The organism is Neolewinella agarilytica (assembly GCF_900110645.1).
Classification (GTDB): domain Bacteria; phylum Bacteroidota; class Bacteroidia; order Chitinophagales; family Saprospiraceae; genus Neolewinella; species Neolewinella agarilytica.
The window spans coordinates 171723-229393 of the sequence record NZ_FOFB01000006.1 but is presented as its reverse complement, the minus strand read 5'-3'; the positions used below and the strand labels follow the sequence as shown (position 1 = coordinate 229393).

The window sequence follows — 57671 nt, the reverse complement described above, 5'->3', positions numbered from 1 at the left end:
CACCCGCTCCGTGGGCAACTCATCGTAGGCAATTTCCAGCAAGCGGCTTTCGGCCGCTTTAGGGATCACCACCAGGCTACCGGTAAGGATGCACAAATCCCCTTCGTAGAGTGTACCAGTCTGACGGCGGAGGGTTTCGAATACCGGGACGGTACCCACCAGGTTGAGGGGTGTCCGGTCGTGCTCCGTAGTCGGGAGTAGCTCATGGTGGATGTGATCCGTCAGCATTACCATCCGGAGCTTACCGCCCAGATCTTCGCTTTCAAACTTAGCAATTTCGACCAGTGCATCGAGCTTAGCCCGTGGGCTTTCCAACTCCGCATCGGTCTTCTTGCTGCCAGGGGGCAAGTCATGGTCGAGGTAGAGTTTGCCCTGGCTCCAGGCCCCCATCGTGGTAATGATGCGGCGGTAGGGGCGCAGCAGTGCTTTTCCGTCTTCGGTAGCGAAGTAAGGGTCTTCCCGCAGCGCCCGCTGCAGAAAAATGGTGGCCCAGTTATCATCCAGTTCGGGGGCGAGGGTCACCTCGCCGTGGAGCACTCCGAGCGCGGCAGCGGGAGGCTCACTACCCTGAGCGCGCAGGACGCTCAGTAAAGAAGTGAAGTATTCCGGCCGCTCAAAAATTTCGGTATAGTGGCTTTCGGGGTCGGCCAGCCAGGGGTGATCCTGCAGGTAAAGGGCGAGGCCCGAGCGTACGTGCATTTCTTCCAGCAGCCTGTCTTTTTTGCTCTGCCATTCCGTAATCACCTTCGACTCGCCCGGGGGAGGAAGTACCGGATAGAGGTAATCCTGGTGCGGGCAGAGGTCGCCGGAGGCGACCAGCTCGGGGATGCTGATTTCCTCGTCGATCTCTCCACAAAACTCGTGATAGCGACGCCACTCGATGCCGCTTACGTCGTAAGGCGGTGTGGCGGTCAGAGCGACCAATTCGGGTTTGAAATCATTTCTGAGGGCATCGAGCACTTTCCACCACTCGTTGCGCAGGTGGTGGCACTCATCCACGACGAGTAGTTCCACCCAGTCGAGGCCCGCCGTACCGTTTCGCTTGAAATATTCAAAGACGGCCTGATAGGTAACAATGGTTAGCTCCGCCGGCTCCTCCAGTTTATGGGAGATGAGCGACTGGTCGGCGCAGAAATCATCACGAAAGCGCTGCCCCCACTGCGCGCGGATGGTGAGGCTGGGCGCAAGGATGAGCGACTTTTTACCGAGTTGGCGTACAATCTCGAGGCCAAGGACCGTCTTACCGGCACCGGGCGGAGCGACAATGTGAATCCGCTGATCCTCCCGGTAAAGCGGCAGGTTTTCCAGTACGCGGGCCTGGTAGGCACGCCAGGGATATTGAAATTTCAGGGTGTTAAGGTTCATGGTGGTAAGATAAGCAAGCAGGCTAAAATTTACGTTTCCCGTCGACAAACCAAGGCGAAAAGACGATGAAGGAAATGGGCGCGGACGCAGGATGCAGGGAGAAGGCTTGGGAGCAATGTTCTGGTCACCACGCGCTCGGTGAGGGCAGCAGGTGTTAAAATTCAAAAAGCCGGAAATACCAAAAGTTAAAGCCTGGTTCCCTCTCTAAAACCGATCCTTTGATGAGAGTAATCCTCCCCCTGCTGTTCAGCCTGCTTTGCACCTGCGTCAGCGCCCAAAAAACCTTCCCGACACCCGTCAACGACATTGTTACTGACCGGGCTTCCGTACAATCTTCGGCTCTGCCTCAGCCGCCCCTCCGGGCGGCCGACGTCATGTGGCAAAAACGCGTTTGGCGGGTCATTGACACCCGGGAGAAGATCAACCTCACCTTTGCCTATCCGGAACGCCCGCTGATTACGATTCTGATGGAAGCTGCCCAGGACGAAAAGATTCAGCTCTACGGTACGCTGGACGATAAGTTCACAACCCCGCTCTCGCCGGAAGGACTCGCCGCCATCGCCGGTGGGGCAGACACCGTTGCGGTCGTCGACCCCGTCACCCAGGCCGTCAGCTACGAAATCGTTCCCCGGGAACTGAACCCAGCGGAGTTCACCCGCTACCGCCTTCAGGAAATCTGGTATTTCGACAAAGCCACCAGCACAACCAAAGTCCGTATTCTCGGCATCGCCCCCATTCGGGATGTCTTCGACGAGAATGGAAACCTGGTGTACGAACAGCCCGCGTTCTGGGTCTACTACCCCGCCGCCCGGGAAATGTTAGCTACAGAAATGACCTTCGCCGTTGGCAATGACGCAGCCAACCAGAGTTGGGAAGATATTTTTGAGATGCGCTACTTCAATAGCGCCATCGTTAAAGAGTCCAATATTCATGACCGCCGCATCGGCGATTATTTGCCTAACGGCCGGGACCGGCTACTGGAAAGTGAGCGGGTGAAAGCCGATATTCTGGCGCGGGAGTCGGATAGTTGGAGTCATTAGGCAGGTTGTCCCGCAGTACTGCGGGACAGGTTGCAGGTTAAGAAAATCGATCTCCATGGCTAATTCAAGTTCTGGCTATGATTTTTTCAGCTGTTTTGCCACTGCTGTACAAATTGAGTTCTGCGAATAAAAAAGCCCCGACATCTTAGTTGACGTCGGGGCTTTTCATTTGTAATGAGCCTTAGAGCTTCACTACTTCTGCCTGAATAGGGTAATCGTTCAGGATACGGTTAGTGAAGGCCATGTGCCCGCGGGGGACCGCCAGGTAAAGCTTACCGTGCTTGTAGTTAGCGAGGCTGGAGAGCAGGCGCCATTTGGTAACGAGCTGACGCTCGTCGTCCGTTTTCATGCCTAATTCGAAGTAAGACTTACGTCCGTTTACTTCTCCCGTACAATCAGGGATGAAGTACTCTTCACTGTCTTTTCCACGGCGAATTTTGGCGGGCGTTTCGTAACCTTCAGCGTTAGCGCAGATGTTTTCGAAGCCTTTTTTCTTTACGATTTTGTCGAGCAGCAACTGAATAAGCTCTGCATCTTTCTGTTGGGCTTCGGTGAGGATACCATTTTCCATCTGGTGCTTGTGGTTTTGAGTCGAATGATATGGGCGCAACCATAGTGGCTGAATCCAAATTGAAAGTGTAATAGTAAAGGCGACAAGGTACGACCGGGCGTACGTTATGCCAAAAAACTAGCTCTACTAAAACGCTTCGAGGCTTGTTATAGTTGACTTTCGTCCGAGAAGAGGGTCTTGAAAGACAAATTAGGGGCAAACTATTTGACTGCCGTACTATTTACCTATTTTACGCCTCCAAATAAAGCTTAAAAACGATCATAATATGTCAGACCAGCGCCCATGGCTCGCACAATATCCTGCCGGCATCCCCGCTAATATCGACACTTCCGCGTACCCTACTTTGAAAGCATTACTGGCAGATGCCATGCAAAAGCATGCTAAGAAACCAGCCTTCATGTGTATGGGAGCTTCGCTTTCCTACTCAGAACTAGACGCTAAATCCACTGCTTTCGGAGCATATCTTCATTACCGCGGCTTACAGCCAGGCGAGGCAGTGGCGCTCATGATGCCCAACCTCCTGCAGTATCCTATTGCCTTACACGGTGTCTTGAAGGCCGGTCTGGTAATCGTCAATACCAACCCTCTCTACACTCCAAGGGAGATGAAGCATCAGTTTACGGATGCCAACTGCAAAGCGGTCATCATTGCCGAAAACTTTGCCAGCAACCTGGAACAGATTATCGGAGAGACGGACATCAAGACCGTGATCACCACCAGCATCGGTGAGCTACTGGGCTTTGTTAAGGGCGGTATCACCAACTTCGTAGTCCGGAAGGTAAAGAAGATGGTTCCTGCTTATAACCTGCCCGGAGCCGTAAACTTCAAAAAAGCGCTCTCCGAAGGTGCGAAGTACAAGTTGCCGGAGTTCGAGGGAAAGCCGGAAGACACGATCGCCCTGCAGTACACTGGTGGAACAACCGGTGTCTCCAAAGGGGCCATGCTCACTAACTCCAACCTGGTGGCTAATGCACTTCAATCCAAAGCCTGGATGACCCAAAAGCTGCAGGAAGGTGGTGATGAATGCATGCTGTGCCCGCTTCCGCTCTATCACATTTTCGCCTTTACGGTAAACTCCGTTGCCATCTTCGCTCACGGTATTTGTAATGTGCTGATCACTAACCCGCGGGATCTCAGCACGATCAATGATGCTTTTAAAGACAACAAGATCGCTGGCATGACCGGCGTAAATACGCTCTTCAACGGCCTGGTCAATAATGCTGGCTTCAAAAAACTTGACTTCCGTCATCTGAAGATCACCGTCGGCGGAGGTATGGCCGTTCAGCGCCCCGTAGCCGAAGCCTGGCAAAAACTGACCGGCGTTCCGCTGAGCGAAGGGTACGGTCTGACGGAGACCAGCCCCTCCGCCTGCATGAATCCACTGAACGAAAACATGCGCATCGGCTACATCGGTATTCCACTGCCCAACACCGATATGCGCTGCTGGAATGAGGAAGAAGACCGTATCGCTACCACTGAAGAACGCGGTGAAATTCACATCAAAGGTCCGCAGGTAATGAAAGGCTACCTCAACCGGCCAGAGGCTACCGCCGAAGTGATGACTGCTGACGGCTGGCTCAAAACCGGAGACATCGGCATGATGACCGCCGACGGTTTCTTCAAGATCGTAGACCGGAAGAAAGACATGATCCTCGTCTCCGGCTTCAACGTTTTCCCCAACGAAGTGGAAGATGTAATGGCCGCTCATCCCAAAATTCTGGAATGCGCTGCCGTCGGAATCCCGAGTGATAAGTCGGGCGAAGTCGTCAAGCTTTTCGTTGTCAAAAAGGATAAATCCCTGAAGGAAGACGAAGTCATCGCCTACGCCCGGGAAAACCTGACCGGCTACAAAGTACCCAAGGCCGTGGAGTTCCGCGAAGACCTGCCGAAGAGTAACGTCGGTAAGATTTTACGGCGGCACTTGCGGGAGAAGGTGAATTAGTCTTTTGGTTCTTTGGTCTTTTGGGCTACCGCACGTTGGAGGCGGGGTTGGTATTTTGGTCCGTTGGTCCGTTGGTCCGTTGGTTCTTTGGTTCTTTGGTTCTTTGGTCTTTTGGGCTGCCGCACGTTGGAGGCGGGGTTGGTATTTTGGTCCGTTGGTATTTTGGTGCTTTGGGCTACCGCATGTCGGAGGTGTTGGAAGTACACATGAGCTAGCTCGGAGAGCTTTGTGCCGCAGGTCCGGGCTATGGATGAGAAGCGAAGATGACTAGTTAGTACTGGACACTATTCTCACATTCTAGCATTCCCTCCTCCAACATCTCCAAAGTGTGGCAGCCCAAAAGACCAACGAACCAACAGCCTATTCCTCCGGCCACGGGTAATTAATCTCCTCCGTCTGCAGTAAATCCCCCGCTCGCGGGCTCACCTCCACGCCCGCCCAGGTGGCTTTGCCAGCGTAAAGCTTTTGTCCTTCGCGGTAAAAAACAACGTCCAGCTCCCCGCGGAGGCTTTCGTTGATCTTACCGGTCATTGCCTGCCCGGTAACGGGGCTGAGGAGTTCGCCTCCGGGAGCGGGCCGGCCGCTGATTCGAAGGTGCTTACCCTCCTGATAAAAGCTGATGGTAAACGCATTGCTTTCATCCACCTTTGCCTGCACCTGCGACCGCGCCCAGGTCGTAAAGTAGTGTAACTCCCCTTCAAAAAGGAAGGTTGCTAAAAAGCCCGTAAAGGAGCTTCCCATCCAGGGAATACTAGCCACGCTGGCCATCAGGCTTACGGCCTGGCTCGTCCCCGTCAGGTGGTTACTCTGGCACCAGATCCAGGCGTCCGGGAAGCCGCTCCCCCAGTCTTTTTCAATGTAGCCTACCCCGCCAGCTGCTTCCTGTTTTCCGTTATTGACGCTGATGTAGCCTTCCAACTCATGGTGCAGACTCACCAGACCGTGGTAACATTGCATGCGGGGAACGAAGCCATACCACCCCATCACCCCCGGAGCCAATGCTTTCTTTTGCCAGACCTGTACCCGCTTAAATGTCAAATCGACTTCCAGCCCTTCCAGTTGAACGAGCAGCCCCTTATCGGAGAAACGATGTGGCCCCAGTGCTATTGAAAAGCTCGTTGTGGAAGCGGTGAAATCCTCAATGGGATAACGGTGGTAAGCGGAGGTAGCGGCTACACCGTCCAACACCTGTAAAAAGGCGTGGCCCGCCCCGTCCGCCCCGTAGCTGATACCGGGGATGAAGGCGTAGGCCAGGTTTTTCTCCGGAATCACCACCTTGACGTACCATCCTTCAAAATAGTTGGACGACCGGCCCCAGCCCTGAAACCGGGGTGGATCGAAAGTAGCGCGGCGGCGAAGCAGGAAGTTTTTCATTACAACAGGATTATACCTGAATCAAAGTGGTTTGGGTATAGGAGAAAAAGCAACAGCCGGGATGCAGTGTTGCAACCCGGCTGTTTTAGTCTGGTAGTCTAGTGGTCTTGTAGGCTCCGCATGTTGGAGGCGTTGGAGGCGTTGGAGGCAATATCAAATTATCGCACATTGCCGCCTACAAAATGCGGCAGCCTACCAGACTATCGAACTACCAGACTACTTCGCGTCTTCGTACCGCTTACTTACCGCATCCCAGTCAACGACAGAGAAGAAAGCCTGGATGTAGTCCGGGCGGCGGTTCTGGTAATTGAGGTAGTAGGCGTGCTCCCAGACGTCGAGGCCGAGGATCGGGGTTCCCTGGGTGTCGGCAACATCCATCAGCGGGTTGTCCTGGTTAGGCGTAGAGGTAACCGCCAGGTGACCATTTTCACCTACAACGAGCCAGGCCCAGCCGGAGCCGAAACGGCTACCTGCGGCAGCGGCGAATTGATCCTTAAAGGCATCAAATCCACCAAGATCCTCAACGATGGCGTTAGCCAGATCGCCAGAAGGCTTGCCGCCACCGTTGGGGCTCATCACCGTCCAGAAAAGGCTGTGGTTATAGAATCCACCACCGTTATTACGCACGGCAGTGCTGTGCTTGGAAACGTCTTTCAGAATGTCTTCAATGGATTTCCCGGCCAGATCAGTGCCATCAATGGCATTGTTCAGCTTGGTGGTATATCCGTTGTGGTGCTTCGTGTGGTGAATCTCCATCGTACGCGCATCGATGTGGGGTTCCAGGGCATCGTAGTCGTAGGGGAGTTTGGGTAATTCGAACATGAATTAGCGTTGTTTTGGTGATGTGTATTAGTTGTATAACAGAAATTCCGGGTGAGGGTTGGCGCGGACGCAGGTGCAAGAGAAAGTTTTTGCAGCATTGGCCTGCAGGCTACTATGATTACCCTGCCCCTCAGAGGTAGTTGCCTCCTTTCCGGATTTGCGTTCAGTCATCAAGAATCTGGTTATTAAAGGGTAATTTTCACTAACGGGCAGTTCCCTGCATAAGCTATCTTCGCGCCCTATGGCAGACCTACCGAAAAAGTATATCTGTATCCACGGTCATTTTTACCAGCCCCCACGCGAGAACGCCTGGCTGGAGACCATCGAGATTCAGGACAGTGCCGCGCCCTACCACGATTGGAACGAGCGGATCAACGATGAATGCTACGCTCCTAACGCTACGGCCCGGGTATTGAACGCGGATCATCACATCAGCGCCATCAGTAACAATTACGCCCGGATCAGCTGGAACATGGGCCCTACCCTGCTCTCCTGGCTGGAGGAACACGACCCGTCGACCTACGCCCGCCTGCAACAGGCGGACCAGGACAGCGCCGCCCGTTTCGGCGGCCACGGCAACGCCCTGGCCCAGTCCTACAATCACATCATCATGCCACTGGCTAATGACCGGGACCGTGTAACTCAAATTCGTTGGGGCATCGCTGACTTCGAGGCCCGCTTCAACCGGAAGCCGGAAGGAATGTGGCTGGCCGAAACCGCCGTTGACACCGCCACGCTCGTTGACCTGGTAGACAACGGCATCACCTTTACCGTACTTGCCCCAAGGCAGTGCAAGGCCGTCCGGCATGGCTCCGAAGGCGAATGGCATGAGGTTCACGGCGGGGTAGACCCCCGCCGCGCTTACCGCTGCCCGTTACCCGGAGGCAAATCCATTAACCTGTTTTTCTACGACGGCGAGGTCTCCAAAGCCGTCGCTTTCGAGGGCTTGCTCAATGACGGAGACCTACTCGCCAGCCGGCTGATGAACACCCTGAGCGACAACGACGACGTACAAATAGCCCAGATCGCTACCGACGGGGAAAGCTACGGCCACCATCACCGGAAAGGAGAAATGGCCATGGCCTCCTGCCTGAACAAGGTCGAAGACAACCCTTACTTCGAGCTGATTAATTACGGCCAGTTTCTGGAGCTTTTCCCACCCAGCTGGGAAGCAGAAATCCATGACAACAGCTCCTGGTCATGCGTACACGGCGTTGAGCGTTGGCGGAGTGACTGTGGTTGCAAAACCGGCGGCGAAGCCCACTGGAACCAGGCCTGGCGGGCGCCGCTCCGCGCGGCCCTCGATCAGGTTCGCGAGCAGCTCATTCCCGTTTTTGAAAACGAAGGAAGACACTATTTCCGTGATCCCTGGGCCGCCAGAGATGCTTACATTGAACTTATCTTAGACCGGGCACCTGGCAAAACAGAAGACTTCGTTGCCCGTCACGCTAAAAAAGAGTTCATTACCCCCGACGAAAAGGTACGGATGCTCAGGCTCCTCGAAATGCAGCGCCACGCCATGCTGATGTATACCAGCTGTGCCTGGTTCTTCAACGAAGTTACGGGTATCGAGACCCTGCAGGTGCTGCAATATGCTAACCGGGCATTGCACCTTTGTGAGGTAATTACCGGAGACGACTACCACCCCGCCTTTCTGGAAGCCCTGGAAAACGTCCCCAGCAACGTGGCCCAAAATGCTGCGGTCGCCTATCGGGAGCACGTAATGCCCGCCCGGGTAGGCCTGCGCCGGGTAGGGATGCACTTTGCTGCTTCCAGCCTTTTTGAGGCCGACATGCACAATCTGGAACTGTTTAATTACCGCGCAGAAATCCACGCTCTCCGGCAGCTCCGCGCCGGGAGCTATCGCCTGGCGATGGGCCGGATGACCATTCTTTCCAACCTGACCCACAGTCGCTCTACTTTCAGCTTTGCGGTCCTTTATTTGGGTCAGCAGACGATGATCGGCAGTATCCGGGACGACATGTCTCTGGAAGACTTTGAATCTTTCGCCCCCGACCTGGAACAGGAATTCAGAGGAGGGCACGTTGGCGACGTCATCTCCCTGATTCACACTAATTTCGGGATGGACACCTTCTCCATCTGGTCCTTATTCCGCGACGAAAAACGCCGTATCCTCTTATTCATGATGGACCGGACGCTGGACATCGCCTCCAAGAGTTTCAAAGATTTCTACTACGACAACTATCAACTGATGAGTACGATGCGGACTAACGGATTACCGTTGCCCGATGCTTATCAGTCAGCCATCAGCTTTACGCTACACCGGAGGCTGTTCGATGCTCTGTCAATCCGGGAAGCGCTCGATCAGGCTCGTTTTGAACGCATCGTTGCGGACTTTTCCCATTGGGATCATCACTGGGACGGAGCCGACGACCTGGAGAAAGCGGCGGCCCAACGGCTACAGCATTTGGTCCAAAATGCTTTTACCGGAGACACCAGCTGGTCAGACGTACACTACCTGCTAAACGCCATCAGGAAGCTCGACCTTAAGCCCAATTACTACCGAACGCAGAATGCCTTTCTGGAAAACTGGACGGAAGCTTACGCCAGCCAACTTTCTACCTCCTCGCTGGCGGCAGGACTGGCTGTTGCCCGAGATCTCGAACTCGCCCTTGGCTTCGTAGAGCAGGAAAATCCGGAAAGTGTAGCCAGCTAATGAAGATAGCCCTTCTTGCCCCCCTACGCTTCCCCGTCAGCCAACCTTATGCGGGTGGCGTGGAAATGCACTCCCACTTGTTGGCCAAAGAATTACAGGCCAGAGGCCATGAGGTTACTCTGTTTGCTCACCCGGAATCCGACAAAAATTTCGGGCTGGTGCCCTGTTCGCTGGCCGAAGGTGCTGGCTTCGGGGCCACAACTTTCGCCTACCGCAAGGTGATGAAAGAGCTCGCCAAGGGAGATTTCGACCTGGTGCATAACAATAGTCTGCACTTTTTACCGCCGTTGTTGGCGGGCTCGCTTCCCTTTCCGATGGTCACTACACTCCACACGCCTCCCTACCGGTCTTTTCGGCTGACGGCAGCGTTGACGCGCAGGATCGCTTCCCACCAATACGTGAGTATCAGCCATTTTATCCAGGCGAAGTGGTCAGGCCTGATCGGGAAGTCCACTGTCGTCCACAACGGCATTCAGCTCTCGGAGTGGCCCTACAGCCCGGTGGCCGTGCCCAGAACGGCGGTTTGGTTTGGTCGCTTCACCCCGGAGAAAGGCGCGGAATATGCCATGGAGGCCGCCCGGCGGGCGGGTTGCCGGCTCACGCTGGCGGGGCCGATTTACGACCAGCACTACTTCGACAAAAAAGTAGCCCCTCTTCTAAACGAGCAGATCACCTACGCCGGCCACCTGAACCAGCCGGAACTGGCCTCTCTGATCGGTCGGTCTTCGGTGGGGCTGGTGACTTCCGTTTGGGATGAGCCATTCGGGCTCGCTTATGTGGAAATGGCGGCCTGTGGGACGCCGGTGGCGGCTTTTGACAGTGGGGCGGCCCGGGAAATCATCCATGAGCAATGTGGCGCATTGGTGGCTAAGCGAGACGTAGCGGCGCTGGCGCGGGTGCTGGGAGAGTTAAAAAGCAGGGAACGCTCAGGCTGCCGGCAATACATCGAGACCCACTTCCCGGTTAGCCGGATGGTGGAGGGGTATCTGAAGGTTTATGAGGGGGCCGTAACGGGTGTATAGGAAGCTAAAAAATCCATCTTTACCAGAATTAAACCTACATCCAGGGCCATGAAACGCTGCTCTTAAAAACTCCCTTTGCACCTGTCCCGCAATACTGCGGGACGCCCAAAAGCACTTTTGCTCCAAAACCTTATTATATAGTAGCGATTACCCGAAATCGACTAAAAACAAAACAAACTTTAACATAAATCCGTAATACTAATCCAGATTGGGGCGTTTATACCCCCGTCTGAACAACTTGCACACTTTTTACTTCAGATACTTTTTTCGGTAAACCGCCGGTTGTTGCACCAACCGTAGTTCGGGGAGCCATCACAAAACCAACGCCATATGGCAACGATTCAGAATAATCCATCCAATACTCCTAAGTTCACGCCAGCTCCTAAGCCGGCTCCTAACCGCACGCCTTTGCTGGCGGGCATCATTGCCGTTCTGCTGCTGGCCCTCGCCGGTCTGGGCATCGGCTATGCCAACCGCGGAACGGAAAATGCAGAAATCTCCTCCGACCTCGTCGAAATGGAGCAGTTCAAAGCTACTGCGGAGAAGCAGTACTACGAGTCTCTGGCCGAACTGGAAGAGATGCGCGGCAGCAACGAAGAGCTCAACGCAATGATCGACCAGCAGAAGGAAGAGCTCCGGACGCAGAAAGACAAGATTACCTCACTGACCCGCGACAGCCGTAACCTCGTAGCTGCCCGCCGGGAGCTCGCCGAGCTGAAGGCCCAGACTGACGGCTACCTGGTGCAGCTCGAAGAGCAGCGCCTGGCCATTGCTGAGTTGGAAGAAAACAACCAGCGCCTGACCAGTGAGCGCGACCTGCTCACGACGGACCTTCAGTCCAGCCGCCAGCAAAACGAAAGCCTGAACAGCGAACGCGCCGTTCTCGTTAGCGAGCGCGAGCAACTCACCAGCACCAATCAGGAGCTGAGCCGTAAAGTCGGTATCGCCAGCGTCATCAAAGCCAACAACGTAACCGTTCTCGGCCAGAAGCAACGCAACAGCGGTAAGTGGGTAGATCGCCGGACGGCAAAGAACGTAGACCGGCTCTACATCTGCTTCAACAGCCTGGACAACAGTGTTGCCGAAGCTGGTGAAGAAAGCTTCCAGCTACGCATCGTTAACCCAAGTGGTGAAACGATCCAGATTGACGCTGAAGGCAGTGGTATTCTCGTCGACGCCCAGAGCGGAGAACAAATTCCTTACACCAAGTCCGTGAATTTCGCCTTTGACGGTTCTGCTTCCAGCCACTGTGCGGAATGGAACGTTGCTAACCAGCAGTACGTAGAAGGTACTTACCGCGCAGAACTCTACAACAAGGGCTTCTTCGTCGGTGAAGGAGAAGTAATCCTCAAGTAAGCAGAAGAGTAACCTCTCGCTGACCAAATAAAACCATTACGAGGCTCCGGACGCAAGTTCGGGGCCTCGTTTTTTTTCAGGTTGCAGGTTGCAGGTTGCGGGTTGCGGGTTGCCGCTCACAACATGCAACTTGAAACCTGCAACTTGAAACTTGAAACCTGCAACCTGAAACCTGCAACTTGAAACCACCGCCCTCTCCCGCGGGTTTACCCTCCAGAACCAACCACCAAGCGCTATCACCGCACAAGAATTATTGAGTGCCTCCCTTGGATTACCGGAACCAGCGGAGGGGCCAGGTATTACGGAGGAGCAATTTATTCAGCAGTTAGCTGATGCAGTAGACTACTGGATGCAACACCGAATGGAACAGCTGATGAGCCTATGCTACACCCTGGACGTTAGCGAGGCAGCTGTTGCGGAGGCCTTCCATCCTTCCGCACCGGAGGCGGCTAACATAGGCCTGGCCCGTTTGCTGTATCAGCGGCAATGCCGCCGGCTCGAAACCAAACAACAGTTTAAACCCGAAACCCTGGACGATGAGGATGCCTGGTAGAAAATTCTGGATCCCTTTATTTTTGCTCGCTGCCTGGTTTGGTGGCCGGGCTTGGTATTTCTCGCCCGCCTTCGGGGAGGAGGATCTGGCGGCGAACTTTACGGCCATTCGGGCTGATGGGGAATCATTTCAACTTTCCGACCTTAAAGGACAGCACGTCCTGCTGGACTTCTGGGGAAGCTGGTGTGGCCCCTGCCGGCGTGAAAGCCCGGAGCTGGTGGCCCTGAATAAAACGACCCAGAACCAACTAACCATCGTCAGTATTGCCATTGAGCGGGACAGTAGTGCCTGGCTCCGGGCCATTACTCAGGACGCCAGAGACTGGCCCCATCAGGTAATGGACCAAACGGGTAGTCTGAAGTTTCTCGGTGGAGAAATAGCCTCCCTCTACGGCGTCAATCAGGTACCCACGAATTTCTTAATTGACCCCGACGGAAAAGTCATCGGTGTGGATATTCCGCCTTCAGAGGTAGAACGAATGCTTACTCAATGATTTTACCAGGAACCCCATCTCACAGCCTTCACTGTATCACCAATCGGGAACGGTACACATGGTACGGTGCGCGAGGCACTACATTACGGCTTCGCTGCGATTCCGCGCCGCTGCTAAGAAGTTAGCCCCAACCTCATCAGGGCCAGAACTCTTTCTTACTGCACAGCAAACTTCCCCTTTGATGGATGTTTACCTCAGCAATGCTATACTTCCTACCATCCGAGAGTAAGTACTGTTTGACTCACTGATTATTTGACCATTACTCCCATGCGCGACAATATCAATCACGAATACGACTACGCCGAATCCGTTTCCGGGCCAATTCCTGACTATTTACTGGAAGTTGAAAGACAAACTTACCTCCGAACGATGGCCCCACAGATGTTGAGCGGTCGCCTGCAGGGCCGTCTGCTGGCCATGTTCTCTCAGCTTTTGCGCCCGCACCAGATTCTTGAGATTGGTACTTTTACCGGTTACTCCGCTCTTTGCTTAGCGGAAGGCCTCGCCCAGGACGGCGAGCTCCACACCATTGAAGGAAACCCGGAAACAGCGCTGCTGGCCGCTCAGCACTTTGCGGCGTCCCCCTTTAACCGGCAATTGCACCTGCACCAGGGGCAGGCAGCTGACCTGCTTCCTACCCTGACACAAAGCTGGGACCTGGTTTTTTTAGATGGAGATAAACAAGCTTACCCCGATTATCTTCCGGTTATCGCAGACCAGATGGCTCCCGGTGGGCTCTTGCTGGCGGACAATGTTCTCTGGGATGGGAAGGTCGGAACCGGGAAGAAAGATAAAGACGTAAATGCCCTGCATCAATACAATACCTTGCTTGCAGGAAGGAAAGATTTCGAAGTTGTGCTACTGCCATTGAGAGATGGACTTTCGGTGGCCAGAAAAGTCCTATTCTAGTCAGTTATCAGGGTTTCTTTGTTGTCTTTTACGATTTACGTACATTTACATCTAATATTTTCTGAGGCACTTAACTAACACTAAGTATTTACACAAATAAAAGGCAGCTCCCGCTATGGTGAGAGCTGCCTTGCTTTATAAGTAGATAGTCGGTTAGTCGGTAATCAACTACTAAGCAGTAGCCTCTTCCTCCTTAGGAAGTCCCTGCACACCATTTACGGTGGTGTACTTGAAGCTCAGTTTCTTATCCGGGTAGATATAGCTGAAGGCGGACTGAACGGCCATAGTACCCTCATGGAAACCACAGAGAATCAGTTTTAGCTTCCCGGCGTAGGTATTGATGTCTCCGATGGCATATATACCGTCAACGCCAGTACTATAATCCCGGGTGTCGACCACGATGGCATTCTTATCAATTTGCAAGCCCCAGTCGGCGATGGGTCCGAGTTTAGGCGCCAGACCAAAGAGAGGAATAAAGTCATCAACACTTACCAGTTGTTCTTCGCCGGTTTTGTGCTTGACGGTGATCCCTTCTACCTTGCCTTCGCCAGAGATACCTACCGCCTGCGCATTAGTGATCAGGTTGATGCGGCCGGACTCTGCGAGTTCCATCACTTTTTCGACACTGTCCAGAGCTCCCCGGAAAGAATCCCGACGGTGCACAAGCGTCACCTCGCTGGCGACGTCAGCCAGGAATATCGTCCAGTCCAGAGCGGAGTCTCCGCCACCAGCCAGAAGTACCCGTTTGTTGCGGTATACTTCCGGGTCACGGATCACGTAGGCGACGCCCTTATCCTCATAGTCGTTAATACCAGGGATAGGTGGCTTACGGGGTTCAAAACATCCTAAACCACCGGCAATCATAATCACCGGAGCCTGGTGAACGGTACCCTTAGAAGTAGTTACCTGATACATCTTTTCGCCTACCTTTTCCACGTATTCGGCACGTTCCCCCAAGGTAAAACCGGGGTTAAAGGGCTTGATTTGTTCCATCAGGTTATCTACCAGGTCACCAGCCAAAACGGTTGGGTAACCCGGGATATCGTAGATAGGCTTCTTGGGGTAAATCTCCGTTAGCTGACCGCCAGGTTGCCCGAGGCTGTCGATCAGGTGGCAACGGAGTTTTAGCAATCCTGCTTCAAATACCGTAAAGAGACCGACCGGGCCGGCGCCAATTATGAGGATGTCAGTTTGGATCATTGTATATTTTTCTTTGGGGTTTTAACAAATTGAGAGCGTATTGGTTACGCTGATTTATATCATTAAATGAAGCGAGCTTGCCGTTTGTAGACTGGTGTCCGTGCAACTGAATCAGGATACGTGCAAGCCACACTCATCCTTATCCTTTCCTGCCCACCTGCCGGCCCTGCCTTGCCCGGGTCGTGTGCAATGATGGCAGCCAATGGAGCCGTAGCCCAGGGCTTCCAGCGGATGGCGCGGAAGTTTGTCTTTTTCGAGGAGGTACAGGAACTCGCCTTCTGTAATATCGATCAGTGGGTGAAAGTGAATTAGCCCGTCAACTTCTTCAAAGATCTCCATCGCAGCCCGGTTCATTGTCTGGTAACTGTGCACGCCAGACATCCAGACGGTATGCTCCTCCTTCACGGCCTTGAGTGGCATTACTTTATTGTAGTGACAACAGCGGCTGGGTTGATTCTCCCACATTTCTGACTCAAGCGTCTGCTGATGGCGAGCAGGATCAGGGAGAATCTCGACGATCTCCAGCCCCGTGATCTCCGCCAGGGTATCCTTGTACGCCAGGGTTTCAGGAAAGTGATAACCCGTATTCAGGATATGGACTTTCTGAGCCGCATTAGCCCGGCTCACCAGGGTGAGCATCACGACGGACTTGGTACCGAAGCTGCTGGTAAACAGAACCTCATTTACCGGAAAGTAGTCATAGAGCCGTTTAATCCGGTCCTGGAAATCCAGTTCTGCAAATTCGGCGTTCAGGGCCTTAACGTCAATTTTAAGTACGGTCTTACTCATGCTTTGTTTTCGTTTGAGTCGGGGGTTTCTGGTACTTCAGCAGGCTCAGCAGGTGCCGCGGCCGCAGGTGCAGTGTTGGCGGCCGCTTCCACGAGGCATTCTCCTTCGGGGCAGCGGCAGCCGGCCGCTTCGCCAGCAGTCGAGGAGAGTAAACTACTCGTTACGGCATTGAGTTGACGCACCTTGGCTTTAAAATCCCCCGTTAGCCGGTCTCTGAAGATTTTGAGGTCATCCAGCAGGTTAGTCGTCTCCAATTCCGGCAACTCTGCCTCCAGAAACTGGCGGAAGCGTTTGGCGAAAGTAGGGCTCTGTCCGTTCGTGCTGATGGCAATCTTCAGCGGTCCGCGGGTGACGATGCTGCCGAGGTAGAAGTCACAGAGGCTGGGAGTATCTGCGATATTAGTGAGTCTTCGGGCGGCTTTGGCAGCAGCGTGTACGGCAAGGTTAATGTCTTTGAAGTTGGTGGCAGCAACTACAAGATCAGCAATAGTTACATCGGCAGACCGAAATTCACGGGCATACCAGATAACAGTACCACCAGCAACAGTTCTCCACTCTCCTGCTGCGGGCTCTGCCTCAAAGCGGGCGGCTTCCAGAGTAGCTCCTCCAAACCCTGCTTCGTCCAACTCGCTCTGCACCTGCGTTCGCGCCGCATCGTTACACTTATCCAGTAGTGCCTTTAGTTCCTCCCCCATCCAGGGGGCCACAATCACTACCCGGGCGTTCGGGCTGGATTTGAGAATAAAGCTAAGCTTCTCCTCCCCTACCTCACCGGCGCCTACTACCAGAAGCTGGAGTCGGTCTAAGCGAAAGAAGGCGGGGTAGAGAGGGTTGGTCATGGGATATGCGATATTTGATATGCGATTGGCGATATGCGATTGGGCTACCGCGCGTGGGAGGCTGCCGCAAGAGCATTTACCTTGAAGTCCGGGTGCTGAGACACCGTTTCGCCCAGCACGATGATGCCAGGACCTTTGTCTTTTTCAGTCGTTACGCGCTCAGCGATGTCGTTCACGGTACCGACCCAGGCGCGTTCGTTGGGGCGGCTGCCGTTCTGGATCACCATGGCGGGCAGGCTTCCTTTTCCTTCCGCGTCCCAGAGAGCGCAGATTTGATCGAGGCGGCCAAGGCCCATCAAAATGATGACCGTCGCATTGCTTTTCGGGGCCAAAAGTAAGTCTTCGCTCAGACCTCCGCTGCGGGTATGCGCCGTTAACACCCAAAAACTATCCGCGTAACCCCGGCTCGTGGGGGCTACTCCCTGCAATTCCGGCAGGCTGATGCAGCTACTAATGCCCGGTACGACCGTAACGGGAATGCCCGCCGCTTCAGCATAAGCCTTCTCTTCCTGTCCACGCCCAAAAATGAAAGGGTCTCCCCCCTTCAGCCGTACTGCATGGCCATATTCGAGAGCTGCTGCCACGAGCATTTCATTGATCTCCTCCTGCTTTTTATAATGGCAACCGGCACGCTTGCCTACGAAAACCCGGAGGCAGTGCGCGGGGGTCTCTTCCAGCAGCTCATCGGAGCTCAGAGCATCGTAGAGAACCACGTCTGCCGTTTGCAGAGCTTTGAGGCCTTTGCGGGTGATGAGGTCAGGGTCTCCGGGGCCGGCGCCAACTAAAGTCACGCGCGGGGCGCGGTCTTTGGGCGCGGCTTCGCCGCTTGCAGACGTCGCTACGCTCCTTGTAGGCGAAAACGCGCTTCGCTTGTTTTCTGGCAGACGGTCGCTGCGCTCCCTTGTAGACGCTGCGCTTGTAGCGGCATCAAGAGAGTGACTATCGGAGTTATGTAGATTCATCTTTATCAAATTTGACTTACCTGGGGAACGCACTAAAAGCGAAGCGTCTCCCTTAAGCTTTGTAGTATTCACCAACGACGACTTTATCCAGCTGTGCCTCGCGGGTTTTTATGGCCTTGGAGACAAAGGCGCGGGCGTCAGCCAGGTAAGCATTGACGAAGTCAGGGGTCGGTTCGTTTTTCTTGATCCGGAGGACGAATTCCGGGAAGGGCATCGCTTCGCTGAAGCGATCTCCGAACTGCTCTGTGAAGTCCTTCAGAATACCGATGTGGGTGTTACACTTAACGTCTTCGGCGAGGAGCAGAGCCTTGGCGGCCGTAATCATCGCGGAGTAGGCATGGTAACCAGCGTCGGCCCAGGCTTCTCCCTTTACGGATTCGCCAGCGGCGATCACCTTGTTGGATGCATCGTTTAGAATGGCACCGATCACATCAAGGCTGACGCCGGCACATTCGCCTACGCCAATCTCCTGGCGGTAGTCATGGTCCTGCCCCCAGTCGAAAAATTCCTCGTCGGTCAGGTTCTTACTATTCCCCAGCGGCTTGAGCACATCGTAGAAGTAGCGCTTACCCTGGCGGACGACATAGTCATTGTAGTACTCCCCTTCGGAGGCATTCTCTTTGTAATCGTTAAAGAGGTCGCGAATAACCTGCGGAATCCGGCGCGTGGGTACTTTAATCACCTTTTCAGCCACGAATCCACGGCCGTCAGGTGCAATACCACCACCGACCACAACCTGCATCGCCGGCGCAATGCGCTGGCCAACGCGAATGCTGCTTCCGTGGAAACCGATGTTGGCTGCCATGTGCTGCCCACATCCGTTCATACAGCCGGATATCTTGATCCGGATATCGTCTTCAGTGACCATTTCGGGGAACTCGTCACGGACGAGCTCCTCCAAAACAGTGGTCAAACCAGTGGAGTTGGTAACTCCAAGGGCACAGGTATCCGTTCCCGGACATGCGGTAATATCAGCAGTAGTATCATAACCTGGCAAGCCCAGATTGAGGGCGTAAAGGCCATTAAAGAGATGCGGCAAAGCCGTTGGGGGAACGTAGCGCAGAATCATCCCCTGCTGAACGCTCAGGCGAATATCGTCAGAGGCAAACTCCCGGATGAGGCTGGCGAGGAGGCGGGCCTGTTCCGCCTCCAGGTTCCCTAACGGCACCCGAACAGCAACAGCGTGGTAGCCACCTTGCTTCTGTTCGGTAACGTTCGTCTTCAGCCATTCGGCGTAGAGCTTTGGGTGTAAAGCTTCGATTGCCTCGAAATTGTCCGCCGGGACCTCCCCGAGGGAAGGTACCAGGCTTTCATCAATGGAATAGGTTTTGTTCGCCACGGCGGGCATCTCTTCGGCGACGAGCTCCATAAATCGTTCCAGCCCCAGATCCTTGAGCAGGTACTTCATCCGGGCCTTCATACGCTTTTCACGTTCGCCGTAACGGTCGAAAACACGGATCGCCGCCTCCATGAAGGGGATGATACGGTCGGCCTCCAGAAATTCGTAGGCCGTAGGGGCGATCATAGAAACCGCTCCCAAACCACCGCCGATGACCACCTTAAATCCTTTTTTACCGTCCTGGATCCGGGGAATGAAGCCAAAATCGTGGAAGTAGGTAAAAGCAGAGTCTTTTTCACTGGACGAAAAGGCAGGCTTGATCTTACGGCCCATCTCCTGGCAAATCGGGTTCCGAAGGAAATAATCGAAAGAAGCGTATACGTAAGGGCTTACATCAAAGGGCTCTTCAGGGTCGATGCCAGCCATCGGGCTGGCGGTGAGGTTACGGACCGTATTACCGCAAGCTTCCCGGGCCGTCATGCCGGCTTCAGCCAACTCTTTCCAGATAGCGGGGCTGTCATTTAGTTTTACGTAGTGAAGCTGGACGTTTTGCCGGGTGGTAATGTGCAGGCGGCCGTTGGTATACTTTTCGGAGATATTCGCCAATGCAATCAACTGATCAGGGGTAATGTGCCCGAAGGGGATCTTCGTCCGAAACATATGAACACCAATCTGACGCTGACCATACACTCCCCGCGTAAGCCGGTAATGCTTAAATCGGTCTTCGTCTTCCTGACCACGCTGATAAGCGTAGATCCGGTTGGTCAGTTCTTCAATATCATCCCGTACGGGGGCAGACAGGTGGTCTAAAGTGGATTGGTCGCTGGTAATCATACCCAAAAGTACCCGCAGAAGCAGCTTTCAGTCGACTCGACATATGAAAGAAACAACCTATGAACGGATTACGGGACAAAATAAGATACTGTACATCAATTATTTACAAATAACAAGTTACCAAATAGGAAAAAGTCTTAACATATTTTTATTTTCATAAATTATAATCCGGCGCTTCCGCAGGTGCAATGGAATGGTTTCAAAAGCCGTGGAAATCACCTTTAGAGCTTACCAGCAAGGCAAGCAGACAGGCTTGATCAGTCAAATCAACTTTTTACCAAAATAATTTGGTATCCGAACAAAATTCCGGCTTTCCTCGCAAAGCCACTATTTACGGGGGGCATCGCTAAAAAAACAGTGGTTTAGCAGTAAACATCTCCGTTAAGACTGCGTTAAAGCCTCCTTCAAGACACTTTTAATTTGTGTATGTGGAAAGATCGAACTTATCTTTGATCCACGTCCGGTCCAATTCATTGGGCCATTACTTCAAATTAAAGCGACTCTATAGATTCTAACGTCTACACTATTTCTACCGGATTTGACCGGTATCCTTCGGGAATAATCCCTACATAGTTTAACACGTTAGTCATGGACGTCAAGTCGCTGAACGATCAGGAACTGATCACCCAATACCTTTCTGGACAAGATCGCGCTTTCGAGGAGCTTCTCGGACGCCACCAACAGAAGATCTATACCAGCATCTACCTTTTCACCAAAGACCACAGCCAGGCTGAGGACATCTTTCAAGAGGTATTCATTAAAATCATAGACACACTTCGCCGCGGCAAGTACAACCACGAAGGCAAGTTTCTTCAGTGGGCGATGCGCATCAGCTATAATATGTGTGTTGACTCTTTCCGCCGTAACAAGCGCCGCCCCAAGGTTGGGCAAACGGAGACCTTCAACATCTTCGACGTACTGCAGAGCCCCGAGCGTAATGCTGAGGCAGACATGATCCGCAGCCAGACGCACGACAAAGTGCGCAAGCTTGTTGACTCTCTGCCCCCCGAGCAGCGCGAGGTCGTTATTCTGCGTCACTACGCTGATATGAGCTTTAAGGAAATCGCCAAGCTTACGCGTGTTTCCATCAACACGGCCCTTGGTCGGATGCGCTACGCACTGATCAATATGCGTAAGATGGTGGAGGAAAAGCAGATTGTACTCCAGTAAAAAAACAATGGCTTACCGTGCGCGGGCAGCGCGCAGTAGCCTTAGCACCTTCTCTGATTTATTGGTTGCACCCAACGGACCAGAGAATTGACACCGTGGAGGTTTTTACCTTAATCAACAAAGGCGAACTCCCGAAGGCCATGGTGCCAAATGAAAACATGAGTCATCCCTAATTTTCGGATTAGATGACAGTGTTTTCTGGCAAATAATAGGATTTTTAGCGATCAGCGGACAGCATTCAGGCAAAACGGCTCTGAATGCTGTCCGCTGATCGCTTTTTTATACCGACCGAACCAGGTTCCATCCGAGAAAACACAGAAAAGGCTGCCCAAACTCCGGGATGAGCCATTTTTCTGATTTTTAGACACTCCCTGCAAGCGAATTCAACGTTCAGGCTTTTCAGCCTGAAAAAAATTCTTTGCTGCCGTGTTATTATTCCGGCATATGCGGGATGAAAATTGTCCCGTACTTAACTTAATCGGTCCAAGGCAACCTTATGGGTAAACAGTTTTCGACTGCACCACAACTTTCCTCAGCCTGCCTCCGTCAATTCTGAGATAGTAAATTCCCGAGGCTCCGCCAATTACATTAACACTATCACCGCTTGATTCCCTCACCATTCTCCCCTGCAGATCAAATAGCTGGCAGGAATAATTCGCCTTGGGCAGAACATTTATATGGGTAGAGGCGGGGTTAGGGAACAACACTACCTCTACTTCAGAAAACGCACGAACGGAGGTCGTTCCTTTTTCACCCGGCACCACAGCCAGGCCAGTCATCACATCACTTGACTCGAGAGAGGGAAACGGCTGATTGCGGGTATCGCCACTGGGTAATTGCCATTCACCCAGCTCTGAGCCTGCAGTAGTGTAGTACATTTTGTCTACCGAAAACGCGGCCAGATCCTGAGAACTTTGATAATCGGATTCTGAATCAATTATTGGCGTTAGATCACCATTATTATCCATCAGGACTGAAAGCTCTAAAGTATATAGGGTTGTCCTGTTAAATGGTGCTGGCATTCCATCGTCAATAAATAAGCGGTCGCCCAAAAACTCCAGATTATCCGCATCTGCTCTTCTTCCTGTCATTTTTAATTCTCCAATATATTCGCAGGACGCGTCCGTAAGAGAAACCGTGACGATACTTTCTGAAAAAAAGTCGTCTCCGTCAAGCGAGACGGAAGCCCATAGGGTATTCGTCCCCGAATGGTAGGCAAGTCCTTCACAGGTATAAACGGCCCCTTCAGGAAGCCCCAATTTACCCAGCATAACAAAATTCCCGTCCCAATCAATGCTTACTAGGCCAGGCTCATCTCTGGAATCAATGATTCCATAAAACAAAGAATCTTCTCTTACATAAATGAGGTCGCGAATTCTTTTGTCTCCGATTTCATTAATCTCGACTATTTCTTCGGTTTCGGCTGTTTCAGGATTAATCAGATATAACTTATCACCTGAAACGCCTGCAAGTCGATTACGTTGTGCATACAGGGAGGAGCCAATAATGGTCAGGCAAATTACCAGGTAAAAATATTTCATCGATGTTAATTAGGGCTAGACAAATATAATGATAAGAACAGACACCTTTGAAACAGGGCGCCGAAGGCTATAGGCTACTTGAACACCTCACCCCATCAAATTATACAATATCTGCACCGCCAAAATCTTCCCGATCAATACGACGGGGAGCATACGGGTATAGCCAATGGTGGGGTATTTGTTGCCAGCCTGCTCGATGGCGAAATCGAGCACGGCGGGCTGGCTGCCCACCATTCCACCGAGGAAGCTAAAGGGGATACGCAACACCCGATAACCGATCAAAAGCGTGGCGATGGTAGAGAGAATAGCGATGACGCCTCCGGCCAGAAAGACCTGGTAGCCCAGCTCAGTCTGTAGTGTCTGGTAAAAGGTTTGGCCGGAGCGGATACCGATGCCGGCCAGCAGAAAAATGAGGCCAACTTGCCGCAGGGTCAGGTTAGCACCATAGGGCAGCGTCCAGACGATGGGGCCGGTGCGGCGGAGTTGTCCGAGGACGAGCGCAATGATAAGCGGGCCACCAGCGAAGCCGAGGCTGAAGCTGTACCCACCCGGCAGGGTGATGTTGATCATGCCCAGCAAGAGGCCGAGGGTGATCCCCAGGCCGAAAGAAAGAAGGTTGACCTTGGAGAGTGCTTCGTAGCTGTTGCCGAAGACTTTGATGATTTCGGGGACCTCGTCGCGGTGCGCGACGAGCAGCACCCGGTCTCCCAGTTCCAGGGTGGTGTCTCCAGTAGCAAGGAGGTCCATATCCCCGCGTTGCACGCGGGTGACGAGGACGTTGAAGCGTTCCTGGAGGTTGAGGCTGGCGATCGTTTTGCCGGCGATGTCGTCGTTGGAAATGAAAAGCCGCCGTACATCGAAGACGGAGCGATCATGGGAGAGTTGTCCGTCTGCTGCCGGGCCAATACTCTTGGCCGTTTCGGAGATGGCCTCTTCGGTGCCGACGAGGACGAGCAGGTCATCGCGTTCGGGGATCGTTTCCCAGCTGGAGAGGGTCGTTCGCCCATCGTGCTGGATGCGGCCGAAGGCTACTTTGAGCTCGTGTCGGCGGCGGAATTCGCGGAGACTCTGGCCGATGATATCAGGGTGTTCCACTCTGAAGGTGCGGCTGGTCAGTTCTTCGCCCAGGGGATAGTCTTTGGCCAGGCTCCTGGCTTCAACGGAATAGTCGATCTTCAAAGCTCTTTGCAGCAGGAACAGGGCCAGCATTACGCCGAGCACGCCCATTGGGTAAGCGAGAGAATAGCCCACCACTGCTTCTTTGCTAAAAGCTTCCACTGCACCTGCGTCCGCGCCCTTCTGAATGGCGTCCAGCAAACCGGCGAGTGCGGGCGTATTGGTTGAAGCTCCGGCGTACAAGCCGCCGGTCAGGGACGCATCAAAGCCTAACCATTTCCCGATACCGAAAGCCATGGCGGCTGACAGCAGCACGGTGAACAAGGCGAAGTATACGTCCTTGAAACCATGCCTGCGGAAACTGGCGAAAAAGGCCGGAGCGGAGCTCAGCCCTACCGTATAAACGAAAATCGCCAGTCCGAGAAAAATGATGAACTGGGGAACGCTTAAGTCCGGATCAAGCGCACCAAAGCCCAGACCAACGAAAAGCACCGCGGCTACGCCCAGTTTGAAGCCACGGACTCTCACCTCTCCAATGCCATAGCCGATGGCAATGACGGTGAAAAGAAGTAGCAAAGGAGATTGGATGAAGGAGTCGAGCACAAGCCTGGGGAATTACTTACGCCGACGATTTTGTGGGCGCGAGCGCAGGTACAAAAGTACGTCTTCTTAAAAGCAATGAGAAGTAACTTGTTCATTGCCCCGGGGCAATAGCAAGCTTACCGCGCAGCAGCCTTGTTCATTGTCTGCGCTACCTTCAGCTATGACATCGCTTAATGCTCCGTACCTTGCGCTATCTGCTTACCAGGTCGATAATAAAACCATCTATCTCAGTCTCTACATTTATGAACAAAGTAGCCGTAACGAAGAACGTTCAGGAAGCCTACAACAGTCAATACGATGATCGTATGACGCAGTGGCGTGAGCTAGGGGCCAGATACAAGTCCCGTAATATTATAGCCGTTACCAAAGGGAAAAAATTCGCTAAAGTCCTTGACTTTGGTGCGGGAGAAGGCAGCATCCTGAAGCAACTTGATGATCATGCTGCTTTCGAAAAATTGTATGCTGTTGAGATTTCGGATAGTGGAATTGCTCAAATTGCGGAGAGGGACATCAAATCTCTGGTCGAAGTAAAAAAATTCGACGGCTACACTACGGAATATGCGGACAATGAGTTTGACTTAGTTTATTGCTCTCACGTCATTGAACACGTAGAACATCCCCGGCTTGTACTGCGGGAAATTAAGCGAATCAGCAAGGCCCAGGTCTTCGAAGTGCCGCTTGATTATGGCAAAGGTTTACCGCAAAAAACGGAACACTTTCTTGCTTACGGGCATATTAATATTTTCACCCCTGCCATTTTTAAATTCTTACTGATGAGCGAGGGCTTCCGCATTTCGGAAGAACTCCATGCTAACACCCCTCAGGAAATTTTAGAATTTAACTGGTATGAAAATATGAAACTAAAGAAGAGCCTCAAACGCAGGATCCTTGCTCAACTACTAAGTAATAAGGCGCGGCTTGCCAGGCTGGTGTTTGGAAGAGAAAAGGCAAACGAATTTTATAGTTCGTCTTACACTTGCTTCACTGAAAAATCAGGAGAGCTTACTATTTTTTAATTTTCCTCTGACCGTTTATTTTCCCCTTTGATGATTTAGCGATCGAAAGTGCTTTTAAATTTCGCCGCTTCCCCTTCAGGTATTTTTTCAAATTTATTGAAATAGTATTCATACCGCCAATGATAACCGGTGATAAGTTGTAGCGCGTAAATTCCTCCTGACTTCAAAAGAAATTTTACCGCCGCCCATTTACGGCCGCGGTCCTGGAGAAAATGTTTCGAAATCAGACGTTGCGTATCGGCATACCGTGCGCTTACTCTTGAGAACCGGGAAAGGTCTCGTGAGAGCCCACCCAGTTCAAAAATCACCACCCAAACGTTTATGTGCACAACAGGGCAAAACCGGATTGCTCTGATTTTGAAATCATCATCAGCAGCGATTTTAAAATCCGTGTCATATCTGTTCGAGGCGTAAAAAGACCGGGGGAAAAGACTTGCCTGGTGATTAGGTAAACCTTGCCCGATCTGATAATTCCCTTGTACGGGTTTTCGAGGATTAAGCCGGTAAATGTGTTTACCATCCGTCATTACAGCGGTGCCAAAATAGTAGGTGTCATAGTCTTTGATGGGAGAGACCAGCTCGGTAAGGGACGTATTATTATAAAAAGCGTCGCCTGCATTCAGGAAGAGGCAGAAATCTCCCGTCGCGCGGTCCAGTCCTTTATTCATAGCATCATAAAGCCCTTCATCGGGCTCGCTGATTAAAACGGAGAATTCAGACTTCCGCTGTTCTAACAATTCAAGGGTGCCATCTGTACTTCCTCCGTCGATGATAATGTACTCTACTTGCTTATAGGTCTGCCCTTCCACAGAATCAAGCGTTATTGGCAGTGTAGCACAACGGTTATAAACAACCGTGATGATGGAGATAAGGGGGGCGGACATGGCGGCCATTACTTTAGCATATCGGCGAAGAGATCGTGGTAGGCGTTTGCCTGTACCTTGGGGGAATACCTGCGGATGGCACTTGCCCGAATATGCTCCCGATCAAAATCCGTATGCAGCATTTTTTCAATCGCAGTAGCCAGTTCACCCGCGTCAATGCGCGGGGCCAGGAGGCCGAGCTCGGGGGCATTTACCATATCAGGAATACCGCCTACTGCAAAGCCCGTTACGGGAGTTCCCGTTGAGAGGCTTTCAACAACGGTATTGGGTAAATTATCCTGCTCAGAAGGAATGATAAACATATCCGCTGCGCCATAAATCTCTGCCATTCCACGCTCCTCCGTAATGTGGCCAAGTTCAATAATCTCATAGCCTTCGGGTAAAGCACTCAGGTTGCCACTTCCGACTACGGCCAGGCAGATATCATTGACTGGCATGCGGTCACGCAAAATCTCCAGGGCCGCAACGAGGTGCTGAAAACCTTTGCGCTTATGGCTCAGGTAGCTGGCGACGAAGAGGAGGATTTTTTTATCAACGGGCAAGCCCAGTCGTTGCCGTGTGGCCGCGGAATCCACTGGCTGAAAGGTATCTACATCAAGGCTGTTCGGGATTAGTTCATGGCGAAAGCGGCCAAACAGCGAACTGGCTTTACTCAAGTCGTACATCCACTTACAGAGGGTCACTACGGTTAAGTTCTTGACGTCCTTCATTGCTTGAATCTGATATTCCAGGTTAGCCTTGATGAGATCCTGATAGGCATCAATCGGAAAATCTTTATCGTAGGGGTAGCCACCGCTGAAGGGGTTCATGTCGTGAAGAGTCCAAACAATTGGTTTGTCGACATTGGCAAAGAACGAGCGGTGATCAAGGAAACGAGTGGTCCAATGCAAGTTAATAATGTCTGCCTCTTTCACCAGCGGGTGGCGGTGGATAGCATAACCGGTACGTGGATTGAGGAAGGTTTGCTCCGTATTGGGTCGGCCGCGCAGCGTACTGGCAGCAATGAGCTTGGTGTAGCGCCGCCGGAGCAGGAGTTCCAGTTTCGTATTGTTTACAGGGTAAACATCGTCCATGGCCTCTTTGGGCAGGAACTGTCCGATCAGAACTTTGGAAGTGACGTTCGGATGTTCCTGCAAGCCTTTATGCAGGCGAAGGCAGGCGCGGCCGGCGCCGCCTCCGTAACCGGTGCTGATGATGAGGGATTTGATCATTGGCGGCTAGGTCATATTATCTCTCTTACTTGAGTCTACAAAAAAGTAGGTCTGGTATGTTTTAGCCAAAAGTGCGTAACCATTCCTCTTCAGGTAGATTGGAATTTCTCTCTCCAGACTAGCTTCAACGGAACGGTTACCCCGGTCTTCAATCGAGATGATGTGAGGGCGGTATTGAGCGAGATTAAGTGATCGCAAAGCTTGAAAGTCAAGGCCCTCAACATCAATGTTGAGGTAGTCGATTTGTTGGCCCGCAGGCAGATACTGATTGAGTATACCGGACAGTGGTGAAGTGACAATCTTCTCAACAGACAACTGCTGCTCTCCACTTTCTCGAATGTCGGCTGCTATCTCTGCGTCAAAGGTATTTAAAGCACCTTCTTTGAAACGATAAAAGTCTAGAACACCCTTCGTTTCAGCGATGCCGAGCGCCAGGTTAGTGTCTTTTGGTCGCTCTTTCAAAAAGCCCTGAATGCTATCTGGGTTAGCATCAATGTTAATACCTGTCCAGCCTCTGTTGAAAAGCAGGTAGGTGTTAGAAAACCGCTTGGGATGATGAGCGCCCACATCAACGTAATAGCCTCTGTAATCTTTGCCAAAATAGCGCTCCAGAATAAGGTCTTCACCTTCCTGCCCGTAAGACTCTTTCAGGTAACGCCAATCTCCTGTAAGTATTAGTCTTAGCAAATATCGGTAGCCTCGAGCCATCTGATTTAGATTTGCGGGCAAAGGTACGACCTTATCGTGAAGCTCTGTCTAATGACGATCTCTTTTAAAACCCTGACCAGCCATATCTAAGGCCGTATTTACAACCTGATTTATGATTTATGTTTTATTCCCATAAATCGCCATGGAGTAAAGATGGCCTGCATGGTTAACTTAAGTAATGGGCGGGTTTGGGGAAACAAAGCCGCAGCTAACCATGCAGCTGTTGCGTAGGAGATTACCGTTGCCCACGCAGCACCAATTCCTCCATAAGCCGGGATCAGGTAGTAATTCAGACAAAGATTTACGACTACTCCAATGGTCGTGAGATAAAGGCTGTAGCGAAGTAGTCCTTTGGCTATCAGATAAGAACTTTGCACTACGCCCAGGCCAACAAAGGGTAATGCCCAAATAACCACACTCAGCATAACCCCAGATTTCGGAAATTTACCCGGAGCAAGAAATTCTATAAGCCACGGACTAATAAGAGTAAGTACAATACCGATACAGACACTAGTAGTGGTAAGCAACCATACCAGCTTCACAATTTTCAGTTTAAACTCTTCTTGATCACGTCGATCTGCAGTTACCAGGTTCGGGAAAGCACTTTGTTGAACTACTACCGGAATAAAGTAGAATGCTTCCGCAAGGCGAACGGCAAAACTGTATTGACCATTCTCCAGATCACCAACCAGGTTTACCAGCATAATTTTATCGATCTGCATATAGATGGAAACCATTACCGCAGCGAGAATCAAAAACTTTCCGTCCTGGAACAGGTCCGTCACTACTTCCTTACTCGCCTCCCACTTTTGGTAATTGATGCCATGCCTGGCGCCAGCACGCAGGTAGAGTAGTGCCACAATCAAAAATTCCACTAAATAGGCAAGGGCCAGGTGCACGACGGTCCCTCCGTACCAAACAATGAGTAACTTGATGACGGCACCGATCAGGTAAGCGATGATACGGGCGATCACGGTGTGCTTACTTAGCACTCTTGCCTCGAAAAAATAATTTATTACTTCTGTCGGGTAGAGCAGTAGCTGGCCCGCCAGAATCGCTACAAGTAATAGTCCTTGCGAATCACTGCCGTCCAAAAAATAAACGGCCAATAAGGCAAACAAATAGGCAAAAGCTCCTGCAACAGTTATCATTAAGGCAGAGCTACCTAATAGCACCAACCGCTTATCCGGATAACTGGTAAAATTTCTCACAAAAACCCCTCTTAGGCCCATACCCGCTAAGGCCCGGAAGATTACTACAATTGCCAATGCATACTCAAAAGGAGAAAATCTTTCGGGGCCAAAATACCTTGCTAAATAAATACCGATAAAGAACCCTGTGCCGAGCCGCAGGGCCTTTTCGATACTCAGCCAGCCAGCATTTTCCGCCATGCCGAACAAGTGTTGCCATTTCTGAAGCTTCTCTTTTAAGTTCATAAGGATATAACGGCTAAAAGTAGAGGTTAAAAATTAGCCATAAAGCCCAAAGAGCCGCAGCAAGCCATTAACCTTCCCGCGAAGGTAACCATAGCCCAATCGAAAGCTTCGAAAGACCCGTACGTCGATCTCCAATGGCCGGTCATCCACTTCCAGACTGTCTGTCTCAATCTTTACCCGCTCCAAAAAGTGCTTGTAACTGGTGTGCGTGGCATCGCCGTCAAAGCCAATGTTTCGCACTAAAGACCAACTGGGATACATAAACCACCGTTCCTGCAAATACATGGAAGTGTAAAAACGAATCGCCCAGGAGTTTATCTTACCCGCTACCTGATTTTCTAACATTTCCCCGAATGGATAGCCATTAAGGTCGAGTTGGGAAGCAGGCCCCCGCAGCAGTACTTCCTGCAAGAGAGCGGGTCCGTCAAAACTAACCGTTTCCCATCGGTCTTTCCAGGTAGCCCAACTCCAGGAGCTCATCACCGGCAAAAAGAAAGTATTGTAGCCTTTGGGGCGTTTGCTGGGGGCTTTAAAACCGGTAAGCCCAAAAATTTTGCGCTCCTTTTCATACTTACGCAAGCCTTCATTCATGAAGGTGAGAAAGCCGGGGGCGGTAACCAAATCATCTTCCAGCACGATCACCCGGCCATAACGGTCAATGATTTCATTGACTCCAGCGATGATGCTTGCGGCCAGGCCATTGTTTTCTTCCCTTTCAATGAGGTTGACCTCCCCACACCACTTCTCGCTGCGGATCAGGGAACGTACAGTACTGATGTCCTCCAATACCTTGGGCGAAGCGTCTTTCTTAGGGCCATCAGAAAATATAAAAAGCCGACTTGATTTCGCCAGGTCATTAGCCGCCAATGCGCGGAGAGTAAGCCCGGTCGATATTGGTCGGTTATATACAAATAACACCACCGGGGCGAGGCTTTCATCAATCACCGGTCTCATTTTCGCACTAAAATAGCATCTGCCTGAAGCTGATCTCCGGCAGACTTATTACAAAAGCCGGATTCCAGCCCTACGAGCTCGTACCCTCTAGTCAGAAAGCTGACTAAGGACTCCATTAGTTGCACTCCCTGACCACAGAGTGGCTGCAGGCTTGTTTTCATTTGGATTACCTTAAATTGAGACAGCGCTGGCTCCGCACCAGGCAGAACCTTTCGCTCGCAGCCCCGGGCATCGGTCTTCAGCCCAATGCTCTTCCTCATAACGGTCACCGTTCCGTACTGCTCGGCTACCGTAGAAATCGTGTATTTCTCTTTGCTCACGCATGCATTTCCCGGCATTTTGCTTAAGTGCTCACGATCCCGTATTATACGTTTCATCGCCATTGGAGGTGTAAATTGCTACTGCTTATAAAACGAGACTTCTTCCAGTCTGTCAGAGTAGGCAAAGGGAAGATAACCTTGCTTTCGTAGTAAATCCATTGTCTTTCTGGTTTTAGCCTCTCCACCTTCCACCATCCGGTGATGAAACTCCAGTAGTAATTGCCCAACGGTAACCCCTGATCCCAATATTTCAGGAATTACCTGATACTCAGACCCCTCTATGTCCATCTTCAACACATCAATATGCTGGTGTCCGTTAGCCGCTGCTAAATGATGAAGAGTTCTTAGCTCTACCTCAATACGCTTCGATTGATCAACCTGGGTATTTCCGACAACGCTACCGGAAACATAGGCGTCGTTTTCGGGCAGAAAGAATGTCGTCGTTTCGTTCTTGTCCCCGATGCCTAAAGGGGTAAAAGTGAAGCCCTCCGGTATTTCCTGCTGACTGACCCAATTGATAGATTTAGGCGTAGGATCAAAAGCAAACACCTTACAATTGTGCTTTGCCAACATTGACCGGTCGAAGCTAATGTCCATACCCGTCCCAATGGAATAAACAATAGCGTTTTCGGGGACCAACTCCGGGCAAACAAAAAAGCCGGCATTAGCATTACCGTACCACTCTGCCTCATAATTCGCCAGCGGCTCGTAGCCAAGGCTGCGGGCTTTGAGTTTTCTACGGAAAGAACGAAGGAATTCAAGCATACGCTAAAATGGCTAAGTGAGTTAGAAATACATGAATGACACCTACTCTCATTTTGAGAAAACAGGCTCTCCCATGGGCGGGTACGGAGTTTTACCCTAATTCCCCAATCAAAATCTCCGCAATACGCTCCGCCGCTTTCCCATCCCAAAGCGGGGGCACTACCCCCGTTTTAGCCCGGCCATCGAGTATGTTATCCACCTCCTGCATGACGGTCTCCGGATTAAGGTCCGCCATCAGAATATTCGTCCCAAATTCAACGGTGATCGGCCTTTCGGTGGTATCCCGAAACGTCAGGCAGGGAACCTGCAGGAAAGTTGTTTCTTCCTGAATTCCTCCGGAGTCCGTTACGATCAGGCGGGCATTGTCCATAAACTGCAGGAACTGCAGGTAGCCCTGAGGCTCCAATACATGGAGGTTAGGAATGGCAAGCACCTGATCCAGAAGGCCGTGTTTGGTCAGATTATTGCGCGTACGCGGGTGCATGGGGAAGACCACTGGAAGCCGCTCCGCACTACGCCTCAGGATCGTAGCGATGTCCTTTAATCCCTCCGCGTTATCAACGTTATGAGGGCGGTGCATAGTGGTTAGCAGATAGCTCTTCGGGGCAAGACCGAGTTCTTTCAGGGCCGTCCCTTCAGCCGCCTTTTCCCGGAAGTGGACCAGCGAGTCGATCATAACATTACCGACGAAGTGAATCCCCTTACTCAGGGTGTTCTCCCGGGCCAGGTTCACCAGGCCGGAATGCTCCGTAATGAAGTGATACTGACAGATACCATCCGTAATTACCCGGTTAACCTCTTCCGGCATCCCGCGGTCGCCACTACGCAGGCCTGCTTCAACGTGTGCGACGGGGATCCCCTCTTTAACCGCTACCATGGTGGTAGCCACCGTAGCGTTTACGTCCCCGACAACAAGTACCAGGTCGGGCTTTTCTTCTCGCAATACCTCCTCAAACTTCAGCATCACATTCGCCGTCTGATAAGTATGGCTTCCGCCCCCAACGCCAAGGTAGTGGTGCGGCTCCGGCAGCCCCAGCTGGTTGAAGAAGATATCACTCATCCTGGCGTCATAGTGCTGCCCGGTATGGAGTATTCTGCTCTCGATCTTACCTGAGGCCACAAATGCACGGTGAAGAGGAGCAACCTTCATGAAGTTGGGGCGGGCACCTACGACGGAGAGAATCTTAATCATACCTTCTTTTTACCAATTAGGGAGCAAATGTACTCACTCCAGTACAGTGTAAATTAAGTTGAGATAGGTTTTTGCTCCGGGATTTTGTTTGCTGGCTAGATGAAAAAACCGGTGCATCCCGCAGTATTGCGGGACGGACCTATTTTTTCATGACGCCAGCGGGCAAAAGACCAAGCAGGAGCCAGCGAATACTTAGTTTACACTGTACTAGCCCATCGCTCCATTCCGAACCGCATGGACCAGTTCAATAGCCTTACGGGCTTCTTCAATGCGAAATCCTCCTCCGTCAATTACGTCCTGATAACTTCTGGTGTGCAGCTCATCAAAGCCGCCGCTGAACTCAAACTCGGTCTCCCCGATTTTTATGGATCGGTAGGTCCGCCCGCCCGCCGCACGAATCTTTTCGGGGATATTGCTGTAATCTACACTCAGGGTCCAGTTAACCCTTGCCCTTTCCAGTTCCAACAGCCCACGGGCCTGATGCTGGGTATGCTCGTAGACCTCCATTGATTTCAGGTCTCCGAAAATCCACACGAGCATATCAAAAAAGTGGATGCCAATGTTGGTGGCAATGCCACCAGACTTAGCAAGATCTCCTTTCCAACTATGATGATACCATTTCCCGCGGGAAGTATAATATTGAAGGTTAACATTGTAAACTTCGTCTGCTGGCCCGTTCTCAATCTGATCCTTCAGGGCAATCACACTCTCATGCAGGCGCAGTTGAAGAATGTTATAAACGTTGCCGGGGTATTCGGCTTCCATTTCCACCAGCGCGTCCAGGTTCCAGGGGTTGAGTACGATCGGCTTTTCACAGATTACACTCGCCCCCAGTCTCAAACCGAAACGGATGTGGGCATCGTGCAGGTAGTTAGGGGAGCAGATGCTTATGTAATCGATGTGAACGCCTTTACGCTTCAGCTTTTCCAGGTGGCGGTCGAATCGTTCAAACTCCGTAAAAAAGTCTGCCTCGGGGAAATAGCTATCAATGATCCCCACCGAGTCTGACGGATCAAAAGCAGCCACCAGATTGTTCCCGGTGTCCTTAATCGCCTTCATGTGGCGGGGAGCTACGTATCCGGCAGCACCAATCAGCGCAAAATTTCTCACCTTATCAACTACTGTATTCATCCGCTATTGTACCCTCTTTACGGCCTCATTTTTCAGGAGATATTCCTGCTTACTTTCCGGGCAAACGGCCTTCCCGTTTTCATCAAAACGCAACCGATGTCCATACTCGCTTACCCAACCCAGTTGGGTAGCCGGGTTTCCGACGAGTAAAGCGTAGTCGGGCACACTCCTAGTTACCACAGCTCCAGCGCCAATCATGGCAAAGTCTCCGATATCGTTACCGCAAATAATCGTGGCATTAGCGCCAATGGAGGCTCCGCGTCCGACCCGGGTGGTCTGATACTGATCCCGACGGTTGATGGCACTTCTTGGGTTAATGACGTTGGTAAAAACACAGGAAGGGCCCAGAAACACGTCGTCTGCACATATGACGCCAGTGTAAAGAGAAACGTTGTTTTGCACTTTGACATTCCTGCCGAGAGTAACCCCCGGAGAGACCACTACGTTTTGGCCCAGGTTACAGTTCTCTCCTAACTCACAGCCCGTCATCAGGTGGCTGAAATGCCAGATTTTCGTTCCGTCTCCAATGGTACATCCTTCATCGATGACGGCAGTGGGGTGGGCAAAGTAGTTGTCATTCATGCTTGCGAAAATGATCTTAGTTTATCAAGATAAAGCTTCGCTACGAAAGTATCGCTGAATTTACTCTCCATTAATGCCCGGCCGCGCTCTCCCATAAGTTGTCTTTCAGAGAATGGTTCCGCCACAGCTTGCAGGAACGTATCCCCCAATGCGATTTCATCCCGTGCCGGCACCAGCCACCCCGTTTTTTTATCCAGTACAATTTCTCTGCTGCCCGGTACATCGAATGCAATTAGCGGACGGCCGGTGGCCGCTGCTTCCAACAATACCCGGGGGCAACCTTCCCGATACGAGGGTAAAACGACAAAAGAAGCTTCGGCCAAAGCTGGCCGGACATCCGGAAGGTTTCCGAGAAATTCAACCACTCCTTCCTTCTTCCAGGTCGATAGTTCTGCGGAAGACACTGAAGCGGGGTTGCCCTCATCAAGTCCTCCAATCGCCTGAAAACTGAGCTCAGGCCGCACCACACGTGCTCGTCTGGCGGCCTCAACGAATTCTCTGATTCCTTTATCCGACAGCAATCGACCAACGAACAAAAACCGTCCAGGACTGGCACATGAATAACTCACGTAGGCGTAATAGCCCAGATCAATGCCGGAACCAGGTGACAGTTCGCAAACCGAAGGAGATACTATTTTCCAGTCGATGAATAATTTCCTATCGTCAGGGTTCTGGAAAAACACTACCTCGGTCTTCCGTAAAGCCAGACGATAAAACATGCTGGTAAGTAATGTATTGAGCTTTCCTCCCAAAAAGGTATACCCCAGGCCCGTGATCGTAGCGATACTCTTTACGCCAAGCAAGCGAGCCGCCAAAGAACCATAAATGACGGGTTTAATGGTATAATGGAGGGCAGCATCGATTTTTTCCCGCCGGTAAAGCCGCCGGAGTTCAGCAAGTAGCCGTAGATCAGTAATTGGATTGATGCTTTTCCGCCTGAGGCTCTTTAAGGGAATAAACTGAGCGCCTTCTGCTTCCAGTTTTTCTATGCCGTCACCATTAGGAGCCAGCAAAACCACCCGGTAACCATTAAGCACAAATGCCTTAATGAGTGGCATGCGGAAATTGGACAGATTCCAGACCGTATTGGCAACAATCGCGACCGTCATAGTATCCGCTGGATGATTAAGCATTGTAATCTTCGAAGAGCTTTTTTATGCCGGCCTTGCAAAGGCCGTCTTTGTCCCCACGCTGCTTCCCTGATAAAAAACTTTGCACCTGCATCTGTGCCTATGACTTTTTCATAATATTGACAAGCTTGCGTGAGCACTTTGGCAGGCTTAGCGGGTTCCGCAGGTGCAAGGTAAGGTTGAATGGCAAAGTATACTCGCTCAACGGCTTTTGGCATATTTGCAAAAGCTCTGTTTTGAATCAATAGCCCCATTACTTTTTCACTCCGGTTAATTCTCTTACAATTATGCTGCAAGCATTCCCATCGCCATAAAAATTCGACGAGTAATCTGTGTTAAACCGAAAATTATATCTGGCATCAAGAATTGCAGCTGAGTTAGCCCCCACTAATGCACTAAAATCATTATCCACTAACTCCTTCCATTCTGTCTCGTCCCGAAGGATAATGCAAGGTCGGCCAAAGTAATAAGCCTCCTTCTGTAATCCTCCGCTATCCGTAATGACTACCTGGCAATTTTTAAGCAGCCATACCATATTGAAATAACCAACAGGGTCAATTAATAGTATCTCTGCCGTATCAATATTATATTCTCTGATTTTGTCTCTCGTTCGCGGGTGAACCGGCAGTACTATTTTCTCTTTCCCTGCCATATTTTTCAATGCTCCGAAAATAGCTTTAAGCCTCACCGGATCGTCCGTGTTTTCAGCCCGGTGGACCGTTACCAAACAGTAGCGCTCACCAGCAAGAAGAACTTGCTGCGGGGCAACTGCATGCTGCTCGTAAAGCATTACAGCATCCTTCATAATATCTCCGGAGACGACCACTTTAGCTTTCCAGTATTGCACACCTTCGCGTTCTAAGTTAGCGACGGGTTTTGCGCTTGTGCAAAACAGAAAATCGCTTATTCTGTCCGTTAAAATCCGATTGATTTCTTCGGGCATTTTCATATTGTGGCTTCTCAAGCCCGCCTCAACGTGCGCGACCTTGACGTTCATTTTTTTTGCGGCCAGGGCTCCCGCCAGAGTGGAGTTGGTATCACCATATACAAGAACACAGTCTGGTTTCTCTTTTATTAGAATCCGCTCCAGACCCTCCAGCATTCTCCCGGTCATTTCACCGTGCCCGCCTCCACCAATCGCCAGATTATATCTTGGTGCCGGTATTTTCATTTCCCTGAAAAAAACATCACTCATCTCAGCATCATAGTGCTGACCGGTATGGACAATTACTTCTTCAATTTCCTCGAGCTCCGCTATATACTTACTCAAAGGAGCAGCTTTAATAAATTGAGGACGAGCACCAACTATGGTAACAATTTTTTTAATGCCCATTTACACTAAATACTGTTTTAGTCCCAAGCGGTTAGTTGACCAGGGAAGGGTGCCTGCTTCAAGCCATTTTTCATAATTCTCCAGCAACCATTTTTCCAGCAAAGCTGATTCCTGATCGGAGAACACCGCTCCTGCTTCGGCCGTTTCGATTATTTTTTTCAATTCGGGATCTCCGGGCCCTTTCACAAGCGCAAGGATCGGACGCCCTGTTGACAGGTATTCCCAGAGTTTAGCCGTCAGGACACCATAGTAGCCTGGAGCGGACCAGGTCAACAGTAATAGTAGCTGAGCATTCGCCTGTATTGCTTTCGCCGCATCAGCGGTAATGGAGCTTTCAACGTCCAGCATACATTCAGGAAGGCCATTGGTAAACGAACGAAAATAGCTATCATCTTTCCCCCGGTAAACCAGCCTCACTTTGTTCTCATCCAAACGACCGGCATCCAATAGAGACCTCAAGGCGGCCACCAGTTTTTCCGGTGTGCGCATATCGGGATACAAACTTCCGGTATAGGCGATGGTGAAATGCTGGGACAACGGGGCCGTCCGGTCAGGTGGCAGATCTGCTAAAGCATTATACCTGACCTTAATATTTGGGTGCCACCCTGACATTTGCTGTCGTTGCCCTTCCGAGACCATCCACACCTCATCGGCCGATCGTATAATCCGTTTTCCCCACCAACGTTGCAGAGATGGCCACCAGATCGTTTGATGGACCGGATCAACCGGCAGGTCTCTGAAATCAGCGATCCATCGTATGGCCGGAAAACGCTTTTTCAATCTAGCTGCAACAAGGTGATCCGACCAGGGCCTGAACGACGAAAACACGGTAGTTATGCCGTGTTTTTCAATTAGTGCGCAGGCTTCCTGATAGGCCTTTCGTCGATATACGGGACCTCCATCATCCGTTACAAACAGGAAAGGAAAGGCCTGGCGGAGAGGAAGTAAACGACTAACAACGGTGCTCTTCGCCGTCCGAACGGAGACGGTCTTAACCCCTGACAATGAACGGAGATCCGGGGCATTAACCGAAATGGCCTCTTTTGCGTGGTCGAACTTTGTAACTAATTCTTGTGAAGAAAGAACGTATAAATCACCAGCCCTGGCTAATTCAAGGCCGACGTAGTAGGCACGGCGGGCGCCAGGTGAATTATTGGGTAAATAGAAATAGGCGAGCTGCAATGCTTTCATTCTCCCCAACGAATGTGCCACTGATGAAGGACAAAAAGGAACCAAACAGGGTAGACGTTGATATACGTCAGGGGGCTCAAATAGTCATTGACTATTCCTTCGACCGCTCCTGGCCTGAATCGGAATCTGGCTGAGAAAGTTTGATCGGCAGCCATATCTTTCAAAGGTTCCACCAGCTTAGTTCTCAACCATTGATCAAGGGGAATGGCAAATCCTTTTTTAGGACCCCGGGTTAGTTTCTGTGGTAAATATTCTGCCAACAATTGACGGGGAAGAACTTTAGTATCACGACCCGACAACCTGTATTTTGGTTCCAGGTTCAACGCAAACGCGACTAAGTCTGTATCAAGAAAAGGCAGCCTTACTTCAAGCCCGTTATTCATACTTGCTCGGTCTACTTTAACCAGTAGGTCGCCTTCCATATAATTTTGCAAATCTTCTATTGCCATTTTTGTTAGCAACTCATGGCTTGCCCAGTATTTGACAGGTCGTTTTGGAGTCAATACTCCCAAACGATATAAAATACTTTCATCAGAATAATCGGAAGCACGCTGAAAAAAGCTCTCGGTCGAAGTAGCAGAAATGCTCTCAGACAATTTATAAAGTTTCTCCTCTGGGTTAGACAAGTCCGGCTTCACCTTTCTGATCATTTTTCCTATCCGATCAGGCCGTCCGGTACGGATAGCCTTGGCTAATAACTTTCGCAAGTTCGGTGAAATAGATTTTGCGTAGCGATCAAAATTCAGCGTAGCCCGATATTTAGCATAGCCTCCAAATAGCTCGTCTCCTCCATCACCTCCAAGGCAGCACTTTACCTCCTGACTGGTTCCCTGAGCTAAGAGATGAGTAGCAATTCCAGAAGCATCTCCGAATGGCTCGTCATATATCTCGGCGTACGCTGGAATCAACCGTAGAAAATCTTCTGCCGTACAGGAAAATTCAGTGTGGTCCGCCTTTAAGTGTTTGGCTATTGCTGCAGCGCGTGGCGCTTCATTAAAAGCGGGGTTGTCAAACCCCATCGTAAAAGTTTTGACCGGTTCTTCCGTTAAGCCAGATACCGTTGCCGCAATTAAGCTGGAATCCACTCCCCCACTGAGAAGTACTCCTACCGGGAAATCTGCCAAAAGCCTTCTTTGGCAGCTTTCCTCGAAACAAGCTTTAAAATTCTGCTTAGGAGTTAAACTTTGTCGTTGACTGTTTTGACTGACTTTATCCTCTAGTTGGTAAAAAGCACCTTTAGCAACATTTCCATCTTGTAGAGAAAACTCAACCCACCCCCCTGGTTCTAATTTATATGTATTCTGGTATATTGTATTTGGCGCAGAAATATACCCTCGGCGGAGGTATTCAGGTAAGGCTGCATGATTGATGGAAGCATCATGCCCAGGTAGTTCAAGTAGTGCCTTTAGTTCCGAGGCGAAGAGAAAATGATCTTCTGTATGACTGTAGTACAATGGTTTAATACCCAGTGGATCACGAGCCAGCAGAAGAGTTTTTTTACTCTCATTCCAAAGTGCCAGCGCAAACATCCCTCTAAAACGGTTTAATGCAGCTTTACCCCACTTACCGATTGCGGCCAAAATGACCTCAGTATCTGAATTACCTCTAAATTTTTCGCTGGCGTTAGTCAGCTCTTTTTTGAGTTCCAAATAATTATAGACCTCACCATTGTAAGAAAGAACAGTATTACCGCGCCGCATAGGTTGAGCGCCTGTAGGAGAAGCATCAAGTAAGGCAAGCCGACAGTGAAAAAAAGAAACGGGCCCTGTTTGCATGGTCCCGTCTGCGTCTGGTCCGCCATGCCTCATCCGGTCAAGAATACGACAAGCTTGAACGTCTGTTTCTTTGGCTAAAGCCGTCCCTTTATTCAGCTTGACCACGCCAGCAATTCGGCACATTGATTTTTTTTACAAATTATCTTACCACCTGCCCTGGCTTATTGAGTGCCATAACACCAATCAATATACCGAAGGGGGCCCACAAATAGCGAAAATTCATGATATCTAAACTAACTGACGCAATGAGAATCAACAAAATACTTACCCCAACGGGTAGCATATAGTCATTCTGAGTCCAGCTATTGACCGATATGTTTTTTACAATAGAAATCCAGGCAGAAACCGTTAGTAATATTATCCCTAACAGACCTAACCAGCCTGTTTCCGAAAATGCTCCGACCCAGGTAGAGTGAGGATCATAGTCCGGCAAATGATCAGGATAAACGCCTTTGGCTTTTTCTTCGGGCAAATACTTATTAAATTCTCCTGGCCCCACCCCGAGTAAAGGATGCTTTTTCCCTACTGATATCCCCGCTTTTTTCAATGCCAGATAAGAGGTTTCTAAGAGTTGAACATTATCTCCTTTCCAAAAAACATTCTCCGAGGTGTATTCTGTTCCTTCCAAATAGGAACCTTTAACGTCATTGGGTCTTTGCACAATTAAGTGAGTCCCGAACCAGAGAAAAAGGGATATCCCCACAACCGCCATCGGCCTTAACTTTCGCCAATTATCCATCACCCAGGGATCAATCAGGAAGCATCCGAGAAGTATCAGAACGAATTCTTTTGAGATAGTCAACAAACAAACCGTTACTAATAACACAAGCCACCCTTTTCCACTTTTCCCGTTTCTGATTCTACGGTAGAGGTAAAGTAAAGGTATCATACTAACGTAGGCCAATGAATTAGCGCCCCCAGTTAGTCCTTTCGCTCTGATTACCGTTCCGAAGTATGGATAGTTTTCGTAAACAACGACTGTTTGGTTTAAGTACCCATTAACAGCAGCTGCATATCCAATGATGGTTAGCACAGCCATTACGATAGCCCCTGCGGACCAGGCCTGCACCAGCTTTTCAGCGTTATGACTTTCCACTTTTCCGGACTGTACAAACTGAGCCACAATTAACGCCAGAACTACCAGGTAAACTCTGCCAAGTGACTCAAGAATTGAATTTACGCTACCAGCCACTACTCCAGAAAGTAAATTAGCTCCCAAATAAACAGCTAGTGCTATCTTAAATAGATTTGACTCAGGTATTAAACGACGGCCATATCGATATAGAGCTACCGGGAAAAGAAAAAGAAAGATTATTTCCGTCGGTTGAATCTTTGCCGATACTACCGGAAAATAAAATAATCTAACATAAGGAACAAAGAAAAAGAAGGCCAGCAGCAGCCACTTTATCACCTTATCCTCCTTCCTGTCAGGTTCCCACATTACATCACGGGGCGAAACAGACATGCTTCAGATTTACTATTGCAACTAAGACACATTACTTCTTACGACTGTGTAACGTCAGGTTTAAGGGGCTTTACCAGCCCACAAACCAAGATAAAAGAACCTAAACTTATTCTAACTTCAGCTTAAAACCAAGACTCTGCTTCCAATGCAGCGTAAACCTTCTCAATCCCCTCACGAAGATCAATCTTGTGCTTCCAGCCCATAGCATGAAGCTTGTCTACATTCATTAATTTCCTGGGAGTACCGTCGGGCTTAGTCAAATCGTGGGTAATTTCTCCTTTATATCCGACAACCTCTTTGATAGTACGGGCCAGATCAATAATTGCAAGGTCAACTCCTGTTCCAACGTTTACAAAGCCGTAGTCGCTGAAGTTTTCCATCAGAAATACACAAGCATCTGCCAGATCATCCGCGTGTAGAAACTCCCGTTTGGGAAGCCCGGTTCCCCACATCACGACTTCTTTTTCGTTATTCACCTTCGCTTCATGAAACTTTCGAATCAAAGCAGGTAGAACATGGCTCGTCTTCAGGTCATAATTATCATTCGGACCATAAAGATTGGTGGGCATTACCGAGATAAAGTCACAACCATATTGATGCCGGTAGGCATCGCATAGTTTTATCCCCGTAATTTTTGCAATTGCGTAGGGTTCATTGGTTGGCTCAAGAGGTCCTGTGAGCAAGGCATCCTCCGTTAACGGCTGGGGAGCTAACTTGGGGTATATACAGGAAGACCCTAAAAACATCAGTTTAGTTACGCCAAACACACGAGCGGCCTCAATAATATTGGCTTCGATCATGAGGTTATCGTACAGGAACTCTCCCCGGTATGTATTGTTGGCAAGAATCCCTCCCACTTTAGCAGCCGCCAGAAAAACATAATCAGGACGCTCCTCCTGAAAAAATGAATTTACCAGGCTTTGGTCCCGTAAATCCAGTTCCCGGCTGGTCCGGGTGATGATATTATGGTAGCCTGCTGCTTCCAGGTTCCGCTGAATAGCAGACCCCACCATGCCCCGATGGCCGGCGATATAAATTTTGTCAGTTGTATTCATTGGAGTGTTCCCTGTATTACTCGAATTGATTTTTCACCGAGAAGCCGGCCTCTTTCAGCAGTTGATCACGGCGGAAAGTCTCAATATCTGCGCGCACCATTTCCGAGCACATCTCTGCCAGGGTGTAGGTTGCTTCCCAACCCAGCTTAGTCTTCGCCTTGGTGGGGTCTCCGAGCAGAAGTTCTACTTCCGTTGGCCGGAAATAGCGCGGATCCACGGAAACAACCTGTGTACCTGCTGCGAGCGGGAAATCAGGATTGCTAACGGAGGAAATAGTGCCTACTTCATCAACTCCGGTGCCTGACCATTCCAGTTCAACACCTACTTCGCGGAAGCTCATGATAACGAAGTCGCGTACTGTAGTAGTGATTCCAGTCGCCAGAACAAAGTCATCGGCTTCTTCTTGCTGAAGCATCCGCCACATGCCTTCGACGTAGTCTTTGGCATGCCCCCAGTCGCGCTTAGCGTCCAGGTTGCCGAGGAAAAGTTTGTCCTGTAGGCCGAGGCTGATTTTAGCAACAGCGCGGGTAATCTTTCTGGTAACAAAAGTTTCTCCCCGCAGCGGAGATTCGTGGTTGAAGAGGATGCCGTTACAGGCATACATTCCGTAAGCCTCCCGGTAGTTGACCGTGATCCAGTAAGCATACATTTTTGCCACCGCGTAAGGAGAGCGTGGGTAGAAAGGCGTAGTTTCTGATTGAGGCACCTCCTGCACCAGACCATACAACTCCGAAGTCGAAGCCTGATAGAATTTAGTTTTTTTGGTCAAGCCCAGAAGACGGATGGCCTCCAGAAGCCGGGTGGTGCCAATACCGTCTGCATCCGCAGTATATTCCGGCATATCGAAACTAACCTTTACGTGGCTCATAGCCGCAAGGTTGTAAATTTCATCGGGCTGTACTTCTTGAACGATTCGCACCAGATTGGTCGAGTCCGTCAGGTCTCCATAGTGCAGTACAAAGTTGCGATTATCTACGTGTGGATCCTGGTAAAGATGATCAATCCGGTCGGTGTTGAACAATGAGGCTCTGCGCTTGATACCGTGTACCTCGTAGCCTTTACTAAGCAAGAGTTCGGAAAGATAGGCTCCGTCTTGTCCGGTAATTCCGGTGATGAGGGCTCGTTTTGACATTTATAGTTAGTTTCTAGTTTTTTTTATTGACATATTCGATCGTACTCGCCATGGCCCAATAGGCCGTCAGCAGAGCATGTGATCAAACATCGAAGTATTTTTCTTCCTCCTTGTAGTCCTGCTCCATCCAGGAAACCATATTCTGCAGCCCCTGGTGAGTAGTATACTTTGGCGAGAAGCCTTCGGCCAGCAGTTTATCGGCCTTGTGAAAAGTTTCCGTACAGAACTTAGCTACCCGATTGGTGGAAATCGGTAGGTCTTTGCCTGTTATTTTAATCAAGACATCAAATGGTAGTGCTAGCGCGTAAACTGCCCAGTAGGGCAGCGTGATCGGGTCTTTTCTGTTCAAAGATTTAGAAATCTGGGTAGCGATTTCTCTACTCGTCAGTTGAGGTTCATCTGCGTAATTATAGATACTTACACCGGGCACCATGTTGTCCATCAAGTGCAGCGTTGCTTCTACTATGTTTTTCACATAAGCAACCGACTTAATGTTTTTCCCATCACCAATGTGAAAATACCGGCCTGCCCGAATCTGATGAATAAGCCGAAACATGTTGGCCACGTTTCTTTCCCCGAAAACAACCGTTGGGCGGATAATTAATACAGATCGATCATCTTGCTCTTTGCACCATCGCTGGAGAACTTTTTCTCCGGCGAGTTTTGATGCTCCGTAAGGAAGATTGGGATTAGGAGGCAGTTTTTCGTCGCTTGGCACCTTGTTGTTGCCGTAAACAGCTACCGAGGAATAAAAAACAATTTCTTTGATGCCGTGCCTGGTGGCAGCTTCGCAAATCACTTCGGTTCCTTTCTCATTGGTCTTAAAGTAATCTTCTTCGCTCAGGCCAAAGTCTTTATGTTCAGCGGCCAGTGAAACGATTCTGTCACAGGGAAAGGAGGCAATGGCGCGCTCAACATCTTCCGGCTTACGAATATCTCCCTTAATGAAAGACGAATGGTAATCAAACTCCGGCTCCCGAAGATCAATATTACCGAATTCCTCCGATGCGAGTGCTTGGTGAAAATGGTACCCAATGAAGCCTGATGCTCCGGTAAATAAGGTTCGTTTCATGCTTTGTTGATGAGATTATAATAAAGAGCAACTGTTTTTTTATACATTGCCTCGCGAGTAAATCTTTGCTCAAACAACTCACGGGAGTTCCTTCCCATTTCCGCCAACTTTTCCGGTGACTTCATCATTAGTTCCAGTGCATTGGCAACGGCATCAATGTCCTTTGGGGGAACTGTAATGCCATTGTAATCGTCAATCACCTGCTCTTTTACTCCGGCTACATCCGTAGCAAGAATTGGCAAGCCAAAAGACAACCCTTCCAGAATGGAAATCGGGAATCCTTCCCAATTTGTAATCAAGGTTAGTAAATGGGACCGGCAAAGATAGTCACCTACATTTGAAACTGCTCCCTTGAAGTGAATACGATCTGTCAAATCAAGGGCAGTTGTTTTTTCGGATAGCACTTCCATGAGCGGTCCGTCCCCTAAAAAAAAGACTTCCCAGTCAAGATGTTTCACCTTCCCCAGCGCTTCGATGAGCGTGAAATGATCTTTTTGTGGACGAAGGCCAGCAACCATCGTAATGGTAAACCGATCGTTTTTCACTATCTCATACTGACCGGCAATATCTTCTACCCCATTATGGATGGTTACAATTTTAGCTGCTTTAGCCACTTTCTTTTGCAGTCCGTATTCCCTGCCAGCTTCGGCCACCGTGATGATGCCATCTGAAATTCGGCCAGCAGCTCTTTCAGCCGTCAGAAAAACCATTCGTTTCACGAACGGTATCCCGCCTTCAAAGGACCAACCATGAGAAGTAAACGTATTGGGCATTTTAGCTCTTCGACATGCTATTCTTGACAATAGGCCAGCCTTTGAGGAATGGGAAGCCACCAGATCTGGCTGGTAAGTCTTTAGGAATGAAATCAGATCTTTAACGAATTTTACGTCTTTCCCCGGATTAATGGGATGTACCAAAGAGGTAAAAATTTTAAAGGGAATGCTTTCTTCATCCAGTAAGTCCGTCAGGGTTCCTGCGGTACCCGTTGCCACCATTACTTCGTGACCATTCTTCTTAAGCAGTACGCACAAATCCAGTACGTGTTTTTGTGCGCCATAGAGTTCATGCCCAATGGTGATTACCTGTAATATTTTCATTTTTTTCATTTCAGCCAATCGCTTAATTCTCTTCCGGTCATTTTTTCCAGCTTCTGAACATCCTCTTTAAAGTAGTTTTCAATAAGCCAAGCCCTGTCTTCTGCAGAAAGTGTTGGGACCTGAGAATTTGTCTTTGCTCCGGGCTTCCCGAAGATCATACCCTTAAGGCCTGCCTTTTTAGCCATCTCAATGATGGGATACAGCCTGAGCGATCTTAAGATATTGCCTGCTTTATCTGCGGCAGCAGCGACGTAATAATTCGGCGCTACGGCAGCCTCGAACGACTTCCCTTTCAGGTGATCCGGCACCGGAACGTAGGCGATTCCCAGGAATTGACACAGCTGGCGAACGTAAGCTTCCCGGTCACGGACAAGATCCTCCAGAAACAATACGTTTACGGAAGAAAACAGGGCCTTCCAGGAAAGAATCAATTGATGATAAAAACTCCCGTCAATTACTTCCCGGTTCTCAACGGCCTCCCTAAACCCTCCCTTTATCTGGCCATATCGGACCCGATGTAAATACAGGGAGAACGTTCTTTTGGCAGGGTCCCGAAGAGTACAAATAATGGGAATATCCCCCAGGTCATCTAAAATACGGTCGCCTGCTTTTGGGTTTTCAAAGTAGGTCGGTCCTACTTCCAGAATACAGGGCAAGTCCGCCTCCCCCTCAAAATGTTTAGCATACCAGTGGATCCCCTTGTGATAGTATTTATCAAAGAAGAAAGTTTCTTTCACTCCTTTGGCTACATTCACATCGTCCCGCCACTGCAGGTAAGCATATATCCAGCTTGTTCCGGCTTTTTGGGGCCCGACAATCATTGCTGTAGGTAATATCATTTGTCCTTAGGCTTTTGCTTGCTTTTCCGTGGTACCAGATTAGCCCCTTCAATTTTACTCTTGGATTGCTGAATGATTCTCCCTGCCGCTTTATCCGCTACGTACCTTCCTCCGAAATAATTATTGAGGCGGCCACGATCCACTACCACCGGAGATGGATTCCCAGGGTGGGTGACCTGTTGCCCTCCCATAAAAGTGTTTTCCGAAGAATTCTCAATCAGCATCGCCGGTAAATCTTTATTTTTTCGGCTATTCCCTTCACAGTGGAGCCCCATCCAGGTGTTGTAATTAGCTTTCCCTTTCAGGTGGACCCCATATCTGGAATTGAGCCGTGAATAAATACCGGTAAAAGTGTTGGCATTCACCCAACACTTGGGGAAAGAACCATCCAGTACCAGCCCATCCTGATTGTTAATTGCTTTCAGGTTAACAAAAGTCGACCAGGCTACCTGGCTACCTTTTTCACCACCAAGTCGAAAGCCCGCACTCTGGCACCCCTTGGCCGTCAGGTTTTCAAAATGACCTCCCTGCCCACGGTACCAGACAAAACCTTCCGCCGGACTTTTAACTACGGAGACATCCCTTATGGTCGTTCCGGGAGACTTTACGTAAACGGTGTTGTTCAGTTCCGCCCCGTTGCCGGTCCAGACCATTCCTTCCTGAAAGCAGGAGGGAAACTCTATACGGCGCGACAATGAATACTTCTTTCGCTGCGTAACGAAACTTGCTCCCGTCTCACAGGCAGCAGTGATGGCCCGTTCAAATGCGGGGTAGTCATCGGTTTCGCCATCTCCCCGGGCACCAAACCATTCCGGCATCAGATAACCTCCGTCCTCATATTCAGCCCGGACAAATGTCTTCCCTGCACCGTCCTTCAAATAGAGCGTGCCATCTGCTTTTTGTTGAGTGGTTTGCCGAAACCATCCCCCGTTTTTGCCTTTGATAAAGACCTCTTGTCGGTTGACAGATTTTTTAGCAAAAGTCTTTAGTTCCATAGCTGATTCTGATTCGGGGCTAAGCACTCCACTCGTTGGTCGGTTACATCCAACGGTCAACAAAAGGGCGGCTGCGAAAAGGTAAATTGCGAAAGGTCTCATATCGGTTACTATTTAGAAAACTGCCATACCTTCTTAAGATCACGTCCCAGCCAGTCAGACAACTGTTCAACTTCCAGCGAGAAATATTCTTCCAGCTCCTTGCGGGTTTCAGGCGAGAGAACAGGCTTCTCTCCTTCTTTGTATTCTCCGTATAGTGCGCCGGTCACCCGCTTGTTATATTTGATTTTAGTGATCAACTCCGGATGCCCCAACTTACGTACCAGGCCGGCACTTGCTTTAACCATCCTGGCAACCAATGGACTACGGGCCTTACTGGCCGGCAATACTTTTTCGTTGAGGATTTCATCAGACAATCTTCCTTTTACCCCTAAGAAAGAAAAAAGATCGTCCGCATATTGGCGGTTATCTACTCTTAAGTCTTCCATCAAAAGCACCTTGATCTGGGAGCGATCAAAGTGTTCTTCGTATTGTTTGAAAAAGGTGTGGTAATTCCCTCTTTCCTGCAAGTCCGGCCGTATAACGAGTGCTTCTTCAAAGGAACAGGAAAGTGTTCCGTTCCGGCGAAGGAACAGATAATGGGAAAACGTTCTATCCACCGGGTTACGTATTGTACTCACCAACTTCACATTAGGGTACTTCTCTTTAATCCGGGCCGGCACCTCTTTGGAAAAGACGTAGGTGTTAGAGACCTCCCCCAGCAACTGCCCGCTTTCGGCGTGCTTAAAGAACTTACTGTACCAATCGTCTCCCTTATGGAAATACTCTTCAAAGTACAGCGTCTCCTTTGCGGAGGAAACACAAACCTCCGGGTGCTGATTCAGAATCTTGTAGACCCAGCTGGTGCCACACTTTCCCGGACCAATTACGATGAAATCCAATTGGCTGCTCATGCGCTAAGTTTGTTTTTATTTTTTTGACGATACTCTATTACCGTTGCCAGTAGTAAAGCAGTAGATATAGCAATGTAAGGGAAAATAGCCATCCGCATACGGAAGGCGTTTCCGGCATTATTGACGATGAAGCCCATTACTCCCACACTGGTAAAAAAGGTTATAAAGAGAGCCATAAAAATTCGTTCTCTCTTCAATCCTACATTAATCAGGCCCGTTACGAGATACTTTTTCCTCAGCCACCAGAACCCGACAATCATAAGAATGATGAAGAAGGAATCAACCGCCGCAAATACTTTTGGCACACTGGTAATCAGCCAGGGGAAAGGTAAAATAATCATCCCCAGAGCCTGCAAGCCCCAACGAGCGTACCATGGAATGGCGTGATAAATGTTAGGAGGAACAATATGGCTTCCGTCACCAATACCAGCCTCTCGGTCATAACGATTTGAAGCGTAAGTGGTAACAATATCCACCGGTGAAGCCCCGACAGCGCCAATGTTAGCGGTTACAAAACCGTAGGCGAGGTAGGCGGCCATCAGCCCCGGAAGGATGACGACAACAAACGACCCGACCATCAGTAACAGCTTGTTATTGATTGTCTTTGTATTTTTATAGTAGGAGATCAACCCCCATAGAATCAGGAACCCATAAGGGGCGAACAGGAAAGCGAACAATTCCGGCCGCATGCTGAAGATGGCAAGAACAGAGAAGACAATTCCGAAAAGTGGAAGGTAACTTTTTGTCAGATACAGGCGAATAAGCGATACGATATTCATCGTCATGAACAGATATATCACTGGATCCCGTAAACCAAACATGGAGAAGTTGATCGCTGCCGGATAAAACGTAAGGAAGATCAGGACCAGAAAAGCAGTCAGAGAACCGAAGATGTTTTTCAGCCCAAAAAAGGCGTAAACCGCCGCCATACTGGTAAAGAAGCCGTTCACCAGTAACACATTCTCTCGGGCAATACCAAATAGGTAGATAAAGGGATAATTCACCAGAAATTGAACCAGGAAGGTAGGCTGTACCCGGCCTTCCAGTATTCGCGTCGCACTGTAATTCTCCGCATACCAATAGAACCACAGCACAAAGTTGCCCGCAGGTTTCCTCGGAAGTATCCGGTAATGCTCATTCAGGAAAATGATCAGAATCTTAAACGCAAAGATTCCACCGGCAATCAGCGCGAAGTAAAACTGTTGCTTCCTGTCTTTAATGAAAAGCGACAGCAAGAAAATAAACAACAGAAGAGATAGCCCCATGAGCAAGCTCCGGAAGAAATCTCCCGTATACGCGGTAGACGGAAAGTCTGTATAGAAAAAACTAAAATCCATGACTTATTTTAAGTCCGCTTCCTGTGTTTTACCGTCTACCTGATAGGTAGCAGCGTGTTCCTGAGACAGGAGTCTAACCGTTGCGTAAAGCTTATAGGGGAAGAAAAAAAGATCCGCCAGCCGTGATTTGAGCTTGCCGAGTGGAAAAACCAGCAGTAGTAAAGCCGGTACCCCCCATAAAACATTCCAGGTCAACAGAGCGACTATCAGGCAAAGCAGAACCAGCACGTTCAGAAATTTGTCGTATTGAATCCTAAAATAGTCCGCTACGTATCCTTCCTTAATGGCGTAGTAAAAAGAAGTCAGGTAGCCCGTTTTTCCGTTGAGGCTCAGAAAAGCAGCCCACTTCGAACTCGTCTTCCGCTTGAAATTGTTGTGGTCAAATGCCTTGATTGGTAATCCAACTATTTTGCCTTCTCCATAGAACTGTGCGTAAAAATCCTTTTCTTCATTATTGACGATTAGCGGATGAAAAGACTGCCCTCCCGCAATCAGTTTACGATTGATCTGGAGAAACCCACAGGGTTTGATGAGCACCTCCTCCTGTTCTATGCCGTTGTAGTTGGCGATCTCGCGGTTCAGTTCTCCCTCCATACTCAGCTCTCTTTCGTTCCACTGCCCCACAATGGCCCGATGCCTGGCATAAGCTTCTTCCGTTTCTGTAAACCAATCCGGGGAGAGTGTCATGTCCCCATCCAGAAAGAGCAGGTTATCGTAGCGGGCATGCTGCAGCCCTAAGTGCCGACCCAGAGAAGCGGAATAAAAGGTTGAGGAAGTAATGGCTACTGTTCGTACTTCAGCATAGCCTTCGGCGATCTGCAGAGAACTGTCAGTAGAGTTACTATCGACATAAAGTACTTCGAAAGCCTCTATCAATTGACCAGCCTTATTTACGGCTGCAATGACAGAGTCGATGGAACGCGCCAGAATTTTTTCGGTGTTCTTACCGATAATGATTACACTAAGTTGGTAACTCACTAGACGTTATTTGGTTTGGGGCGAATCAAATTGATAACCGAATAAACGAAGGTCAGTCGCGTATTTCTGCTCCACCAGCGCACGGTCCGCAGCTGAATAGTAAGACCGGAAGTCCCTCTTTTTTTGTCGGGAAGCGTTCTTGTGGCTTACCCTTTCAAAAGGAATACCCAGCTTTTGGGAAATTTCGTCAATATCCTCCTCCAGGCGCTCAAAGCGGCCGAGCTTATCGACCAGAATCGTCCCGTTTTCATCAGCCACATACTTGGATTGCAGCTGAAAACCATGCTCAAAGATATACCACTGCAGCCAGTCCGAGAATTCAAGTGCATTGGCCTTCGCATGGTGCACGTGACTGGGCGATTGCCGGATGTAGAAATACAGGCTCGTCAGCCAGTCAAAGGGGTTACGGACAAAGGCGAAGGAATAATAGTCGTTCCAGATTTCATCCCCCAGCTTATCCTTTACCACACTGGCAGCTTCGTGCTTATGAAAGCCGGTAAATTTTCGGTTGCCATCATTTTGCAGACCAAATATTTTATTCATGCCTACCACCAGCTTACGGCTGACGGGGTAATCGTATACCAGGCGGTCAAGCGGGCGGCAATAGGGCAAAAATTGCTGCCGCACCGAAGTACCCGCCGTCTTGTAGACGTGAATAAAGATGAATTTCTTGTCGTGAGAAAGAAGCATATTTTTTACTGTCTGTCAGCGTTTGCTGCCATGAAAAAGGCAGGGTGGCAGCGGGTAACATGGATCAATATCCCCTTCCACTGCACCTGCGGTCCCGCGCCCGATTCTTGCTTTGAAAAAGGAGAAAAAAGCGGGCGCAAACGCAGGGTGCAGGGTTTGTTTTCAAAAAGCAATGCTGCTGCCCCCTTACCTGGTTATTTGAGCAATTTTCGCCGAAGGTACAAATCCTGCAATCGGTGCAACATCAGTGATAGCGGCTTACCGGAAAGGTAGGTTTTCACCAACCTTTCCCGCTCCGCCAGCCGCTTTCCCACTTGTTGATCAGAGACTCCTCCTTTATCATAGTTGCAGATGACAAGATCCGCCTTCTTACCGAAGGACGCGCCATAATCCCTTTGCAGCCGGAGTAAGAGTTCCATATCGGCACTAAGGCCGTATTCTTTATGGCGGTACAGAAGTTCCTCCCGGGGCACCAGGGCAAGATTGAAAAATAGGGATTGATGGCAGATCATCGTCAGAAGGCCCAGCTTATCAAACAACCCCTGCTGTTTCTTTATCCGACCATTCCCAACCTCTACATCTCCGAAGACGATGGCGTAGGCAGGGTCAAATTTGTCCGCAAGTCCGTTCAACACATCAGGCCCGGCAAAGGTATCTCCCGCGTTCATGAATATCGCCCACTGGCCGGTGGCTAAGCGAAGCCCTTTATTCATGGCGTCATAAATGCCTCCATCCGGTTCGGAAACGAACCGATCGATGTTTGCACTGAATTCTTCTGCTGTTTCTACAGTTCCGTCTTTGCTTCCGCCATCAATGACGATATATTCCAGCAGTTCTGAGCCCTGAGCAACAACACTGTTGATCGTTTTACGCAGCCCTGCCTGGTCGTTGTAAACGACCGTGATCACAGAAACCAGTTTCTTATTGCCTTCCATCACTTACCAACTACTCGTTCCATGATGCTAATGAAGTTTTCCCCGAAGGCCCGCACCCGGCGGTCGTAGTGAAATTCCGGCCGGGGGAAAGCGCCGGGCTCGTTCAGGAGCCGGCGCATCAATTCGGCCAGTTCTGCGGGTTGTAGCGGGGAAAAGAAGTAGGCCTTATCGCCCAATTGTTCTTTATGTACCCCAAGATTTGAGGCAAAAATCACCTGATTCATGGCTTTGGCATCTTCCACCACGGTACTCCACCCCTCAAAGCGGGAGGGCTGAATGACCGCCGCGGCGTGGTTCATCAGCCCCAGCTGGTCCTTTCGGTCAATGAAGCCCAGGAAGCGGATATTATGCTGAAGGCCATGGTCTTCCACGAATTTTTCCAGCGAAGGAATGTACTCGGGGTTACGGCTGTCCTGCATTTTTCCGGTAAAGGCCACCACGACTTCCGGATATTCCTCTTTCAGCTCTTTTACTGCCTTAAGGATTGCAAACTGATTCTTGTGTTGCCAAAACTGGTTAGGAGAGAAAAAGTACTGCTCCGGCAAGTTGAATTTTTCGCGCAATGCCGTGATGGACAGCGTGCCGTAATCCGGGTGAGTTACCGCAAAGGGCAAAACGTGTACCCGGGCGCGACTACCGGGGAACATCTGCTGATAGTCATTATGTGCATCTTCGCTGCTCAGGACGATCTCGTTATCGCCCATCGCCAGCCGTCGCCGCACTTTATCCCGCCGCGTGAGCGTCGAGGCCGGAAATAATTCCGGCAGGTGGAACTCCTGAAAGTCCTGAATCCAGAACACTTTTCGGCTAATATTATCAAAAACGGCCGCAAACGTAGCGGGGAATAATGCATCTACAGTATCCGCCGCAAAACGCTGGCCAACGAGGTTACGGCCCAGGACTTTCCGCCCCAGCCCATTGGCTACTTTTTCTACCAGTCCGGATGCCGGCAGCAGGCATTTCTCCAGATAAGGGTAGCCCGTCCGGCTAATTTGCTCAAACTCCGAGTCTTTCCAGCAAAACACCTTCAGCCGTGGCTTACGCTCCTCCGGAAGGTGAGTCATGGAGCTGACCAGATTCAGGATGTAATACGTTCCCCCGATCCAGTTTTCGTTGTGGGTAAAGATGATACCAAGCGTCATTCTTCCTGCGCCCATTCATAATATTTTTTAAGACCGTCTTTCAGTGAAACTTCCTGACGGTAGCCCAATTGTTTAATCAGTGAAATATCCGCTACCCAGTTATTGGGGTCTCCTTTGCGGCCCTGGCCGCCAAATTCGTAATCAATCTCTTCCGGAAAGCAACCGTAAAAAGTGCGCACAATGTCTTTGATCAGTATTTCCTTCCCGTTAGCCACGTTAATGGCTTCGCCGGAAAAGCTACCCTTTTTTATGACGAGGTCAATAATCTGGATGATATCATCTACGTGAATAAAATCACGACTCTCCATTCCTGTCCCCCACAGGGTCACTTTATTACCGGAGCGCCCTTTCTGGTAAAGATCCCAGAATAGCTGTTTGCGCAGCCCATCCCCAAAGGCGGAGAATATGCGCAGCGAGCAAGTCGCCACGTCAAAATGATCCCGGAATTCCCGGCAAATCGCCTCCGCCTGTAACTTATGCTGGCCGTAGGGAGAGATCGGTTGCAGATTCTGGGTTTCCACGATTGGCAAGCTGTCCGGATTACCGTAGACCGCCGCACTCGACAAATTGATGAACTTACAGCCCGGCGTCGTCTCCCGGATCGCATTAAGCATCCGGAAAACATTGTAAGTGTTCAACTCAAAATCCCGTAGAGGACGGCGCAAAGAGTCCGGCACGCTCGCCGCCCCGGAACAATTAACGCAGACATCAAAGTCCCGCCCTTCAAAAACCTTGAGATAGTTCGCATTGGTAGCATCCACCTGTACGTACTGCTGGTCGGTATAATCTACCACTACGTCACACCCCCAGGCCTCCGAGCCACTCTGGCGGAAGTAATTCAGGCAGTGGGTGCCGATGAACCCTTTGGAACCGATGATTAGAATTTTCATATTTCTATTTTAGCTGTTTCACGACCCTTGCTGGATTTCCGGCAGCGACTGTCCAGGGAGGTACGTCTTTTGTTACTACGCTCATCGCACCGATCACTGCGCCTTCTCCTATCGTTACGCCTTTCAAAATAGTAACACCAAAACCAATCCAGGCTTTAGAGCAAATTCTTATTCCTGAAGTTTTGACTACTGACCAATCTTTGTTTCTGATGTTGTCACCATACTTCACCAAGTCATCGTAGCACCGCTCGTTATCTTTACTTCGTTCACTCCAATGAACGCTATGAGAATCATGATCATAAAGTACAATATCCCAAGCCATCGTTACATCATCTTCAATAACTATTGAACTTTTGGAGATAAACCTGCTGGGGCCTATTTGCACATTTTCTCCGATCGAAACGCTTCCATCTGATGTTTCGAAAATGAACGAAGCAAATGAAACGACGCTTTTCGCTCCAATTAAAACGTAGGTCCTCTCTTCGGGGATAGTACGAAAATCCAGGTTCTTTATTGTTAGGATTGCTGAGGGAGCAATGGATAATTTTTCCTGGTATTGTGCAATTTTTCTTCTAGCAAGAAAGCTCTTAATTTTCTTTTTGATAAAATGCATCATAAGGCTTTCTTTTTAAGGCTATCATATAAAGTTGAGATATTGTTGGGCATCTCTTCCACACTATCTTGTGGCGAGTTCCTAATTAGATTAACATCAATTTTACCTTTTGCCCTTTCGAGGTCAGGAACAACTTTAAATTCAGACTCAATAAATGCCGTCAGATTGTTAACCGTTAAACTCGTTTCCTTGATTAACATATCGTAGGAAAGGTAAAATATTTTATCTTTTGGCAATTTTTTTTCAAGATTCAAAAGAGAATGGTTGTATCTGTAATAAAGCTCGTAGGACGAACTCGACGATATGGATTCTACCGATTTCAATACAGCTTTGGGGTTTCTAAAAACTACCAAAAAAACTGCGTTGGGGAATAACTCCTTCATCAATACTGAATACAATGCCAACATTGGCACCTTCACGCCAAAGGGCGAGGTGAAATTGTTAGAGATAAATGCTTCCCAGCCATTGTCAAACAACTCTTTAAACATTTCGACCTTATACCTCCATTCAACTCTGCGGTCATTGATCGTCACTAAGTTATGAAACACGAAGTCCTCCCAATTGAAATTACGGAAATTCACTTTCTCAATTTCTATTTCTTCCGCCGGATCATCTCCCTTCGACCCTGTTAAAAAGTGTATATAGTATGATAATGACGTGAAAAAATAGTTTTCGAAAAAACCTTTTGGATTCAACTTTTTAGCCTTCCCAACAGGCTGTATCAGGTACTTCTCTGGTCCAAAATCTACTCCCAATGACTTTATAACATCACACGTCAAGCTTGTACCTGAACGAAACATTCCCTGAACCACTAGTATCTCGGCATCGTTTAGAGGGTGAATTCTAAAGCTTTTTATTTGCTCCTTATGCTTATGGATAAAAGCTTTTGCTGCGACAACCCTTATTAAATAGCGCACTTTCTTGTAAACTCGCTTCATCATTATAAAATGCGTTTTATGTCAAACAAACAATTTTATTAAACATTACTTAGTAGTAGTTTTTCAACTAAAGAAGAATATTTATCAATATCTAAATGATGGTTATTCTTATCCTTATTTCTAAATTCGTTCTTAATCAAATTCGTCTCCTTGTCTAGCAAAAAATCATCACAATTTATAAAACTGATGCCTCTTTTTTTACAATTCAGACTAAGCTGCTTATTATAACTCATTGTTAAATCAGTCCTCTCTTTTTGAGACGCAATAATTTCTTTTCTCAAATTAGCGATCTCTCCCCAGTCTTGATTATCAAGAATTGTAGGTAGAGGAGCTGAGACAATGGTAATATTTTTAAATCCTTTATCAATTACATAGTCTATAAATTCGAAATATGCATTTACAGACTGGTTAAGCTGTTTGGATACAGGCTCATTATACTTTTGAGACCGATACCAAATTACAAATCCCGTATCCACTTCTCCTAACTGAAAAATAAGCCCTGAGTCTTTATTTTTTATGTTTCCTATTTTATCTCTGAAAATTTTCAGTGAATTTGTTTTGGAATTGGGATTTCTCATCCCGACTGCAGTTGCTCCACCAACCCAAGAAACATCATAATAAAATTTGTGCCTGACTTTACTATTTAAAAATGTAAAAACTTCTGTATGGCTATCTCCAAAGACAAATTTTTTTTTCTTGAAGATAAAAGACATTGCGGCATATACGTTACCTAATCTAGCGAGTTTCATTTTTTATTTTTTTGTCAAAAAAATTGGTTGAGTTAAGTAAAAACTAGCTTAAAAAAGCTTTAATCATTATGTGAAATCATGGTTTAAAGCTCACCTATCCTACAAACAGTTAAGCCATTTTTCTTATTCTATTATTAGAACCCAAGGTCTAAACAGGTCGGAGTAAACAAATCTAACAAAATTTAACTTTTTGACAACTACACAACAGCGATTGTTTTTTTGTCGAATAAGTCCTATCTTCTTTACCTTTGCTTCTTAAGAGCTCCTGATGTACTAAAGTTTCTTAGACAGAAACCATTAACTTCTTAAAGCTAACATATTTCAAACTCATCAAACCAATTATGGACATTGCATCTTCAATAAAAAAGGCTCTTTCCGGAGAATTTTTTTATTTAAAAAACAAGCCAAAAAGCATCTTATTTGATCATCTGCCAAAATGCGCTGGAACGACCATTAATTCTTATCTAAAGAAATTTTACCCTTACAGATTAACTTATCACATTAAGTCTAATAAAAAAGAGGACTATGTTCAAAATTTCTTGAACCTAGACAGCTCAAAACAAAAAAGCTACAAATTCATCTATGGACATCGTGCGAATCAACTTATTCCATTTACGGATGAAAACAAAATAGTCGTGACGGTCAT

The 57671-nt window shown here is 49.5% G+C and carries 54 protein-coding genes (2 of these 54 cut by a window edge); 11 read left to right on the top strand and 43 right to left on the bottom strand.

Annotated elements, in window-relative coordinates; translation table 11 throughout:
- Positions 1-1365, bottom strand: partial view of a DEAD/DEAH box helicase family protein gene (locus BM123_RS07720; RefSeq protein WP_090166969.1) — the beginning only. It extends 1518 nt beyond the left edge of the window; the window shows 1365 of its 2883 coding nt (coding positions 1-1365); its start codon is at positions 1363-1365; the stop codon falls past the left edge of the window.
- A 221-nt stretch (positions 1366-1586) separates the two neighbouring features.
- On the opposite strand from BM123_RS07720, the gene porN reads away from it, so the two are divergent.
- On the top strand, positions 1587-2405 hold the full coding sequence (porN, locus tag BM123_RS07715; protein WP_090166967.1) for a type IX secretion system ring subunit PorN/GldN: 819 nt from the start codon (positions 1587-1589) through the stop codon (positions 2403-2405).
- Between the two features lie 181 nt (positions 2406-2586).
- Here the strand turns inward: porN and BM123_RS07710 are convergent, their stop codons facing one another.
- A complete protein-coding gene (locus tag BM123_RS07710) occupies positions 2587-2976 on the bottom strand; it encodes a hypothetical protein (protein ID WP_090166965.1) in 390 nt (129 codons plus the stop codon).
- Positions 2977-3241: 265 nt separating this feature from the next.
- Here BM123_RS07710 and BM123_RS07705 point away from each other — a divergent pair, with 265 nt between their 5' ends.
- Positions 3242-4918: an AMP-binding protein gene (locus tag BM123_RS07705; protein ID WP_090166963.1), complete on the top strand. Its 1677-nt coding sequence runs from the start codon at positions 3242-3244 to the stop codon at positions 4916-4918.
- Between the two features lie 360 nt (positions 4919-5278).
- Here the strand turns inward: BM123_RS07705 and BM123_RS07700 are convergent, their stop codons facing one another.
- The 3 genes from BM123_RS07700 to BM123_RS24165 all read right to left on the bottom strand — a co-directional run bounded on the left by BM123_RS07700 (position 5279) and on the right by BM123_RS24165 (position 7285).
- Positions 5279-6292: a tocopherol cyclase family protein gene (locus BM123_RS07700; protein WP_090166961.1), complete on the bottom strand. Its 1014-nt coding sequence runs from the start codon at positions 6290-6292 to the stop codon at positions 5279-5281.
- Between the two features lie 216 nt (positions 6293-6508).
- Positions 6509-7114, bottom strand: coding sequence for a superoxide dismutase (locus BM123_RS07695; RefSeq protein ID WP_090166959.1), 606 nt, complete (start codon positions 7112-7114; stop codon positions 6509-6511).
- 27 nt (positions 7115-7141) lie between these two features.
- On the bottom strand, positions 7142-7285 hold the full coding sequence (locus BM123_RS24165) for a hypothetical protein (RefSeq protein WP_175489285.1): 144 nt from the start codon (positions 7283-7285) through the stop codon (positions 7142-7144).
- 70 nt (positions 7286-7355) lie between these two features.
- On the opposite strand from BM123_RS24165, the gene BM123_RS07690 reads away from it, so the two are divergent.
- The 6 genes from BM123_RS07690 (at position 7356) to BM123_RS07665 (ending at position 14124) form a co-directional block, all read left to right on the top strand.
- Positions 7356-9791: a DUF3536 domain-containing protein gene (locus BM123_RS07690; RefSeq protein ID WP_090166957.1), complete on the top strand. Its 2436-nt coding sequence runs from the start codon at positions 7356-7358 to the stop codon at positions 9789-9791.
- Complete coding sequence (locus BM123_RS07685; protein ID WP_090166955.1) at positions 9791-10813, top strand: glycosyltransferase; 1023 nt, start codon at positions 9791-9793, stop codon at positions 10811-10813. The genes BM123_RS07690 and BM123_RS07685 overlap by 1 nt, the downstream gene beginning before the upstream one ends.
- Positions 10814-11143: 330 nt before the next feature.
- On the top strand, positions 11144-12169 hold the full coding sequence (locus BM123_RS07680; protein ID WP_090166953.1) for a hypothetical protein: 1026 nt from the start codon (positions 11144-11146) through the stop codon (positions 12167-12169).
- 253 nt (positions 12170-12422) lie between these two features.
- Complete coding sequence (locus tag BM123_RS07675) at positions 12423-12722, top strand: hypothetical protein (RefSeq protein ID WP_090166951.1); 300 nt, start codon at positions 12423-12425, stop codon at positions 12720-12722.
- Positions 12723-12744: 22 nt separating this feature from the next.
- Entirely contained in the window at positions 12745-13215 is a 471-nt protein-coding gene (locus BM123_RS07670) for a TlpA family protein disulfide reductase (protein WP_175489284.1), read from the top strand.
- Positions 13216-13482: 267 nt separating this feature from the next.
- Positions 13483-14124: an O-methyltransferase gene (locus BM123_RS07665; RefSeq protein WP_090167011.1), complete on the top strand. Its 642-nt coding sequence runs from the start codon at positions 13483-13485 to the stop codon at positions 14122-14124.
- 171 nt (positions 14125-14295) lie between these two features.
- Here BM123_RS07665 and BM123_RS07660 read toward each other — a convergent pair whose 3' ends face one another.
- The 5 genes from BM123_RS07660 to BM123_RS07640 all read right to left on the bottom strand — a co-directional run bounded on the left by BM123_RS07660 (position 14296) and on the right by BM123_RS07640 (position 20087).
- On the bottom strand, positions 14296-15324 hold the full coding sequence (locus tag BM123_RS07660) for an NAD(P)/FAD-dependent oxidoreductase (RefSeq protein ID WP_090166947.1): 1029 nt from the start codon (positions 15322-15324) through the stop codon (positions 14296-14298).
- Positions 15325-15435: 111 nt separating this feature from the next.
- A complete protein-coding gene (locus BM123_RS07655) occupies positions 15436-16113 on the bottom strand; it encodes a phosphoadenylyl-sulfate reductase (protein ID WP_090166945.1) in 678 nt (225 codons plus the stop codon).
- Entirely contained in the window at positions 16110-16952 is an 843-nt protein-coding gene (locus BM123_RS07650; RefSeq protein WP_090166943.1) for a precorrin-2 dehydrogenase/sirohydrochlorin ferrochelatase family protein, read from the bottom strand. Before BM123_RS07650 ends, BM123_RS07655 begins: the two co-directional genes overlap by 4 nt.
- A gap of 44 nt (positions 16953-16996) precedes the next feature.
- Positions 16997-17914: a uroporphyrinogen-III C-methyltransferase gene (gene cobA / locus BM123_RS07645; protein ID WP_090166941.1), complete on the bottom strand. Its 918-nt coding sequence runs from the start codon at positions 17912-17914 to the stop codon at positions 16997-16999.
- A 52-nt stretch (positions 17915-17966) separates the two neighbouring features.
- Entirely contained in the window at positions 17967-20087 is a 2121-nt protein-coding gene (locus BM123_RS07640) for a nitrite/sulfite reductase (RefSeq protein WP_090166939.1), read from the bottom strand.
- A 588-nt stretch (positions 20088-20675) separates the two neighbouring features.
- Between BM123_RS07640 and BM123_RS07635 the strand changes: the two genes are divergently transcribed.
- The gene (locus BM123_RS07635) at positions 20676-21257 is read left to right on the top strand and encodes an RNA polymerase sigma factor (RefSeq protein ID WP_090166937.1); all 582 of its coding nucleotides are present in this window, start codon (positions 20676-20678) and stop codon (positions 21255-21257) included.
- 494 nt (positions 21258-21751) lie between these two features.
- On the opposite strand, the gene BM123_RS07630 is transcribed toward BM123_RS07635, so the two are convergent.
- Positions 21752-22798: a T9SS type A sorting domain-containing protein gene (locus tag BM123_RS07630; protein WP_090166935.1), complete on the bottom strand. Its 1047-nt coding sequence runs from the start codon at positions 22796-22798 to the stop codon at positions 21752-21754.
- A gap of 87 nt (positions 22799-22885) precedes the next feature.
- Positions 22886-24517 carry an aspartate:alanine exchanger family transporter gene (locus BM123_RS07625; protein ID WP_090166933.1) on the bottom strand — a complete coding sequence of 544 codons (1632 nt, stop codon included), beginning with the start codon at positions 24515-24517 and terminating at the stop codon, positions 22886-22888.
- 242 nt (positions 24518-24759) lie between these two features.
- Here BM123_RS07625 and BM123_RS07620 point away from each other — a divergent pair, with 242 nt between their 5' ends.
- On the top strand, positions 24760-25533 hold the full coding sequence (locus BM123_RS07620) for a class I SAM-dependent methyltransferase (protein WP_175489283.1): 774 nt from the start codon (positions 24760-24762) through the stop codon (positions 25531-25533).
- 35 nt (positions 25534-25568) lie between these two features.
- Here the strand turns inward: BM123_RS07620 and BM123_RS07615 are convergent, their stop codons facing one another.
- The 31 genes from BM123_RS07615 to BM123_RS07465 form a co-directional block, all read right to left on the bottom strand.
- Complete coding sequence (locus tag BM123_RS07615) at positions 25569-26417, bottom strand: glycosyltransferase family 2 protein (protein ID WP_175489282.1); 849 nt, start codon at positions 26415-26417, stop codon at positions 25569-25571.
- Between the two features lie 8 nt (positions 26418-26425).
- Positions 26426-27628 (bottom strand): glycosyltransferase, encoded by a 1203-nt coding sequence (locus BM123_RS07610; protein ID WP_090166926.1) that lies wholly within the window; start codon positions 27626-27628, stop codon positions 26426-26428.
- Positions 27629-27634: 6 nt separating this feature from the next.
- Entirely contained in the window at positions 27635-28336 is a 702-nt protein-coding gene (locus BM123_RS07605) for an FkbM family methyltransferase (RefSeq protein ID WP_090166924.1), read from the bottom strand.
- 110 nt (positions 28337-28446) lie between these two features.
- The gene (locus BM123_RS07600) at positions 28447-29772 is read right to left on the bottom strand and encodes a flippase (RefSeq protein WP_090166922.1); all 1326 of its coding nucleotides are present in this window, start codon (positions 29770-29772) and stop codon (positions 28447-28449) included.
- 33 nt (positions 29773-29805) lie between these two features.
- Positions 29806-30726, bottom strand: coding sequence for a glycosyltransferase (locus tag BM123_RS07595; protein ID WP_090166920.1), 921 nt, complete (start codon positions 30724-30726; stop codon positions 29806-29808).
- The gene (locus BM123_RS07590) at positions 30723-31103 is read right to left on the bottom strand and encodes a hypothetical protein (protein ID WP_139211805.1); all 381 of its coding nucleotides are present in this window, start codon (positions 31101-31103) and stop codon (positions 30723-30725) included. Before BM123_RS07590 ends, BM123_RS07595 begins: the two co-directional genes overlap by 4 nt.
- 21 nt (positions 31104-31124) lie before the next feature.
- Positions 31125-31811, bottom strand: a complete 687-nt coding sequence (locus BM123_RS07585; protein WP_090166916.1) for an FkbM family methyltransferase — start codon at positions 31809-31811, stop codon at positions 31125-31127.
- A 91-nt stretch (positions 31812-31902) separates the two neighbouring features.
- Entirely contained in the window at positions 31903-33000 is a 1098-nt protein-coding gene (wecB, locus tag BM123_RS07580) for a non-hydrolyzing UDP-N-acetylglucosamine 2-epimerase (RefSeq protein ID WP_175489289.1), read from the bottom strand.
- 210 nt (positions 33001-33210) lie between these two features.
- Complete coding sequence (locus BM123_RS07575) at positions 33211-34113, bottom strand: Gfo/Idh/MocA family oxidoreductase (RefSeq protein WP_090167009.1); 903 nt, start codon at positions 34111-34113, stop codon at positions 33211-33213.
- A gap of 24 nt (positions 34114-34137) precedes the next feature.
- Positions 34138-34716: an acyltransferase gene (locus tag BM123_RS07570; protein ID WP_090166912.1), complete on the bottom strand. Its 579-nt coding sequence runs from the start codon at positions 34714-34716 to the stop codon at positions 34138-34140.
- Complete coding sequence (locus tag BM123_RS07565) at positions 34713-35849, bottom strand: glycosyltransferase family 4 protein (protein ID WP_090166910.1); 1137 nt, start codon at positions 35847-35849, stop codon at positions 34713-34715. Before BM123_RS07565 ends, BM123_RS07570 begins: the two co-directional genes overlap by 4 nt.
- A 250-nt stretch (positions 35850-36099) precedes the next feature.
- Positions 36100-37179 carry a non-hydrolyzing UDP-N-acetylglucosamine 2-epimerase gene (gene wecB, locus BM123_RS07560; protein WP_090166908.1) on the bottom strand — a complete coding sequence of 360 codons (1080 nt, stop codon included), beginning with the start codon at positions 37177-37179 and terminating at the stop codon, positions 36100-36102.
- Positions 37180-38415 carry a glycosyltransferase family protein gene (locus tag BM123_RS07555; protein ID WP_175489281.1) on the bottom strand — a complete coding sequence of 412 codons (1236 nt, stop codon included), beginning with the start codon at positions 38413-38415 and terminating at the stop codon, positions 37180-37182.
- Positions 38367-40268, bottom strand: coding sequence for an asparagine synthase (glutamine-hydrolyzing) (gene asnB / locus BM123_RS07550; RefSeq protein WP_090166904.1), 1902 nt, complete (start codon positions 40266-40268; stop codon positions 38367-38369). The genes BM123_RS07555 and asnB overlap by 49 nt, the downstream gene beginning before the upstream one ends.
- Positions 40269-40284: 16 nt before the next feature.
- Entirely contained in the window at positions 40285-41610 is a 1326-nt protein-coding gene (locus tag BM123_RS07545) for an O-antigen ligase family protein (protein ID WP_139211804.1), read from the bottom strand.
- Between the two features lie 122 nt (positions 41611-41732).
- Positions 41733-42665, bottom strand: coding sequence for a GDP-L-fucose synthase (fcl, locus tag BM123_RS07540; protein WP_090166900.1), 933 nt, complete (start codon positions 42663-42665; stop codon positions 41733-41735).
- A gap of 16 nt (positions 42666-42681) precedes the next feature.
- Entirely contained in the window at positions 42682-43797 is a 1116-nt protein-coding gene (gmd, locus tag BM123_RS07535) for a GDP-mannose 4,6-dehydratase (protein ID WP_090166898.1), read from the bottom strand.
- Between the two features lie 82 nt (positions 43798-43879).
- The gene (locus tag BM123_RS07530; RefSeq protein ID WP_090166896.1) at positions 43880-44869 is read right to left on the bottom strand and encodes an NAD-dependent epimerase/dehydratase family protein; all 990 of its coding nucleotides are present in this window, start codon (positions 44867-44869) and stop codon (positions 43880-43882) included.
- Complete coding sequence (locus BM123_RS07525; protein ID WP_090166895.1) at positions 44866-45975, bottom strand: glycosyltransferase family 4 protein; 1110 nt, start codon at positions 45973-45975, stop codon at positions 44866-44868. Before BM123_RS07525 ends, BM123_RS07530 begins: the two co-directional genes overlap by 4 nt.
- The gene (locus BM123_RS07520) at positions 45972-46805 is read right to left on the bottom strand and encodes a sulfotransferase domain-containing protein (protein ID WP_090166893.1); all 834 of its coding nucleotides are present in this window, start codon (positions 46803-46805) and stop codon (positions 45972-45974) included. Before BM123_RS07520 ends, BM123_RS07525 begins: the two co-directional genes overlap by 4 nt.
- The gene (locus tag BM123_RS07515) at positions 46802-47902 is read right to left on the bottom strand and encodes a hypothetical protein (RefSeq protein WP_139211802.1); all 1101 of its coding nucleotides are present in this window, start codon (positions 47900-47902) and stop codon (positions 46802-46804) included. Before BM123_RS07515 ends, BM123_RS07520 begins: the two co-directional genes overlap by 4 nt.
- An 8-nt stretch (positions 47903-47910) precedes the next feature.
- A complete protein-coding gene (locus BM123_RS07510; RefSeq protein WP_090166889.1) occupies positions 47911-48753 on the bottom strand; it encodes a sulfotransferase family protein in 843 nt (280 codons plus the stop codon).
- Entirely contained in the window at positions 48750-50090 is a 1341-nt protein-coding gene (locus BM123_RS07505; RefSeq protein WP_090166887.1) for a hypothetical protein, read from the bottom strand. Before BM123_RS07505 ends, BM123_RS07510 begins: the two co-directional genes overlap by 4 nt.
- A gap of 3 nt (positions 50091-50093) precedes the next feature.
- Positions 50094-51068, bottom strand: coding sequence for a glycosyltransferase family A protein (locus BM123_RS07500; RefSeq protein ID WP_090166885.1), 975 nt, complete (start codon positions 51066-51068; stop codon positions 50094-50096).
- Between the two features lie 6 nt (positions 51069-51074).
- A complete protein-coding gene (locus BM123_RS07495; RefSeq protein ID WP_090166883.1) occupies positions 51075-51758 on the bottom strand; it encodes a sulfotransferase family 2 domain-containing protein in 684 nt (227 codons plus the stop codon).
- Positions 51759-51952: 194 nt separating this feature from the next.
- A complete protein-coding gene (locus BM123_RS07490) occupies positions 51953-52666 on the bottom strand; it encodes a glycosyltransferase family 2 protein (protein WP_175489280.1) in 714 nt (237 codons plus the stop codon).
- Between the two features lie 26 nt (positions 52667-52692).
- Positions 52693-53850: a glycosyltransferase family 4 protein gene (locus BM123_RS07485; protein ID WP_090166879.1), complete on the bottom strand. Its 1158-nt coding sequence runs from the start codon at positions 53848-53850 to the stop codon at positions 52693-52695.
- The gene (locus BM123_RS07480; protein ID WP_090166877.1) at positions 53832-54725 is read right to left on the bottom strand and encodes an NAD-dependent epimerase/dehydratase family protein; all 894 of its coding nucleotides are present in this window, start codon (positions 54723-54725) and stop codon (positions 53832-53834) included. The genes BM123_RS07485 and BM123_RS07480 overlap by 19 nt, the downstream gene beginning before the upstream one ends.
- A 4-nt stretch (positions 54726-54729) precedes the next feature.
- On the bottom strand, positions 54730-55341 hold the full coding sequence (locus BM123_RS24800) for an acyltransferase (protein WP_090166876.1): 612 nt from the start codon (positions 55339-55341) through the stop codon (positions 54730-54732).
- Positions 55338-56279: a sulfotransferase gene (locus tag BM123_RS07470; protein WP_090166874.1), complete on the bottom strand. Its 942-nt coding sequence runs from the start codon at positions 56277-56279 to the stop codon at positions 55338-55340. The genes BM123_RS24800 and BM123_RS07470 overlap by 4 nt, the downstream gene beginning before the upstream one ends.
- Before the next feature lie 35 nt (positions 56280-56314).
- Entirely contained in the window at positions 56315-57025 is a 711-nt protein-coding gene (locus BM123_RS07465) for a hypothetical protein (protein ID WP_090166872.1), read from the bottom strand.
- Positions 57026-57366: 341 nt separating this feature from the next.
- Between BM123_RS07465 and BM123_RS07460 the strand changes: the two genes are divergently transcribed.
- On the top strand, positions 57367-57671 hold the 5' portion of the coding sequence (locus BM123_RS07460; protein WP_090166870.1) for a sulfotransferase family 2 domain-containing protein. It continues 478 nt past the right edge of the window; 305 of the gene's 783 nt are visible here — the first part of the coding sequence; it begins with the start codon at positions 57367-57369; the stop codon falls past the right edge of the window.

What these genes read in the sequence shown, in the direction of transcription:
- porN (WP_090166967.1), top strand. Translation starts at nt 1,587, where the DNA reads ATGAGAGTAATCCTCCCCCTGCTGTTCAGCCTGCTTTGCACCTGCGTC.
- BM123_RS07710 (WP_090166965.1), bottom strand. Translation starts at nt 2,976, where the DNA reads ATGGAAAATGGTATCCTCACCGAAGCCCAACAGAAAGATGCAGAGCTT.
- BM123_RS07705 (WP_090166963.1), top strand. Translation starts at nt 3,242, where the DNA reads ATGTCAGACCAGCGCCCATGGCTCGCACAATATCCTGCCGGCATCCCC.
- BM123_RS07700 (WP_090166961.1), bottom strand. Translation starts at nt 6,292, where the DNA reads ATGAAAAACTTCCTGCTTCGCCGCCGCGCTACTTTCGATCCACCCCGG.
- BM123_RS07695 (WP_090166959.1), bottom strand. Translation starts at nt 7,114, where the DNA reads ATGTTCGAATTACCCAAACTCCCCTACGACTACGATGCCCTGGAACCC.
- BM123_RS24165 (WP_175489285.1), bottom strand. Translation starts at nt 7,285, where the DNA reads ATGACTGAACGCAAATCCGGAAAGGAGGCAACTACCTCTGAGGGGCAG.
- BM123_RS07690 (WP_090166957.1), top strand. Translation starts at nt 7,356, where the DNA reads ATGGCAGACCTACCGAAAAAGTATATCTGTATCCACGGTCATTTTTAC.
- BM123_RS07685 (WP_090166955.1), top strand. Translation starts at nt 9,791, where the DNA reads ATGAAGATAGCCCTTCTTGCCCCCCTACGCTTCCCCGTCAGCCAACCT.
- BM123_RS07680 (WP_090166953.1), top strand. Translation starts at nt 11,144, where the DNA reads ATGGCAACGATTCAGAATAATCCATCCAATACTCCTAAGTTCACGCCA.
- BM123_RS07665 (WP_090167011.1), top strand. Translation starts at nt 13,483, where the DNA reads ATGCGCGACAATATCAATCACGAATACGACTACGCCGAATCCGTTTCC.
- BM123_RS07660 (WP_090166947.1), bottom strand. Translation starts at nt 15,324, where the DNA reads ATGATCCAAACTGACATCCTCATAATTGGCGCCGGCCCGGTCGGTCTC.
- BM123_RS07655 (WP_090166945.1), bottom strand. Translation starts at nt 16,113, where the DNA reads ATGAGTAAGACCGTACTTAAAATTGACGTTAAGGCCCTGAACGCCGAA.
- BM123_RS07650 (WP_090166943.1), bottom strand. Translation starts at nt 16,952, where the DNA reads ATGACCAACCCTCTCTACCCCGCCTTCTTTCGCTTAGACCGACTCCAG.
- cobA (WP_090166941.1), bottom strand. Translation starts at nt 17,914, where the DNA reads ATGAATCTACATAACTCCGATAGTCACTCTCTTGATGCCGCTACAAGC.
- BM123_RS07640 (WP_090166939.1), bottom strand. Translation starts at nt 20,087, where the DNA reads ATGATTACCAGCGACCAATCCACTTTAGACCACCTGTCTGCCCCCGTA.
- BM123_RS07635 (WP_090166937.1), top strand. Translation starts at nt 20,676, where the DNA reads ATGGACGTCAAGTCGCTGAACGATCAGGAACTGATCACCCAATACCTT.
- BM123_RS07630 (WP_090166935.1), bottom strand. Translation starts at nt 22,798, where the DNA reads ATGAAATATTTTTACCTGGTAATTTGCCTGACCATTATTGGCTCCTCC.
- BM123_RS07620 (WP_175489283.1), top strand. Translation starts at nt 24,760, where the DNA reads ATGAACAAAGTAGCCGTAACGAAGAACGTTCAGGAAGCCTACAACAGT.
- BM123_RS07615 (WP_175489282.1), bottom strand. Translation starts at nt 26,417, where the DNA reads ATGTCCGCCCCCCTTATCTCCATCATCACGGTTGTTTATAACCGTTGT.
- BM123_RS07610 (WP_090166926.1), bottom strand. Translation starts at nt 27,628, where the DNA reads ATGATCAAATCCCTCATCATCAGCACCGGTTACGGAGGCGGCGCCGGC.
- BM123_RS07605 (WP_090166924.1), bottom strand. Translation starts at nt 28,336, where the DNA reads ATGGCTCGAGGCTACCGATATTTGCTAAGACTAATACTTACAGGAGAT.
- BM123_RS07600 (WP_090166922.1), bottom strand. Translation starts at nt 29,772, where the DNA reads ATGAACTTAAAAGAGAAGCTTCAGAAATGGCAACACTTGTTCGGCATG.
- BM123_RS07595 (WP_090166920.1), bottom strand. Translation starts at nt 30,726, where the DNA reads ATGAGACCGGTGATTGATGAAAGCCTCGCCCCGGTGGTGTTATTTGTA.
- BM123_RS07590 (WP_139211805.1), bottom strand. Translation starts at nt 31,103, where the DNA reads ATGAAACGTATAATACGGGATCGTGAGCACTTAAGCAAAATGCCGGGA.
- BM123_RS07585 (WP_090166916.1), bottom strand. Translation starts at nt 31,811, where the DNA reads ATGCTTGAATTCCTTCGTTCTTTCCGTAGAAAACTCAAAGCCCGCAGC.
- BM123_RS07570 (WP_090166912.1), bottom strand. Translation starts at nt 34,716, where the DNA reads ATGAATGACAACTACTTTGCCCACCCCACTGCCGTCATCGATGAAGGA.
- BM123_RS07565 (WP_090166910.1), bottom strand. Translation starts at nt 35,849, where the DNA reads ATGCTTAATCATCCAGCGGATACTATGACGGTCGCGATTGTTGCCAAT.
- wecB (WP_090166908.1), bottom strand. Translation starts at nt 37,179, where the DNA reads ATGGGCATTAAAAAAATTGTTACCATAGTTGGTGCTCGTCCTCAATTT.
- asnB (WP_090166904.1), bottom strand. Translation starts at nt 40,268, where the DNA reads ATGTGCCGAATTGCTGGCGTGGTCAAGCTGAATAAAGGGACGGCTTTA.
- BM123_RS07545 (WP_139211804.1), bottom strand. Translation starts at nt 41,610, where the DNA reads ATGTCTGTTTCGCCCCGTGATGTAATGTGGGAACCTGACAGGAAGGAG.
- fcl (WP_090166900.1), bottom strand. Translation starts at nt 42,665, where the DNA reads ATGAATACAACTGACAAAATTTATATCGCCGGCCATCGGGGCATGGTG.
- gmd (WP_090166898.1), bottom strand. Translation starts at nt 43,797, where the DNA reads ATGTCAAAACGAGCCCTCATCACCGGAATTACCGGACAAGACGGAGCC.
- BM123_RS07530 (WP_090166896.1), bottom strand. Translation starts at nt 44,869, where the DNA reads ATGAAACGAACCTTATTTACCGGAGCATCAGGCTTCATTGGGTACCAT.
- BM123_RS07525 (WP_090166895.1), bottom strand. Translation starts at nt 45,975, where the DNA reads ATGAAAAAAATGAAAATATTACAGGTAATCACCATTGGGCATGAACTC.
- BM123_RS07520 (WP_090166893.1), bottom strand. Translation starts at nt 46,805, where the DNA reads ATGATATTACCTACAGCAATGATTGTCGGGCCCCAAAAAGCCGGAACA.
- BM123_RS07515 (WP_139211802.1), bottom strand. Translation starts at nt 47,902, where the DNA reads ATGAGACCTTTCGCAATTTACCTTTTCGCAGCCGCCCTTTTGTTGACC.
- BM123_RS07510 (WP_090166889.1), bottom strand. Translation starts at nt 48,753, where the DNA reads ATGAGCAGCCAATTGGATTTCATCGTAATTGGTCCGGGAAAGTGTGGC.
- BM123_RS07505 (WP_090166887.1), bottom strand. Translation starts at nt 50,090, where the DNA reads ATGGATTTTAGTTTTTTCTATACAGACTTTCCGTCTACCGCGTATACG.
- BM123_RS07495 (WP_090166883.1), bottom strand. Translation starts at nt 51,758, where the DNA reads ATGCTTCTTTCTCACGACAAGAAATTCATCTTTATTCACGTCTACAAG.
- BM123_RS07485 (WP_090166879.1), bottom strand. Translation starts at nt 53,850, where the DNA reads ATGGGCGCAGGAAGAATGACGCTTGGTATCATCTTTACCCACAACGAA.
- BM123_RS07480 (WP_090166877.1), bottom strand. Translation starts at nt 54,725, where the DNA reads ATGAAAATTCTAATCATCGGTTCCAAAGGGTTCATCGGCACCCACTGC.
- BM123_RS24800 (WP_090166876.1), bottom strand. Translation starts at nt 55,341, where the DNA reads ATGATGCATTTTATCAAAAAGAAAATTAAGAGCTTTCTTGCTAGAAGA.
- BM123_RS07470 (WP_090166874.1), bottom strand. Translation starts at nt 56,279, where the DNA reads ATGATGAAGCGAGTTTACAAGAAAGTGCGCTATTTAATAAGGGTTGTC.
- BM123_RS07465 (WP_090166872.1), bottom strand. Translation starts at nt 57,025, where the DNA reads ATGAAACTCGCTAGATTAGGTAACGTATATGCCGCAATGTCTTTTATC.